Here is a 57671-nt window from a genome sequence, read left to right as displayed (position 1 = left end):
GGATGAGTTCGGCGATCCGCGCGCCAACCGGCGTCATCACCAGCTGGATGATGGCGGCGACCAGCAATGCATCGAGGATCGTCGCGCGCTCTAGTCCGAGATACTGGGTCGTGTACGTGATCATGAAGGTGTTGAAGAGATAGACAGATCCGATCCCGAAGGTGTTCGCGCCGGCCGCCAGAGCCAGGGGTTTCAGACTGGTGGCAAAGACTTCGCGAAGCGGTGCGACCTCAGGCGGGTTCTCGACACGGGTCTCCTCGAATTCCGGTGATTCTTCCACGCCGAGACGGATCGCGAGGCCGACCACGAGAAGCACGACGCTCACCAGAAACGGCAGGCGCCACCCCCATTCCATGAAGCTTGGCTTGTCCATCAGCCCCGCCAGGCGGAACGCCAGCAGAGAGAGTATCTGCCCGGCCGGGCTCCCGAGTTGTGCGAACGAGGCGAAGAAAGTCGAGCGGCCCTTCGGCGCATGCTCGGCGGCCAGAAGCACAGCACCGCCCCATTCACCGCCGACTGCGATGCCCTGGAGGACGCGCAAAGCGACCAATGCAATCGGCGCCCAGATCCCGATCGTCGCATAGGTCGGAAGCAGGCCGATTCCGGTGGTGGCGACGCCCATCATCACCAGGGTCACGACCAGCGCCTTCTTGCGCCCGAACCGGTCTCCGAAATGCCCGAAGACCACGCCGCCGAGGGGTCGTGCCAGGAAGCCCACGGCGAAGGTGCCGAAAGCTGCGAGCGTGGCCATGAAGGGCGTGGATTCGGCGAAGAAGAGCGGCCCGAACACCAGAGCGGCCGCCGTGCCGTAAATGAAGAAATCGTACCACTCGATGGTGGTGCCGACGAACGCGGCGATGGCTGCGCGGGCCGGCTGGCTCTCGCGACGAGTGACTGTGGAGTTCGCCTCAGAATTCATGAGGACCTCGAAGGCGGTTTCATGGAGAGGAAGCCAGCAAGATTTGCGCAATACGGAGCGGCAGCGGCCATCCTATTCAAACGCCGCATCAAGCCAGAGCACGGAGCAGATCCGATGCCGATCTTCGCTGATAACGCCGCCCCGGATGATGTCGCACACCGTCACCGAGTTCATTCGGTCCCCTGTCCCACCATGGTCGGGGCAGGTCTGCAACCGCTCGCCCGTCGGTTGACCTCGACCTTCCTGCCTATAGGTTGCCTGCATCCCAACCGAGGAGCTTCATGCCGTTCGTCGCCGCCCTTCTGCTCGCCCTTTTGACGCTTTCCACCTCAGTCCTCGCCGATGCGCCGGACTGGAGCGGGACCTGGAACACCCGCTGGCGCGACGGCGGTGCAAGGGTGGAGATGAAGCAGGAGAGCGGGAAAGTCACCGGCAGCTACCTCGCCTATGATGGTCGTATCGAAGGCGAGGCACGGGACAGGGTACTCACGGCGCGATGGTTCCAGGGTGGGCGTTCCGGCGCGGTGGAATTCGTGCTCGCACCGGATGGGCAATCCTTCATGGGGCGGTTCGACAGCGGCGAGTGGTGGACGGGCGGCCGCATCTCCGGCGACGCGCGTGAGCAGGGCCTGATCCAGACCGGGCCGCGCGAGACCATGCGCAGCTTCCTCCAAGCCGGCAACGATGCCCGCTATGACGCACCCGACCAGATGGTGCGCGCTGTCGCCGTGGTGGATTTCGGCGACGGTGCGGCGGCGATGGCGCCGGAAGAAAAGCTCGGCAAGGCTCAGACCCTCTTCAACCTCGTGGACCAGACCACATTTCGGCTTCATTCCATTCCCGACGCCCGCGCCGGGGGAGAAGAAGCGGCGGTAGACCTGGAACAGGCAGGAACCGGCGCCGTACTGGCGCTGCGTTTCGTCAAGCGCGGCGAGCGCTGGTTCCTCTCCATGCCCGACGACACGACTCTCGCAGAGGCCCGAAAGAGCCTTTTCGCCCGTTCCGGCGGACGTCCGGCCAGCCCGGAGGCCTACCGCCTGCGAAAGAACGCCCGGGACGCCTATCGCACCTTCACGCGCGCGTTTTACACGTGGAGCGAAGATGGGCGGCGCCAAGCCCTCGACAGTCTCGATCTCAGGGCTCTGAGCGACGCGGTGCGTGACGACCAGGGAGGTCTGACTGCACAATATCTTAACGGAATCCTGAACCGAATCGGGCTGCTGCAACCGCAGGAGATCTCGGACGATCCGGCGAACCGGTCTCCGGCCATGGTGTTCAGTCATCCCGTGGGGCAGATGGTGATCGCGCCCGACGGCGTCGGCGACGGGGCAACCTGGAAGTTCTCGGGCGATACCGTCCGCAACGCTCGCGACCTCTACGTCGCCGTGGAGGGCATGCCTTCGGCCGCCGGGCAACGGTTGCCGGAACCGCCCTCGATCTTCTTTCAGCTGAGACGCTCGGTGCGCGGACTCGCCCCCAACTTGCTCATGCCGGTGGGGCCATTGGAGGCTTGGCAAGCGTTGGGCTGGCCGGCGATCATGGTTCTGTCCCTGGCGCTAGGCTGGCTCGTCTCGAAGCCGGTCTCTGCCTTCCTCGTGCGCGCCGTCGGTCGCCACGATGCGCATCAAGCGCGAAGGACTTTCCGCCTGCCTCTGCTGGGCACACTGACCCTGATCGTCTACGCCGCCCTCATGCCAGCCCTCGGCCTGCCCGACCTTGCGACACGAGTGTCGGTCGGCGTGGCGGGCGTCCTCTTCGCACTGTCCACGGTCTGGTTCGGCTGGCGGATCATCGACGCGGTCGTCGCGACCTACTTCACCGGCGACGAAACCGGGCGGCCGAGCATGGACAACATCCTCGTCTCCCTCGGCTTCGGCGCCCTCAAGATCGCATTGGTGGGAGCGGGGCTGACTTACGTGGCGATGCAGCTCTCACTGCCATACGAGGGCGTGATCGCGAGCCTCTCCATCGGCGGATTGGCAGTAGCCTTCGCCTCCCGCGAGACCCTCTCCAACGTATTCGGCGCCGGAATCCTCGCCATCGACCGTCCGTTCCGGCGTGGCGACTGGATCTCCACCGGCGACACCAAGGGCACGGTGGAGCATGTCGGCATCCGTTCGACGCGGGTCCGAACCGCCGACGACAGCCTCATCGTGGTTCCGAACGGCAAGCTCTCCGATGCGGTGGTGAACAATCTCGGCACCCGTCGATTCCACTTGAATTCGGCCAAGCTGCCACTGCCTTACGCCACCAGCGTGCCGCAGATCGAAGCCCTGGTGAGCGGGGTGCGCGAGCTCGTAGCCGAAATCCCGGAATCGGCGCCAGACCGTACGCAGGTCAGCGTGTCGAACCTCAGCCAAGACTCCATCGAGGTCACGGTCCGCTACGGTCTCGACGTCCGCAATGGCGCCAACGAGACCGAGATCGTCAACAGGCTGATGATGAACATCCTGCGCTTGTCCGAGCGCATCGGTATTCGCGGCGCGAATGGCGGCGCTCCGGCTCCGGCGGAATAGGCTCCACCGGAGCCGCTTCGCGGCGACAGGAGATGGGAGGTTCTAGCGAGCTCCAGCTTGGCGGGCGCATTGATCTTTGCAGTCTACAAGGCGACAGCCCCAACCATAAATGTTACAGCCCGGATTTCGCGAGAAACACTCGAATTTTTCACACCATTACTTGTAAGAACGCAGATCGGGCAGACGATCATGCTGATTTACAAGCTTCCGTCACCTTTCCTCGAATGGTTCGGTGCCGCACCATTCGGCAATGAACAAGGCCATCGCCGTAGTGACGCGTTTCACTGAGGAAAGGCTGACGCGCTCGTCGAAGCCGTGGATATTCTCGCTGATCGGCCCGTAGCAGAGCGCGGGAACCCGGTCGTAGAGGGCATGAACGCGGGTATCGAGATAGCTCGGAGACATGAAGCTCGCGAGATCCGTCCCCGTCGCCGCACGGTGCGAGGCCGCCAGCACCCGCTCGGCCTCCGAGCCCTCGTCCAACTCGTAGCCCTCCGAGAAAAAGCCGTTGAAGGCGATGACGGGTGGGGTTTTTGCGAGGAATGCGTCAGTCCGGGCGAAGTCGCTCACTGCGCCCTCGATCTCCCGTGCCGCATCCGCCGCGCTCACGCCGGGATAGATCGCGATGCGGCACGCGATGCGGCACCAGGCCGGCACGGACGAGGCCCAATCCCCGCCCTCGATACGACCGACATTGAGGTTGATCGGATGGGTTTCTCCCTCGAAATGGCGGCGTCCCGCTTTGCGTTCGTTCCACGCCTCCTCAAGCCTGCGCAGTGCGGCGATCACTCGATAAGTCGCGTCGATAGCGTTGGCGCCCGCTCCCATCTCGCGGACATGGACCGGAGTCCCGCGCACCTCGACGGTGAACCACAGCACCCCGGTATTCGCGCGCACGAGTTTCTCGTCCTCGGGCTCGGGGATCAGCACGGCGTCGGCTCGGTACCCGTGCAGATGCGTCATCAGCGCGCCGTTGCCGGTGGATTCCTCCTCCACCACGGACTGGACCAGCACCGTCGCCGCGGGCTGAAGGCCGATCCGGGCGAGCGCATCGAGGGCGAAGAGATTGGCGGCATGGCCAGCCTTCATGTCGGCCGCGCCGCGTCCGTACATCCAGTCTCCCTGGATCACAGGATCAAAGGGCGAATGGGACCACAAGTCGAGGGGACCGGGCGGTACCACGTCCACATGGGCCTGGAGGATCAGCGAGCGCCCCATCTCGCTGCGGGGTCGGTGGATGCCGACAACGATGGGCGCCTCAGAATGCCCCGGCGCGATCCGCCCTCCTCCAGGATGCGCGGCGAGGGCCGCATGATCCATGTGGATCCGCTCCATGGCGTAGCCGCGCTCGCGCAAGCAGCGGAAGACGTAGTCCTGGATCGCGTGCTCGGCGCCTCGCACCGACCCGAAGCGGACGAGGGCCTGGGTATGAGCGACCTGATCGGCAAAGCCTTCCTCAACGGAGGCAGCGATGCGGTTCGCGAGCGCAGGATCGAGAGCCATGGATCGTCCTCGTGAAGGCTTTCCGAACGGGCCTTCACATAGAGGCAATTAAGCGGGTGGGAACACGCCGCGCCGGCTCAGACGAAGAAAGCCGTCGCCATGGCGAGGGGAAGCGCAGCGATGGCTGCCGGACGGATCCAGGCCGGACGATAGGACATCAGCGCCACGACGATGAGCGCGGACCCGGTGAGCGAGCCGAGCCATTGCACCGGCCCGAAATTCCAGTCCGCCGTGACGATCGCCGCCGCGAAGGCCAGTGCGATGGCGAGCCAACCCGCTGCCCGGAACGCCAGATCCCGCTGCCGGGAGGGGCGCCCGTGAAACAGGGTCCGGCCATGCCGGTCCATGCTCAGGCACAAGCAGGCGAGGCCCGAAAAGCTCAGGAGTAAGGTAAGAGACACGGCAAGAAGCGTCATGCTCGGGCGAGGTCTCCGGTGGAGCGGGCTGCATCCCTCCGCGCGCCCTCGTGGAGCCCTACTTTTCGGGCGCCAAAGGCGAAGACAAGCGCGAGCGCCAGCATGGCGGTATCGAAGCCAAGGAAATCGGTGCGCCAACCTGCGATCGTCCAATCGACCAGGGGGACGGCGAGGAACAGGAACGCGGCTGCGTAGCTCATCTCGCGCCACGCCCGACGATGTGGGCGAGCGAGCGGAATCAGTGCGGCGAGGAGCCAGCTTCCGAAGAAGATGCCCCCCTCCCAGGATTCCCGAGCGGACCAATCGACGGGAATGACACGGTTGGCGATGAAAAAGGCCGCCATGCCGATGGGCAGGCCGAGGATCGTGCCGATGTTCAGCGCCTGGACGAGGCGCCAGCCGAAGGCGGGCTGGACTACAGCTTTCGGCGCCCGCGCCACGGTCCACAGAACGAGACCGGTGGCGATGGCGGCGCAGCCCATCAGGCCGGAAAGGAAGAACAGAATCCGCAAGGCCGGTCCGGCGAAATGCGCCTCGTGCAGGCCGACGAAACTCGTATAGGCATGCGCCGCGGGCTTGAGCGGTCCGGTCCGTTCAACGATCTCGCCGGTCACCGCATGAAACGCGATCTGCGGGTGGCGATGGGCGAGCCCGTGCGGCTCCTCGAACACCGCCACAACCGTGGCGTTGGCGTCGCCCGGGTTGTTGACGGTGACCATTTCGAGCGGCTCGCTCACCTCGGCCTGGGCGCGGCGGATGAGGGGGCCGAGCGGCGCCGGTTCGGCCGCCTTGCCCTCGGCCGGACGCCAGGCCGTCATCTGGCCGGACTCGACATAAAAGCGCAGTTCATCGGCCTTGTAGACGCTCACCATTCCCCACGGCATGTACATGAGCGCGAGCGAGACGATGCCGGTATAGGTAATCATCAGGTGGAACGGCAGTGCCAGCACGCCGGTGACGTTGTGCGCATCGAGCCAGCCGCGCTGGGCGGATTTCGAACGCCGGAAGGTGAAGAAATCGGCGAAGATCCGGCGATGTGTGACGATGCCGCTGATGAGGGCGACCAACAGGACCATCGCGCATAAGCCGACGATCCAGCGGCCCAAAGCGGGGGGCATCTGCAGTTCGTAGTGAAAGCGATAGAAGAAATCGCCGCCCCTGGTCGCCCGAGCGATCGTCGGCGCGCCGGTCGACGGATCCAGAAGCGCCCTGCCGACCTCCCCGTCCGGCTTGTCCATCCAGTAGGCGCCAATGAGCGGGTTGTCGGCCGTCGGCACGCCGACGAACCAGGCCATTGCCTTCGGTGCATGGACTTTCAGATGCGCGACGCCGAATTCGGCCGCACGGACCACGTCGTATTCTGCCTCGGCACGCAATTCGGGCCGCATCCAGTGCGAGATGTCGGTCTTGTAATAGGTGGCGGTGCCGGTGACGAAGACGGCGAACATCACCCACCCGGTGACGAGCCCCGCCCAGGTGTGCAGCCACGCCATCGATTGGCGGAACCCCTGTTTCATGTGGGCTACCCTACGCTGCCGAGAGCCAGCCAGAGACCGGCACCGAGGCAGAGCGCCGGGAGCGCCAGTCCGATAGCCGCGCGGCCGAGGCTACGTGCAGAGAAGACCCAGATCACGGCTGCGGCCATGATCGCGAAGCTCGCCAGCGTCGCGGCGGCGACGGCTTCCGAACGGTCGAGGGGCAGGGTCAGAGAAAGGAACGCGGTAGCGATGGCCGCGAGGGCATAGCCACCGAAAATCGCGAGGAGGGTCCGGCCTGCCACCATCAGACGGTAGTGTCCTTGAGAGGGCCGTGCGCCGGTGGTGATCGGGTCCGTCATCGACAGGCAGCACCGGATTGCGAGGAGCGGGCACTCCCTTTCGAGGAGCGGACGACAAGAAGGCTCAGCAACGAAAAGCCTGGAGAGTGAATGACCTCGAAGCCGCACTGCTGGGTAGCTTTCAACAGCCCCCGAACAGGGACGCTATACAGACCCTCGTCTTGCCCGGGCAATCTCTATGTTATGGAATGATTCCAGGATGACGAATTGCGTCCTCGACCAGCATCCGGCGGGCCGTAAAGCGAAGCTTGCAGGCACGCCCGGCGCGCTTGTAGAAACCTCGTGACTAACGAGGAACCGGGCGCGATGGCCGATACGCTCGAGGCTTCGGACGTGGTCCACCCGCGTTGCGGGATCACATGCGCGGTCATCGACCATGTCGGCGCGGCATCCTTGCAGAACGGCATCCCGCTCATCCGGGACGTCACCCTGACCAATGCCGGCACTGTCGATCTCGCCGACGTCACGCTTCATATCTTCGCGACGCCGCCGCTGTTCCGGCCCTTCCTCCTGCCGATCCAGCGGATACCGGCGGGAAGCCTCCAGCGCATCGACGCGCCGGATCTACGGATCGATGGAGCCACCTTCGCCGGCCTGACGGAGAGCCAGCTCTGCACGGTGACGCTGGTGGTGACAGGGCAGGCCGTTGGGACCGAACCGGAGGTCGACCTGGGCAGGCAGGAGGTCGACCTGGGCAGGGAGGAGTTCGACCTGCGCCTCATGCCACCGTCCCATTGGGGCGGTGCGAATTCAGCTCCCGAATTGCTTGCGGCCTTCGTCAGGCCGAACGATCCAGCGGTGGACGGCATCCTGCGCGCCGCCGCTTCGATGCTCCAAACGGCAAAGCGGAGTACCGCCTTCGACGGGTATCGCAGCGGCAGACGCGCCAGGGCCTGGGAGATGGCCGAGGCGATCCACGTGGCGATCGCGGCCATGCGGATCACCTACGTACTGCCTCCGGCGAGCTTCGAGCGGTCGGGACAGAAGGTTCGCAGCCCCGGCGTGATCGTGCAGCGGCGCCTCGCCACCTGCCTCGACCTGACTCTGCTTTGGGCTGCCTGCTGCGAACAGGCCGGGCTCAACCCGCTCCTGATTCTCACCCGCGGCCATGCGCTTATAGGACTATGGCTCGTGGACGAGACCCTCCCGGAAACGATTGGCGACGACGCCCAGGCATTGAGGAAGCGCCGCGACCTCCAGGAATTGATCCTTGTCGAGACGACGATCCTCACGGCTGATCCGCCGGGGCTCTTCGCGGATGCGGTGGCGGCCGGCGGGCGCCTGATCGAAGCGGATGCGGAGGCTCCGCTGGAGATCGTCCTTGATCTGCGGCGTGCGCGCCTCGCCGGTATCAGGCCCCTCGACATGGGCGAGACCGGGTTGCCGGCGGAGACTCCGTCGGTGATGGCTCCGCTTGCCTTGGCACTTCGGGCGCCGCCGGCCTTTATCGAGGATCTTCCCGCTCCGCGCCTCGACCTGCCGCGGCGTGAGCCCCGCGACAGGCTGGAAGCCTGGAAGCTGCGGCTCCTCGACCTCACGCTGAGGAACAAGCTCCTCAACTTCAAGCCGGGGAAGGGATCGCTTGCCCTCGATTGTCCCGAGCCGGGCGCGTTCGAGGATGGTCTTGCGGCGGCCCGCGCATTCCGGCTCGTCGCCCGGCCGACTTCCGAGGCAACGGTCGGCGTCACAAACCTGGAACGGGGCGAGATCGCCGTCGATGTCGATGCGGAAGAGCTGGAGGTCCGCCTCACCGACCTGTTCCGGCTCGCGCGCGGCAGTTTCGAAGAGGGGGGAGCAAACGTCCTGTTCCTCGCCTTCGGGTTCCTCACCTGGACACGCGGGGGAGGCATGCCGCCGGCACGCGCGCCCCTGTTGCTTGTGCCGGTCGCCCTCACACGGACCAGCGTCCGCGCCGGGTTCCGGCTGGTCCGTCACGACGAGGAAGCGCGCCTCAATCCGACGCTGCTAGAAATGCTGCGGCAGGATTTCGACCTCGATATGCCGGATTTCGCCGACGGCCTGCCGAGCGACGAATCCGGCATCGATATCGAGGGGACCTGGCGGATCGTGCGCAGCCATATCCGCGACCTCAAGGGTTTCGAGGTCACGGACGAGGTGGTGCTCTCGGTCTTCTCCTTCACCAAGTTCCTGATGTGGAAGGATCTGAGCGAGCGCACGGATCTTCTGAAGCGCAGCCCGGTGGTACGCCACCTCCTCGAAACGCCGAAGCTGCCCTATGGCGACGGTACGGGTTTCCCCGTGCCGGAACGCCTCGATGCAGAGCATCCGCCATCTGGAATCTTCACGCCGCTCCTGGCCGATTCCTCACAGGTCTCGGCCATCCTCGCTGCGGCCTCCGGCAAGGATTTCGTGCTGTTCGGGCCGCCCGGCACCGGCAAGAGCCAGACCATCGCCAACATGATTGCCCAGTGCTTGGCACTCGGACGCACGGTGCTGTTCGTCTCGCAGAAGAGCGCGGCACTGGACGTGGTGCGCCGTCGCCTCGATGCCGTCGGATTGGGCGCCTGCTGCCTCGAAGTCCATGCGGCCAAAGCCCAGAAATCGCACGTCATCGCACAGTTGCGCGAAGCCTGGACCGCGAGAGGTGACGAGTCCGTCCCCTGGGATGAGGCGGCCGCGGATCTTCAACACCGTAGGGAGAGCCTGAACGGCGTCGTCGAGAGCCTGCATGCCACGCGGGCGAACGGTCTCAGCGCCCATGCGGCCATGGCGCGCGTGATCGCAGACCGGCAGGCCGGCCATGACGGGATCGCGCTTACCTGGCCGAAGGAGGCGATCTCCTCACCCGGCCACCGAGAGAGCCTGCGCGCTCGTTGCAACGAACTTCGCGCCCTTCGCCCCATCGTCGGCGACAGCGCGAACCATCCCCTCCGAGGCATCGGCGCGATCGCGTGGTCGCCGATTTGGCGGATCGAGATGGAACGGGCCGTCGCCGAACTCAGTCGAACCCTGCCGGATTTCGCACAATCCGGACATCGTCTCGCCGAGGCAATGGGGCTCGTGCCGCTAGGCCGTACCTACGATGGGTTGCGCGGTCTCGCTTCCCTCGCCGTCGCCGTATTCCGGCCGGAAGCGCGGATGGGCCTGCGCTTCCTCGGACCGGGCGGCGCGGCGCTTCGCCAAGCCGTCGAGGCGCGTCGCATCTGGCAGGATGAGCTTGCCCGCCTGAATGCCCGCCTCTTCGTTCCCTACGCACCTTCGATCTTCGCAAGCGACCTCGGCCGCCTGCTCACCGAATGGCGCGAGGCGAAGGCCTCGAATATCTTCCTGCGGGGGCGGCGCCTCAAGCGGGTTCGCGGCCTGGTAGCCCCCTTCGCGCAAGGTGGCGCACCGGAGGATATCGGCCCCGACCTCGTGACCCTGGTCGAGATCAAGGCCCTGCAGGCTACGAAGCCCGCGTTGGCTGACCAACTCGCGAGCGCCATCGCACCGCTCGATCATCCTTGGTCGGATGCGGCGGCACCGACCGACGTCTTCACGGCGGCGATGGCCTGGGCGACACGACTGTCTTCGGTCGTCGCCGCGATGGCCCCACTCGTCGGCGGTCCCGAAGTGCTTCGGGCGAGGCTCGCCGAATTCCTCGATGCGCAGGATGGGCGGCTGGAGCCCGGCGGTCGCCTCGCTCTGGCAAAGGAGGAATTCGCCGCCCACAGGGTCGCTGCCGGGAAAGCGATCGAGACGCTTGGACGCCTGACTGGCAGGGCAAAGCCGGAACGCCCGTTGGAGACGGAGGAGGACTGGGTCACCGGGAGCCTCGCGGTGGCGGAACGCTGGCGCAGCGCGCTGCCCAAGGCGCAGGTATGGGCGAGGTGGCAGGCTGCGGTGAGCGAGGCAACGAAGGCAGGGCTCGGCCCGCTCGTTGCCTCGATCGAGGCCGGGACATTGGAGGACGGCGCCATTCTGCCGGCTTTCGAGAGCGCCTATGCGCGCTGGTGGATCGACCACGCCGTGACAGACGACATCCGCCTGCGCGATTTCATGGGCCAGCGTCACGAGGAGGCGATCCGTGATTTCGGTGAGGCCGACGCCCGGCTCTCCAGTTTGGCGAGTGGGGCGGTGCGTGTCCGCATCGGTGGCCGCGTCCCGCTCGCCACCGCCTTTGGCGCCGATCCCGAATGGGGCACGCTGGCGCGCGAGATCACCAAACGCGCCCGGCACATGCCCCTGCGCCAGCTCTTCGCGCGGATGCCGAACGCTCTGACCCGCCTGACGCCCTGCCTGATGATGAGCCCGCTCTCGATCGCCCAATACTGGCCGGCCGAGGCGAAGCCGTTCGATGTCGTGATTTTCGACGAGGCCTCGCAGATCACGCCATGGGATGCCATCGGCGCCATCGCGCGGGGGCGACAGGTGGTCATCGTCGGCGATCCCGAACAGTTGCCGCCGACCAATGTCGGGGATCGCGGCGTAGACGACCTCTCCGATGGTCTCGACGTCACCGATCAGGAGAGCATCCTCGACGAGTGCCTCGCGGCGAACCTGCCGCAGCGGCGCCTCGCCTGGCACTATAGAAGCCGCCACGAGAGCCTGATCGCCTTCTCGAACCGGCACTATTATCGCGGCGGCCTCATCACATTTCCCTCGCCCGTCACTGAGGACCGCGCGGTGCGGCTGCATCACGTTCAAGACGGTCTCTACGAGCGCGGCGGTGCGCGGGTGAACCGGCCCGAAGCGCGCGCGCTGGTGGCGGATGTGGTGACACGCCTCACGGCACCCGCCTTCGCGGCGGAGGAATGCTCCCTCGGGATCGTCACCTTCAACGGTGAGCAACAGCGGCTGATCGAGAACCTGCTCGATGCCGAGCGACGGGCAAAGCCGGAGCTGGAACGCTTCTTCGACGGGCGAACATGGAAAGAGCCGGTTTTCGTCAAGAACCTCGAGACCGTCCAGGGCGACGAGCGCGACAGCATCTTGTTCTCGGTGGCGGCCGGCCCCGATGCGGCAGGCCGGATCACGGGGCAGATCAGTTCCCTCAACCGCGATGGCGGCCACCGCCGGCTCAATGTCGCGATCACCCGCGCCCGGCGCGAACTCGTGGTCTTTGCCTCAATCCGTGCCGATCAGGTCGATCTCGGCCGCGGCAGCGCCCGTGGGGTGCGCGACTTCAAGCACTTCCTAGATTTCGCCGAACACGGTGCCCGCGCCCTCGAAACGGCCGCCGCGCCAACGGGGGGAGACGTCGAATCTCCGTTCGAAGGAGCGGTGATGGCGGCGCTGAACGCACGCGGCTGGAGCGTAGTGCCCCAGATCGGAGTGTCCTCGTTCCGCATCGACCTCGGTATTGTCCATCCCGACAGTCCCGGCCGCTACCTTGCCGGAATCGAATGCGACGGCGCAACCTATCATCGGGCGGCGACGGCGAGAGACCGGGACCGCCTGCGCGAATGGGTGCTCACCGATCTCGGATGGCGGATCCATCGGGTCTGGAGCACCGATTGGTGGAACGATTCCGAGAGCGCCCTCGACCGGCTCGACATCGCGCTTCGGGCCCATCTCGATGCCGACCGAGCAAAGCCGGCCCCGGTCACAGCCGACGCCGTACCCGATCAGCGGCAGGCCGAGGCGAGCCTCATCGAGCCATTGCCGTTCTACGAGGTCGCCGACCTTTCGGATTTCGCGCCGGCCGCGAAACCCGCGCGGTTTCACGACGCGGAATACGGTCCCACGCTCACCGCCATGGCGGCGCATATCGTCGGAGCGGAAGGTCCGATCTTCGCCGATCGCGTCGCCGAACGGATCGTGAGGGCGCACGGGTTTACCCGGATCACGAGTCGCCTCCGCCAGCGAGCGTCGATCGCGATCGCTCCGCTCCATCCGTGCACGAAGGAAGAGGAGCGCATCATCCTCTGGCCGGCTGGCGATGTCCCGTCCGGACCGGTCCGCTTCCGGCCATCCAAGGGCGAGATCCGGCCGGTCGCCGACATCCCGCTCCAGGAACTTGCCGGCCTTGCCCGCGATCTCGATCCCTCACCCGGCGTCGAGGCGAGGATGGCCTCGCATCTGCAAATCACGCGGATGACCGAAGCGCATCGCGGCCGCCTCGCGCGAGCCGCTCTCATGGCTCGGGAACATGCCGAAGGCACCGGCCGATAGTGCCGGGATAATTGCCCAGGCATGCGGAGACGCAGGCGACCCTTTCCGGACTGGCTCGATCGGCGAGCCGGCGCTCACTCGTCGGTCGAGAACATCTCGTCGAAGGAATAGCCAGAGCCCCGTACGGTGCGGATCGGATCACTCTGACGTGGGCGATTGATCGCCTTGCGCAGACGGCCCACATGCACGTCCACCGTGCGCTCGTCGATATAGACGTCGTGCCCCCAAACCCCGTCGAGGAGCTGCTCGCGGGAAAACACACGGCCGGGGCTCTGCATCAGGAATTCGAGGAGCTTGAACTCGGTCGGCCCGAGATGGATCTCGCGTCCCTGCCGTCGGATGCGGTGGCTGACACGGTCGAGCTCGATGTTTCCGGCAATCAACAGGTCCGCCACATGGGCGGGCTTGGCACGGCGCAGGAGCGCGCGCACCCGGGCGAGCAGCTCCGGTACCGAGAAGGGCTTGACGATGTAGTCGTCGGCGCCGGTGCCGAGGCCACGGATGCGGTCGCCCTCTTCCCCGCGCGCCGTCAGCATGATGACGGGCAGCCGCTCGGTTTCGCGCCGCGCACGAATCCGCCGGCATAGCTCGATGCCGGACAGGCCGGGCATCATCCAGTCGAGGAGGACGAGGTCGGGAACCTGCTCCTGCAGTCGCAGGTCAGCCTCGTCGCCGCGCGCGGCGGAATCGACGACGAAGCCCTCGGCCTCAAGGTTGTAGCGAAGGAGAAGGGTGAGGGCCTCCTCGTCCTCGACGATCAGGATGCGCGTACTCATGCGGGTGTTTTCAGGGTGAGGGCGGCCACCCCGCTCGACATCGGGACGGCCGCATGAGGGTCGCGCCACGAAGCTCTCTGCCGCGGCGTATGGACCGGAGTGACGATCAGGCGCCTTCGGGCAACGTCACGGTGGCGTAGTTCGACGCGTCGTTCTTCGGACGATCCCGCTCGGCGAGGTCGTTCTCGCCGGTGGCGAGATAGTGGATCGTCTCGGCGATGTTGGTGGTGTGGTCGCCGATCCGCTCGATGTTCTTGGCGCAGAACAGAAGATGCGTGCAGAACGAGATGTTGCGCGGATCTTCCATCATGTAGGTCAGCAACTCGCGGAAAAGCGAGTTGTAGAGCGCGTCGATGGCGTCGTCGCGCTCCCACACGTCGAAAGCTGCCTTAACGTCCTGGCTCGCATAGGCGTCGAGCACGTCCTTGAGCTGCTCCTGCACGAGGTCGCCCATGTGCTGGACGGCGATGACGATCTTCTGCGGCTGAACCTGATCGGCGATGGCCACCACGCGCTTGGCGACGTTCTTGGAGAGGTCGCCGATCCGCTCGAGGTCGTTCGAGACGCGGATCGCCGAGATCGTCTCGCGCAGATCGATCGCGAGCGGCTGGCGCTTGGCGATGAGTAGGATCGCCCGCTCCTCGACCTCGTGCTGGATCGAATCGAGACGCTTGTCCGCGCCGATGACCGCCTGGGCGAGGCTAACGTCCCGCCGCACCAGGGCATTGCCCGAATCGGTCATCATCTTTTCAGCGATGCCGCCCATCTCGGAGATCGAGCGACGCAGGTTTTCCAGTTCCGTGTCGTAGGAACTGACGATGTGGTTGGGCATGCTCGCACTCCTCGATCAGTGCCGCCTGACACGGCCTGCATCGCGTTTCGATCGGGACCGGTGCCGCCCGGGGGCGGCGCGGACGAACTCAGCCGAAGCGGCCAGTGATGTAGTCCTGGGTCTGGCGCTTCTCGGGATTCATGAAGATCCGGGTGGTCGGCCCGAACTCGACCAATTCGCCGAGATACATGAACGCCGTGAACTGCGAGATGCGCGCGGCCTGCTGCATGTTGTGGGTCACGATGACGATGGTGAACTCCGAGCGCAGTTGCTCGATCAGTTCCTCGATGCGGCCCGTCGAGATCGGGTCGAGGGCCGAGGTCGGCTCGTCGAACAGGATCACCTCGGGGCGCTGGGCCACCGTGCGGGCGATGCAGAGACGCTGCTGCTGGCCGCCCGACAGCCCCATGCCGGACTGCTTGAGCTTGTCCTTCACCTCGTCCCAGAGGGCCGCCTTGCGAAGGGATTCCTCGACGCGGACGTCGAGATCGGCCTTGGGCAGCTTCTCGTAGAGGCGCAGGCCGAAGGCAACGTTGTCGTAGATCGACATCGGGAAGGGCGTCGGCTTCTGGAACACCATGCCGATGCGCGAGCGCAGTTCGTTCAGATCGACCTTCGAATCGAGCACGTTCTGCCCGTCGAGCAGGATCTCACCTTCCGCACGCTGCTCAGGATAGAGGCTGTAGATCCGGTTGAAGGTGCGCAGCAGGGTCGACTTCCCACAGCCCGACGGGCCGATCAGAGCGGTCACCTGCCGGTCATGGAAGTTGAGGTTGATCGACTTCAAGCCGTGGAACGAGCCGTAATAGAAGTTGAGATCCTTCACGGCGATGCGGACGGGGGCCTGCTCGTCGGCCTTGTGGCGTCCGGTCAACTGGGCCTGCGGGATCGCGGGAGCGGCGTTCATCGGGTGCGTGTCCTTGTCGAAGGCGGGATGGGACGGGGGCGCGGGATCAGCGCGCCCGCTCGCTCTTGATGACGAAGCGGGCCACGATCGACAGGGCAAGGATCGTGGCGGTGATGAGCAGGGCGCCGGCCCAGGCGAGCTGCTGCCAGTTCGAGTAGGGCGAAAGGGCGAACTGGTAGATCATCACCGGGAGGTTCGGGATGCCGCCCATGAGGTTGGGCGAGAACCAGTTGTTGTTGTTCAGCGCGGTGAACAGCAGCGGGGCAGTCTCGCCGGCGATGCGGGCCAGCGCCAGGATGATGCCGGTGACGATGCCCGCACTGGCTCCGCGCCAAGTGATGCTTTTGATCACGATGGAGGGCGGTGCGCCGAGTGCTGCACCTGCTTCGCGCAGGGTCGAGGGCACGAGGCGAAGCATGTCCTCGGTGGTGCGCACGATCACCGGGGTCGCGATGATGGCGAGCGCGACGCCGCCGGCCCAGCCCGAATAGGTCCCCATCGGCTTCACCATCAGGGTGTAGACGAACAGGCCGATGAGAATCGATGGGGCCGAGAGCAGGATGTCGTTGAGGAAGCGGATGAGGTCGGCGAGCTTCGAGTTGCGACCGTATTCGGCGAGATAAGTGCCGGCCATGACACCCACCGGCGTCGCGATGACGATGCCGATCAAGGTCAGAACCAAGCTGCCCAGGATGGCGTTGGCGATGCCGCCGCCTTCCGAACCGGGGCCCGGTGTCGGCTCGGTGAAGAGCAACGGCGAGAAGCCCTTCACACCCTCGACGATGAGCATGAGCAGGATTGAGCCGAGGACGACGATGCCGATCAGCGTCGCGATCGTGCTACCGACGATGAGCAGCTTGTCGGCGACCCGGCGGCTCGACCGGACACGGCTGATACGCGCGGGTGCGGGGGTGGCGAGGGTGTTCACGGCGTCCATGATGCGGGCTCCCGGGCTCAGGCGACCTTCACGCGCCGGACGAGCAGGCGCGCGATGATCAGGACGACGAAGGTGATGACGAAGAGGATGCAGCCGAGAGCCATCAGCGAGCTCAGCTGGAGGCCATCGGCCTCGTTGAACTCGTTGGCGATGCGCGAGGCGATGGTCGAGCCGGGATCGAACACGGAGGCCGAGAGCCGGTTGGCGTTTCCAATAACGAAGGTCACCGCCATGGTCTCACCCAGCGCGCGGCCGAGGCCAAGCATCACCGCACCGATGATGGAGACCGAAGCCTGCGGCACCAGCACGTGGCGCACCACCTCCCAGGTCGTGCAGCCGATGCCGTAGGCGCTCTCGCGCAGCATGGTCGGGATCTGGTCGAGCATGTCGCGGGTGATCGAGGCGACGAAGGGCACGATCATGATGGCGAGGATGATGCCGGCCGTCAGAATGCCGACGCCGGAGGGAACGCGGGCGTAGAACAGCGTGCCGATGATGGGCAGGCCTTCGACGAGGCTCGACACCGGCATCTGGACGTAATGCGCGAAGAGCGGGGCGAAGATGAACAGCCCCCACATGCCGTAGATGATGCTCGGCACCGAGGCGAGAAGCTCGATCGTCATCGAGACGGGCTTCCTCGCCCATCCGGGGCAGAGCTGGGTCAGGTAGACGGCGATGCCGATGGAGATCGGCACGCCGATGACCAGGGCGAGGAAGGCCGAGACCACGGTGCCGACGATGGCGACGAGGGCGCCGTACTGTTCCTGGCCGATGTTCCAGGCGCTCGATGTGAGAAAGCCGGGGCCGAACTCGGCGAAGGCCGGCCATCCGCCGTAGGCGATGGAAGCCAGAATGCCGGCGAGGAAGAGGAGCACCAGCAGCGCAGACGCGTAGGAGGCGGCGCGGAAAATCTGGTCGCCGAGTCCACCCGGTTTCTTGCGATGGGGGGAACCCGTGCGTGCCAGCGCGATCTGTTCAGTCAAGGCGGCCATCCGACGTCTGCTTCTTCACCTTGAGGGGTCGTATCGTGTGAGGCGGCGGGTGGCGAGATGGGCCACCGCGTCTTCTTGCGGAGCAGGCCCGGCGTTTTCGCCAGGCCTGCCAGGGCGTGGAAACGGTCGGAAGACCGCCTTAGAAGACGGGCTTACCGTCCTTGCCCTTGATCTCCTTCCACTCGGCGTGGACCAGGGAGACGACGTTCTCGGGCAGCGGCACGTAGTCGAGGTCGGTGGCGAGCTTGTCGCCGTTCTTGTAGGCCCAATCGAAGAACTTGAGGACTTCGGCCGACTTGGCCGTGTCGGCGGGGTCCTTGTAGACGAGGATGAAGGTGGCAGCGGTGATCGGCCAGGCATCGTCGCCGGCCTGGTTCACGAGGGAGATGCCGAAGCCTGGAGCGGCCTTCCAGTCGGCGGCGGCGGCGGCGGCCTGGAATGCCTTGTCATCCGGAGCGGGGAACTTGCCGGCCTTGTTCTGGATCAGCGCGTAGCTGAGCTTGTTCTGCTTGGCGTAGGCCGATTCCACGTAGCCGATCGAGTTCGGCACCTGCTTCACGGTGGCTGTGACGCCCTCGTTGCCCTTGCCGCCCTGGCCTGCGGGCCAGCTGACGGTGGTGGCTGCACCGAATTCCTTCTTCCAGCTCTCGGAGACCGCGCTGAGATAGCTGGTGAAGATGCTGGTCGTGCCGGAGGCGTCGGAGCGGTAGACCGGGGTGATCGGCGCGTCGGGAAGCTTCAGCCCTTCGTTGATGGCGGCGATCTTGGCGTCGCTCCACTTGGTGATCTTGTTCGCGTAGATATCGGCGACGAGTTCACCGGTGAGCTTGAGCTTACCCGGCTCGATGCCCGCGATGTTCACCACGGTGACGACACCGCCCATGACGGTGGGGAACTGGACGAGGCCGTCCTTCTCCAGAGCCGGTCCCTTCAGCGGTGCATCGGTGGCACCGAAATCGACGGTCTTGGCCTGGATCTGCTTGATGCCGCCGCCGGAGCCGATGGACTGGTAGTTCAGGCCCGTGCCGGTATCCTTGCGGTAGGCCTCGGCCCATTTCGAATAGACCGGAAAGGGGAAGGTCGCGCCGGCACCGGTGATGTCGGCAGCCTGGGCGACGACACCGAACTGAGCGGTCGCGAGCCCAAAGGCGAGGGCGAAATGCAAGGGTTTCACGGTAGCTCTCCGTCATCTGTCGGGGCACGGTGCGAGGGCTTGCCCTGCTGCGGCGCACCATTACCTGCCCGATGATGCCGGCTCTATGACGGAGCCATGACAGATGGATGACAGAAGCGCCGCGCCGACGAGTTCGTCTGTGTAGGAGGAGTGGGAAATGAGCGCCGGGACAAGTCGGCAAACGGGGAGGCACGGTTTCCCGGCGTGATGCGTTATACATTTCGACGAGCCCAATGACGGAGCATCCCGTCTTTAACAGGCGTCTTGGAAGGTCACGGACGTGGAGAACGAATCGAGTGTGACACGCACGGGCGATGAGGACGATGCCTCTTTTCTGGCCCTACACGCACGCAGGGAGAGCCTGGAGCGCGACCTCACGCTCGCTCATCAGCGTCAACAATTCGGAACGGATCCGGGCGAAGTGGTGAAAGCGGGCGAGGAAGAGCGCAGCTTGCTCGCGGATCTGGACGCGGTGATGACGCTGATTCGCGCAGCTGAGTATCAGCGCATGCCGGGGGCCCGCCGCTGGTAGCGGTTAAAGGCTTGTCGACGATAGGCGATCGCGGCCGGCAGCTCATGCCGCGGCAGCAGCGTCCCCCTATGATCCGTGAAGGCTGAGGACTTTCTCAGCCCACTCGGCGGCGGTCGCGTTCCTTGTGCCGAAGGCGCAGGAGCAGGTCGATCTGCCCGTCGGGAATCGGCTGGGTATCGAACGTATCTTCGTAGATCGCCCGAAGAGCGCCGCCGAGATGGTGGCGCGTGGGACTCGTCAGAATCGGCAGCCCGTCCGCTTCGTTCACGGGCCGGGGATCGGTCTCACCGTCTCCCAGATCCATCACGCAATCTCCACCGATGTGCCGACGCGGTTCCAAACGATTCGATGCGTCATGAGCCGACCATCGATGAAGATGGTTAACCAAGGGTTAATGCAGCGATTTATGCATCCGTGGATTGGAGAAGCCGCGCCGCTGCCGCACGTGCCTCATCAGTCACCGTGGCGCCGGCCAGCATCCGGGCGATTTCTTCCCGTCGCGCAGGCGCTTCCAGGACCGAGACCCGCGTCGCGACCCGATCTCGCCCCTTCACCGGATCCTTGGCGATGAGGAAATGCGTCTCGGCGCGTGCGGCGACCTGAGGCGCGTGAGTGACCGCGACGACCTGTACACCCGCGGCGAGGCGGGCGAGGCGCGCACCGATGGCATCGGCGACGGCGCCGCCCACGCCGGTATCGATCTCGTCGAAGATCAGGGTCGGTGCCGACCCCTTGTCAGCAAGCACCACTTTCAGGGCGAGCATGAAGCGCGAGAGCTCGCCGCCCGAGGCGACCTTCATCATCGGGCCGGGCCGCGTGCCGGGATTCGTCTGCGCCCAGAATTCAACCCGGTCATAACCCGCCGGATCCCGTGATTCGGGATCCGTGACGATCTCGGTGATGAAACGGGCGCGTTCCAGTTTCAACGGCGGCAGCTCGGCCTTCACCGCGACGTCGAGGGCCTTGGCGGCCTTGCGGCGGCCTTCGCCGAGCTTCGTCGCGGCCTTCGTGTAGACCGCTTCGGCCTGGGCGAGCGTCGCCTCGAGGGAACCGAGGGCTTCCTCGCCGGCATCGATGGCAGCCACATCCGCCTCGTAGCGCTGACGCAGGACAGCGAGGTCATCCACCGGCACATGATACTTGCGCGACGCCGCGCGCAGGGCGAACAGACGCTCCTCCACCTGCTCCAGCTCGCGCGGATCGAACTCCGATTCGCGCAGGGCCGCGTCGAGGACGGAATGGGCCTCGTCGAGGGCGGCGAGCGCCGCGTCCAGCGCCGCGATGCAGGGCTCGACCAAGGCCGGGATCTGGCTCGTCCGCCGCTCCAGCTTACGCATGGCGGAGGAGAGATGGGACACGGCGGAATTCGGACCGCCCGCCGCCTCGATCGCCTCGGTGAGCTCGCGCGCCACCTTCTCGCTCTGCTGCATCACCATGCGGCGATCCGCCAGCGACGTCTCCTCGCCGGGCTGGGGATCGAGTGTCTCGAGTTCCGTCGCGGCATGGCGCAGGAAGTCGACCTCCTTGCGCGCGGCGTCGACCTTGGCACGATGCTCGGACAGAGCGGAGCGGGCGGCACGCACGCGCCTGGCCGCCTCCCCCACCGCCGCGAGCGGCCCCTGCAGGCCACCGAAGGCATCGAGGATGGCGCGGTGAGTGCCGGGATCGGCGAGGGCCCGGTCGTCGTGCTGGCCGTGAATCTCGACGAGGGCGGCACCGATGGCCCGCAGCACCTGCACGCCCACGGGCTGATCGTTGACGAAGGCACGGGTGCGACCGTCCGCCATCTGCACGCGGCGCAGGATCAGGTCGCCTTCGGTATCGATATCGGCCTCGGCCGCGAGACGGCGGGCGAGATGATCGAGGGGCACGTCGAAAACGGCGGTGACACCGCCCTGCCCTTCGCCGTGGCGCACCAATCCGCCATCGCCGCGTCCGCCCAGCGCCAGCGCGAAGGCGTCGAGCAGGATCGATTTGCCCGCGCCTGTCTCTCCGGTCAGGACACTGAGGCCTTCGCGAAAATTCAGGGCGAGCTTATCGATGAGAACGATGTCGCGGATCGCGAGCTGACTCAGCATGCCGCGGGTTTGGCCTCGTTGGATACGGTGGCCACGTCTTACGGCGAAGCAGCGATCGCTTCACCCGAAAAATGGCCCGCCGTCGAACGCTTGTCGTCGCGGGCCGCGCCGATCGGCTACTGCGCGTCGGCGGTGCGGCCGATGACGCCGCGATAGACCTTGCTGAGCCAGGAGGATTTCTCCTCGCGGGGCTCCAGGCCGCCGTTCTGCAGGAGCGCGAACGCATCCTTGTACCACGGGCTATCGGGGAAGTTGTGCCCGAGCACGGCCGCCGCGGTCTGCGCCTCCGCGGTGATGCCGAGGGCCATGTAGGCCTCGACCAGACGCTCCAGGGCCTCCTCGGCGTGACGGGTCGTCTGGTACTTGCTCACCACGTCGCGGAAACGGTTGATCGCAGCGGGGAAGTTGCGGCGCTCGAGGTAGAACCGGCCGACTTCCATCTCCTTACCGGCGAGCTGGTCGCGGGTGATCTGGATCTTGGCCTTGGCGTCGGCCGCGTATTCCGAGGTCGGATACTTCTGGACGAGCTCCTGGAGACCGGCCAGGGCCTTCTCGGAACGGTCCTGATCGCGGGTCACGTCCGGGATCTGCTTATAGTGCGACATCGCCATCAGGTACTGGGCGTAGGCCGCGTCCTTGCTGGCGGGGTGGCGCTGCAGGTAGCGCTTCGATGCGTTGATCGCGTCGTCGTACTTCGCGCCCTCGTAATTCGAGTAGGCGGTCATCAGCAACGCTTTGCGCGACCAGTCGGAATACGCATAGGCCTTGTCGAGTTCGCCGAATTTCTTCGAGGCGGCCTCGTAGTCCTTGTCTTCCATCTTGGCCAAGCCCTCGCTGTAGAGCTTGTCGGCCGGAACGTCCGGAATGACTTCGGGCTTGTACTTCTCGGCGAAGGGATTGATCGAGTCGAGGGCGTCGCAGCCACCGAGGCCGAGGCCGCACAGCGTCAGGAGCACGGCTGCCGTCGCCCCGCGGTTACGATCGTTGAGACGCATTCCGGTTCCCCCAACAGATACGCCCTTCAACCGGGCCGCATCGTCAAGCCATCACAAATGTCGGTCGAGCGGCTGACGGCACGGTGCCACGATCCATGTACCTTGATGGGGCACACGCGACCTCGCCTCTTGTCACGGACGATTTACCAGTGGCGTCCGATTTGGGCGTGAAAGCGGCGGCCGTGCGGCGGACGCAATCGAAGCGAGGATGTTGTTTAAAAGTTACAGATCGCCGGCGAAGGCGGCGAGGCCGAGACCGACGCCGAATTCGGACCGGGAGGTCTCGCGGCGGACGCCCTGCGCCTCGACGATGGTGTAGTTGGCGCGGTCGGCGAACAGCGCGTCGAGGACGCCGACATTCATCCGGTGGCCGCCGCAATAGGAGCGGTAGGCGCCCTGGATCGGCAGACCGGCGAGGGCTAGGTCACCGACGGCATCGAGATACTTGTGCCGCACGAACTCGTCGGCGTAGCGCAGGCCCTCGGGATTGACCACGGCATTCTCGCCGACGGCGACGGTGTTCTCGAGGGAGGCGCCGAGGGCGAAGCCCGCTTTCCAGTAGCGCTCCACGTCCTTCATCATGCCGAAGGTACGGGCATTGGCGATTTCGCGGCGGTAGGCGGCGGGATTCAGGTCCATCGCCTTGCGGCTGCGGCCGATCACCGGGTTGTCGAAATCGATCTCGACATCGAGGCGGAAGCCGCGGTCGATCGGGCGGAGTTCGGCAAAGGCGCGGCCGACCTCGATACGAACCGTACGGAGAACCTTGATCCAGCGGCGGGGAGCGCCGCAGGTGGCGAGTCCGACAGCGTCGATGGCTTCTACGTAGAGACGGGCACTTCCGTCGAGGATCGGCATTTCCGGCCCGTCGATCTCGACGAGGACGTTGTCGATGCCGAGCCCGTACAGGGCCGACATGAGGTGCTCGATGGTCGCGACGGCGCCGCTCTCTACGTCACCGATGACGGTGCACAATTCGGTGGCGGAGACGCAGGCATGGTGAGCCTTGATCAGGCGGTCATGGCCGGTCGGCATTCCGGTTCGGAGAAAGCAGACTCCGTGGTTTGCCGCCGCGGGGTGGAGAGTGATCTCCACGGGCTTTCCGGAGTGGACACCGATGCCACGAAGCGTGGCCGGGCCCTTGAGAGTTGTTTGTTGGTTCGTCCGCATTCCCTAGCCCTCGGCCGTGATCAGGCTCGCTCTCCCTGGATTACGGGATTGCGCCGCCTCTTTGACCCGTCCGCTGCTTGAAGCCCCTGCGAGCGCTGACGGCGAAACCGCCGCGCCTTTTTCGTTCCAAAAATCGTATACGCGGCAGCCTAAGCGTTAGCCAAATCACGCTTTCTTACGCTCTGTTACAGACACGCTTTCAAGAGGCGTTCCAGATAAGCGTTTCAGGACAATGGTTTAACAGCACGTTAAGCCCGGGGTCCTGAGACCCCGGGCTTGTTGCATAAAAACCGCTACGGCTGCTTTGAACGTCGTCTCAGTTCGCCTGACGACGCAGGAAGGCCGGGATTTCGAGCTGGTCGTCATCCATCAGGCGAGACTGCGGTGCCACGCGACCCTGGGCATCCAGGTTACCCTGAGCCGGGCGATAGGCCGGGGGCGCTGCCACGGGAGCCCGCTTGGCGTATTCCTGCTGGGGAGCGGGCTGCGGGGCGGCGGGAGCACGCATCGGCGGCAGCGGGGCGGCCTCGGCCTCCTCGCGGCGTCCACCGAAACCGACGGTGGCGAGGCGACGCAGCAGGGTCATCCGCTTGGAATCTCCCGCCGGCTCGACCGGCTCTTCGCCACGCTGGGCGCGGAGCTGGGCCTGGCCCGGCATTGGCAGATCCTGGATCTGCGGCATACGCGGGGCGCGGGCCACCGCCACGGCCGGACGCGGCGGCACGAACGGGCCGGCGGCCTGTTGCGCGGGGGCCGGAGCCTGGACCGGGGCGGGAGCGGGCTCGTAGGCCATCGCCGTACGCGGCTGTGTCTGCGTCAGGACGACTTCGTCGCGCACCATCGGGGCGGTGGCTGCCTCCATCCGCACGGATTCAGTGGCCAGAGCCAGCGGCTCGGACGCCAAGGGGCGCGGGGCTTGCGGCTGGATCTGCGCCTGCGGCGCGGGGGATTGAGCCGTCAGTGGCTGTTCCTGTCCGGGGGCACGAAAGGTGGGGGCGGGCTGTGCCGCCCGGGCCCTCGCTTCCGCACGCAGGCGCTCGGCCACTTCAGCGATCCGCTGCTCGGTCTGGACGATCTCGGCATTGTTCTGCGAATGCGCGGTGATCAGGGCCGGCTCGATACCGGTAGCGACCACGGAGACGCGGATGATGCCGTCGAGGCTCTCGTCGAAAGTGGCGCCGAGGATGATGTTGGCGTCCGAATCGACCTCTTCGCGGATGCGGGTGGCCGCCTCGTCGAGCTCGTAGAGGGTGAGGTCGTTGCCGCCGGTGATCGAGATCAGCAGACCGCGAGCGCCCTTCATCGAAACGTCGTCGAGAAGCGGGTTGGCGATGGCGGCTTCGGCGGCGCGGTTCGCGCGCTTCTCGCCGGAGGCCTCTCCGGTGCCCATCATCGCCTTGCCCATGCCACGCATGATTGCGCGGACGTCGGCGAAGTCGAGGTTGATGAGGCCTTCCTTCACCATCAGGTCGGTGATGCAGGCGACGCCCGAATAGAGCACCTGATCCGCCATGGCGAAGGCGTCGGCGAAGGTGGTCTTCTCGTTGGCGACCCGGAACAGGTTCTGGTTCGGGATCACGATGAGGGTGTCGACGGCGGCCTGGAGCTCCTGGATGCCGGCTTCGGCGGTGCGCATCCGGCGCACGCCCTCGAACTGGAACGGCTTGGTGACGACGCCGACGGTGAGGATGCCCATGTCACGCGCCGCGCGGGCGATGACCGGAGCCGCGCCGGTGCCGGTGCCGCCGCCCATGCCGGCGGTGATGAAGCACATGTGTGCGCCCGAGAGCTGGTCGCGGATCTCGTCGATGACCTCGTCGGCGGCAGCGGAACCGACCTCGGGGTGAGAACCGGCGCCGAGGCCCTGCGTCACGCCGAGACCCATCTGGATCACGCGCTCGGCCTTGGAGGAGGTGAGCGCCTGGGCGTCGGTGTTGGCGACGACGAACTCGCAGCCGAGAAGACCCGACTCGATCATGTTGTTGACGGCGTTGCCGCCGGCTCCGCCGACACCGAAGACGGTGATGCGGGGCTTCAGTTCCCGGATATCCGGCGCCTGCAGACTGATGGCCATGGTGTCGAGCCTCTCGTGCCTTTCACGTTTCATTTGACGGCCTCTCGGTGAGACCGCCGATGTGCTTGTGCCGGGTCCGGTGCCGATCCCCTTCAGGGGCGTCGGGCAACCAATCCCGCCGTTCCTAGAAACTGTCCCGCAGCCAGCGGCCGACCCGCTGGATGTAGTTGTCGGTTCCGGTGCCCGCGAAGGCGCTGTGCCCGCGCGGCTCGAAATGTTCCGCATGCGCCACCTGCGGGTAGACCAGCAGGCCGACTGCGGCGGAGAAGGCGGGGCCCTTGGCGGCTTCCGGCAGGCCGCGGATGCCGAGCGGCCGGCCGATCCGGACCTGACCCTGCATCACCCGGCGGGCGACCTCCGGCAGGCCGACGAGTTGGCTCGCGCCCCCCGTCAGCACCACCCGACGGCCGGCCTGGGCGGCAAAACCCGCGTTGCGGAGGCGGTCGCGAACGAGTTCGACGATCTCCTCCACCCGCGGCTTGATGATCCGCACGAGGTGGGAACGCGGCACGTGGGTCGGCGCATCGCCCTCGTCTTCGCCGACACCGTGGACCGCGATCATGTCGCGCTCGTCGGATGCCGTGGAGATCGCCGAACCATAGAGGGTCTTGAGACGCTCGGCGGCCACCACTCGGGTGGAGAGGCCGCGCGCGATATCCATGGTGACGTGGTGGCCGCCCACTGCGATGGCGTCCACGTGGACGAGATGGCCGCCCTCGAACACGCCGACGCTGGTGGTGCCGCCGCCCATGTCCACGACGCAGACACCCATCTCGGCCTCGTCGTCGACGAGGGCTGAGAGGCCGGCGGCGTAAGGCGTGGCGATCACCGCCTCGACGCCGAGATGGCAATGCTCCACCGCGAGCATCAGGTTGCGGGCGGCAGCGGCTTCCGCCGTGACCACGTGGAGATCGACGCCGAGTGCCTCGCCGATCATGCCCGACGGGTCGATGACCGCGCCCTGGCCGTCGATGGCGTAGCCGGTGGGAAGGGCGTGGAGCACGGTGCGGCCGGGGCTGACGCCGTGGGCGCTCGCCGTCTCCAGGGCCCGCTCCACGTCGGACCCCATCACGGTGCCGGTACGGACGCCGACCTGCGCCTCGAAATGCTGCGACCCGAGACGTCCGCCGGATATGTTGACGATGACCGACTGGACCTCGACCTTCGCCATCCGCTCGGCGGCGTGGACCGCCTGGCGGATTGCGCCCTCGGCGGCTTCGAGGTCGACGATCGCGCCGCCCTTGAGGCCATGCGAGCGCTGATGCCCGATGCCGATGATGCGGGCGAAATGGGTCCGTCCGCGCAGGGTCGTCAGCGCTTCCGCCGGCTGGAGCTCGGCGATGAGGCAGACAACCTTGCTCGTGCCGATGTCGAGCACCGAAAGGATGGTGCTCCGGCGCGCGGAGAGCGGTTTCAGACGCGGCGTGAGGCCGTGTTGCGCGTGCATCGGTTTACCGGGCGAAAGATGCGGGAAGGGCGGGTTGGCAGGGGGCGAGAGGCGCCGGACGAATCGTACGGCTCATGTCTCGGTCCCCTTGCCCTTCGGCTTCTTCTTCTGGGATTCGGCGCGCGTGGCGGCCGCTTCCTCCGTGAGCCGCACCACCACCCGATCGGGCAGGCGCAGGTCCACGGCGATGATGTCCTTCTCGAGGATGCGGCTGTCGCGCTCGAGCTTGGCCAGACGGGCCAGGGCCTCGGCTGCGCCGTTCTCGGGGAGGCGGATATCGACGCCGTCGAGCTTCAGCGTCCAGCGCCGCCCCGACACGTAGGTGCCGGCCTTGACCCGCTCGCCGAGGTCGCCTGCGGCCTCGATGAGGGCGAGATAATCCTTGAGCCGCTCGTTGGCTTCCTCGCCCACCACGAGGGGGAGCGCGGCGTAGCGGTCGTCGCGCATCTCGTCGATGACGGTGCCATCGGCGGCGATCACCGAGATCTCACCGTTGCGCTGCCACAGGGCGGCGGGTTCGCGCTCGACCTGATTGATGACGATCTCGTTCGGATAGACCTTGCGGACCGAGACGCTGGCGATCAGCGGCACGTCGAGGAGACGCCGTCGCGCTTCGGCGACGTCGAGGAACACCACGGAGGAGTGACCGTCGATGCCGGCCGCCTGGAGGACTTCCCGCTCATAGAGGCGGGCGATGCCGGAGATGGTGACGCGCTCCACGCCGAAGCCGGCAAGCCGCGCCAGGACGTCGGAGGGACGGCCGTTTTCGAGGACGAAACGGTCGTAGCGGCCGCTGGCGACGAAGCCGGTGATCGACAGGCCAGCGAAGGCGACCGCGAGGGTGAGCGTACCCGCATGTCGCGGGACGCGTCGCTCGATGGGCTGGCCGAGCCGCGAACGGCGCGAGCGCATGATGGGGCGCACCAGCCTGGGCAAGCGCGCCGCCAGATCGGCGACGAGCGAGCCCGATTCGGGCGCAGGGGTTCCGTCGACGCCAGCCTGACCGGCAGCGTTCAACGACCCAGAGTAGCGTCCTCCACCATCCATCGGACGAGCTCACCGAAACTTAAGCCAGCATGGGCTGCGATCTCCGGCACAAGGCTCGTCTTGGTCATCCCGGGCTGCGTGTTGACCTCCAGGACGACGAGGGCACCGGTTCCACCCGGTGTGTCGTCGTAACGAAGGTCCGCACGGCTGATGCCCCGGCATCCAAGTGCTTGATGCGCCGTTAACGACAACTCTTGGACACGCTGGTAAACATTTAGTTTAATTTCTGCCGGGAGGACGTGGATCGACCCCCCCTCGGCGTACTTCGCATCGAAGTCGTACCACTCCCCCGAAGCGGGCTTGATCTCGATCACCCCGAGGGCCCTGTCACCCATGACGGCGCAGGTCAGCTCGCGGCCCGCAATGTAAGTCTCCGCAAGGACTTGCTCGCCGTAGACCCACTCGTCGGAGGCCAGGATCTGGGGCGGATGGGAGCGCCCGTCGCGGACGATGATGACGCCCATCGAGGAGCCCTCGGCGATGGGTTTCACGACATAGGGAGGAGTTAACGGGTGTGCCTTCGCGGCATCATGACGGTTAACGACCAAGCCCTCCGGGACGCTTACCCCGGCCGCCTTCATGATCGTTTTGGCACGTTCCTTATGCATCGCCAGCGCCGAGGCCAGGACGCCGGAATGGGTGTAGGGGATCCGTAGGATCTCCAGCAGCCCCTGAATCGTACCGTCCTCGCCGGCCGGACCATGTAAAGCGTTGAGGGCCACGTCCGGACGCAGGTCGGTGAGCACCGTGGCGATGTCGGGCCCGACATCCACCAGCGTGACGCGAAACCCTTCCCCTTCGAGAGCTTCCGCGCAGGCGCGACCCGAATTCAGTGAGACCTGACGCTCGGAAGACCATCCGCCCATGAGGACGGCGACGTGCTTGGACATTTCCGTTTCCTTCCGATGGCGCGCCGACGGTGAGGGCCGGGATACGCTCGTCCTGGATTCAGCTCGGGAAGCGATGAAGCCGTTCCGAGAATCGATCACCTATCCGCGCCGCCTCTACCCGCTTGTGGAGACCGGGGCGCCGATTCGCTTGATCTCCCAATGCAGCTCGACGCCGGACGTCTCGCGGACACGGCGGCGGACTTCCTCGCCGAGCGCTTCGATATCCGCGGCGGTGGCGCCATCACGGTTGATCAGGAAGTTGCAGTGCATCTCGGAGACCTGGGCATCGCCTACGGTCAGGCCCCGGCACCCGGCCGCATCGACGAGTTGCCACGCCTTGCCGCCCGGCGGATTCTTGAAAGTGGAACCGCCGGTGCGCTCCCGGATCGGCTGGGCGATCTCGCGGGCGGCAGTGACGCGATCCATCTCGGCCTCGATCTCCGTGCGCTCGCCGGCGCGGCCGCGGAACAACGCGCTCGTGAAGATCACCTCGTCCGGCGCGTCGCTGTGGCGGTAGGTGAAGCCCATCTCCGCATGGGTGAAGACGCGAACCGCACCTGTCCGGTCGATGCCGCGCGCTTCGACCAGCACGTCGGTGGTCTCGCCGCCATGCGCACCGGCATTCATCCGCAACGCGCCACCGATGGAGCCCGGTATACCGCGAAAGAACGCGAGCCCGTCGAGGGACGCTTCGGCCGCGGCCTTGGCCAGGCGCATGTCCGGCACCGCGGTCCCGGCCCGAAGGGTCTGGCCATCGATCTCCACGGTGCCGAATGCCTTTCCGCCGAGCCGAATCGTGACGCCGGGAATGCCGCCATCGCGAACGATCAGGTTCGAGCCGAGTCCGATCACCGTCACCGGAAGCTCCGGGTCGAGGGTCGCGAGCAGGAGAGCCAGATCCTCCTCGTCGGCCGGCGTGAACAACACCTGCGCCGGACCGCCGACGCGAAACCACGTGAGGTCGGCAAGTGAGGGATTCGCCAGCAGCCGGCCGCGCAAGGCCGGGGCGGCTGCGCGGATCGCGGGAGTGATGTCGGGAAAGGCGGTCATCGGCCCTCTTGCCTTGCGGCGAATTCAACGAGAAGCTGTCTATGGCTGCGACAGGTGGTGGCATGAGCCGTACGATCAACTATACGCGTCCCGCCGCGCGGGCTCTCGCCCGTATGCCGGCCAACCTCGACGCTCAAATACGCGAGAAACTGAGAACGCTGGCCGACGACCCCACGGCTCTGGCCAACAATATCAAGGCCCGGGAGGGGGCCGAGGGATTTCGCCTGCGAATCGGCGATTGGCGCGTCATCTTCACGATCGAGCGGGATCGGGTCATGTGCATGCCGTCGGTCCCCGCGGCTCGATCTACGGGTAGGATCCAGCATCATGACCATCGTGCGCACGCAAACGCCGTCAGGCGAATCCATCGTCATCATGCCGGAAGCCGAGTTCGAGCAACTGGCCGCATTGGCCGAGGATGCATCGGACCTGCAGACATTGACCACGTCGCAGGCACGGCTTGCTTCCAGTGAGGACGAGATGCTGAGCGAGGCCGATCTCGATGCGTTGCGCCATGCAGCATCTCCCCTCGCCTTCTGGCGCGGACGACGTGAGTTTTCGAAAGCCGAACTGGCAGCGCGCAGCGGCCTATCGGTCTCGGCTCTGACGGCCATCGAGGACGGCACCCAAAAGACCGACGTCGCGATCTTTCGGGCACTAGCCGACGCGCTCGGCGTTGACGTGGAAGACCTCGTCCCAGCCGCACAGGTGAGCTGAGAGGGGCTCACCCCTTCAACGCCGCCAATTCGCCCGGCAGGGCGTAGGCCCATTGCGTGATGTTGCCGGCGCCGAGGCACACGACGTAGTCGCCCGGCTTGGCACGGGTCGCGACGAGGCCCGCGAGATCCTCCGTCCGCTCCAAGGCGAGGGCATCGCGGTGGCCACGGGATTTCAGACCCGAGACGAGGCCGTCACGGTCCATGCCCTCGATCGGTGCCTCGCCCGCCGCGTAGACGGGAGCGACGATCACCGTGTCGGCATCGTTGAAGCAGGTGCAGAAATCGTCGAACAGCGAGGCGAGCCGCGTGTAGCGGTGCGGCTGGACGATGGCGACGACGTTGGCGTCCGTGGAGGCGCGGGCGGCTTTCAGCACCGCCTTGATCTCCACGGGGTGGTGTCCGTAATCGTCGAAGATCAGCGCGCCGTTCCACTCGCCGGTCTTGGTGAAGCGGCGCTTGACGCCGCCGAAGCCGGCGAGCGCCTTGCGGATCGCTTCCGGCTCGACGCCGAGTTCGTGCGCGACGGCCAGCGCCGCCGTGGCGTTGAGCGCGTTGTGCTTGCCCGGCATGGGGAGAACGAGATCCTCCATCTCCAGGCGGAAGCCGGGGCGGCGGTCGCGGATCATGACGCGGAACCGGCTCTGCCCGCCACGCAGATCAACGTCGATCAGGCGCACGTCCGCCTGGGGATTTTCGCCGTAGGTGATGATGCGGCGATCCTCGATATGCCCAACGAGGTCCTGCACCACCGGGTGGTCGATGCACATCACGGCAAAGCCGTAGAACGGGATGTTGTCGATGAAGCGCCGGAAGGCGTCCTTGACCGCATCGAACGAGCCGAAATGGTCGAGATGCTCGGGGTCGATATTGGTGACGATGGCGACGTCGGCGGGGAGTTTCAGGAAGGTCCCGTCCGATTCGTCGGCCTCCACCACCATCCACTCGCCCTCACCCATGCGGGCATTGGTGCCGTAGGCGTTGATGATGCCGCCGTTGATGACGGTGGGGTCGAGATTTCCGGCATCGAGCAAGGTCGCCACCAGCGAGGTCGTCGTGGTTTTGCCATGCGTGCCGGCGATGGCGACGCAGGACTTGAAGCGCATCAGCTCGGCCAGCATCTCGGCCCGGCGCACGACGGGCAGGCGACGCTCGCGAGCGGCGACGAGTTCGGGATTGTCGCGCCGGATCGCGGTGGAGACCACGACGAGGGCAGCCTCCTCCACGTTCTGCGCGGCATGACCGATGAAGGTCTTCATCCCCTTCTCGGCGAGGCGCCGGACGTTGGCGTTGTCGTTGGCATCCGATCCCTGGACTGTATAGCCGAGGTTCGACATGACCTCGGCGATGCCGGACATGCCGATGCCGCCGATGCCGATGAAATGGATGGGGCCGAGCTTGTCGGGCAGCTTCATGGTGTGACCCAGTCTCGTCGTGTCGGGGAGCGCCTGAAGACGGTCCCGATCGGAATCAGGTGCGGGATGCCGTCGCGAGGACGACGTCGGCCAACCGCTCGGCGGCATCGTGAATGCCCGCGCTTTTGGCGGCTGCGGCCGCCGCGGTCAATTTTGCCGGATCCGTGAACAGGTCGAGAAGCTCGGCCGTGAGGCGATCCGGCGTGAAGGCGCTCTGTTGAATACTGAGCGCCGCGCCGATGCCGGCCAACGTCGCGGCGTTGGCGGCCTGGTCCTGATCGAGGGCGCCGGGAAGCGGCACCAGGATCGACGGACGGCCCATGGCGGCGAGTTCCGACACGGTGGAAGCGCCCGAGCGGCCGACGACGAGGTGGCTGCGGGCCATGCGCGCCGGAAGATCCTTGAAGAACGGCGCCGTCTCGAGCCCGGCCAGGCCGAGCGAGAGGTAGAAATTCTGGACCTCGGTGAGGTCCTCAGCCCGCACCTGCTGCACGAGCGTCAGCCTCGCGCGAAGGTCGGCGGGCAGTTGCGCGATGGCTTTCGGCACGACCTGTCCCATCACGGCCGCCCCCTGGCTACCGCCGAAGACGAGGAGATGAAGTCCGTCCGCTTCGCCCAAGAGCGGATAGGGCGCCTGCGCGGCGGCGAGCACGGCCGGCCGCAACGGGTTGCCGGTATGCGTGCGCTGCGCGGTCGCCTTCACGGGAATGCCGCGCACCTCCCTGAAGCCGGTGGCGATGGCGCGGGCACCGCGCGCGAGGAAGGCGTTCGCGCGCCCCATCACCGCATTCTGCTCGTGCAGGATCGTCGGTACGCGCAGGATCTGCCCTGCGAGCACCGGTGGCACGGTGGGATAGCCGCCGAAGCCGACGATGGCTGCCGGGTCGATGCGCTTGATCTCTTTGGCCGCCACGCCGAAGCCGCGGCCGAGCGTGAGCAGCGCGCCCGCCCGTTTCACGACGGAGCGCCCCGACGGCGTTGCCGAGGTGATAGTGACGATCTCCGAGGCCGGAAACTCGCCGGCGATCGAATCGACGCGCGCGTCCGTCGCGAGGACGACACGGATGCCGCGGGCCCGCAGAGCATAAGCGAGGCTCTCGGCCGGAAAGAGGTGGCCGCCGGTGCCGCCGGCACAGAGCAGGATCGTTGGCGTGACCACGGTCACCGCATCACTCCGGCGACGGTGGCCGGCGCTGTGCCCGGAGGCTTCTGGCTCAGGGTCGTCATGCGCGGGCGCTTGCGGGTGAGCGCCACGAGGAAGCCCATGCCCAGTGCCAGCGAGATCAGCGAGGACCCGCCATAGGAAACGAAGGGCAGGGTCATGCCCTTGGCCGGCATCAGGCGCACGTTGACCGCCATGTTGATGCAGGCCTGCATGCCGAACAGGGTGGTGAGCCCGGTGATCGCCAGACGGGAGAAGGTGTCATCGGTGCGCCGTGCGAGTTTCAGGCCCCGCATCACGATATAGGCGAAGAGGCAGACGAGGCCGAGGCAGACGAAGACGCCGAATTCCTCGCCGGTCACCGAGAAGATAAAGTCGGTATGGGCATCGGGCAGGTGGCGTTTCGCGACGCCCTCTCCCGGGCCGGTGCCGAACCAGCCGCCGGAATTGAACGATTCGCGCGCCCAGTATTCCTGGAAACTGTCACCGGAATCCTTGTCGAGGAAGCGGGTGATGCGCTCGCGAACGTGATGCAGGAACTGATAGGCGACGCCGACCCCGAGGAGGCCCGCCGCACCGAGACCCGCGACCCAGAACCAGTGCAGGCCAGCCACGAAGAACAGCGAGCACCAGACGATGGTGATCAGCATGGTCTGACCGAAATCAGGCTGCAGGATGAGGGGCACGATGGTGACGGGCAGGAGCAGGATCGCCAGCAGGCCGCCCGGCATGTCGCGACGCTGCGCTCCCTCCGAGAAGGCCCAGGCGGCCACGACCACGAAGGCCGGCTTCACGAATTCGGACGGCTGCAGGCCGAAGGCGCCGAATTGGATCCAGCGATGCGCGCCCTTGATTTCCGGGCCGAACTTGCCGGCGAGGATGCAGAGCGTGACGCCGACGATCCAAGTGGCGAGCGCCACACGACGGATATGACGCAGAGACAGGAACGACACCGCGACGATGATCAGGATCGTCGGGGCGAGGTACATCGCCTGGCGGTTGAGGAAGTGGAAGGTCGGCAGGCCGATCTTCTCGGCCACCGGCGGACCGCCACCCATGAGGAAGACCAGACCGGCCACCATCAGGGCGGTGAGACCGGCGAGAAGGCCGCGATCGACGGTCCACCACCAATCGGTCAGGGGCGTGCGTTCCGCGCGAGACATCATGGGGCGTCGCTCTCCGTGACCCGAAGGTTGCCCGGATGGGCAGCCGATGGCCGCCGGCAGCGAGAAGCCGGCACGGGCGCGATCCTGTGCCGGAATGGTAAACCAAGTCTTTCACGAACCCCGACTTGCGCCGACCAGGCCCTGCACGAACACAGACTTGGCAGGCTCGCCCCCGATCGATCACGTACCGAAAAGGCGCGAGACGCCCTGGATCAGCGCCTCATCGACTTGAAGCCGCATGTGGGTCCGTTGTCGCGGTAGCCAGCTGGGCAACGACGGACACAGGCGCCGGCCGCGAACTTCAGCGGCGGGCGGCACGCGTTTCGGACGCCGCGCGATTGATACTCGTAGGATTGCGCCGGGCCTGCCTCAGCCGACGTGACGAGAGGGATCGACACGCCGATGAGCATGGCGGCGGAGCAGGCAAGGCGCAGGATCATTTTGGGCTCCGGTTGAGGAACGCTTCGTGGGCCAGCCGCCCTATCGCCGGGCGGTCGAGGTGGTCAGGTATAATGAGCCCAAGAAAAGAGGCCCTCGGTCTCGATCGCGCCTCAACGACTCATATTCTTGAAACGGCAATAGCGCCCGGTATCGCGGTAGCCCGCGGGGCAGCGCCGGACGCACGCCCCGGCCGCGAACTTCAGCGGCTGCTTACACATGCTGCCGAATCGCTGCTCGCGGTACATCGACTGCTTCGCCTCCCCCGGTGTCGGGAGCGCGACACTGCCGAGCGGCAGCGCCACCGTCAGCATGAGAAGGGACGCGCAGGCGAAGCGACGTTTCATCGGCAAATCCAATTTGAGGAACGAACGGACAATGCGTTCGCCCCCGCTCGGTTCGATTCCCGGCGAAGCCGCGGCTCCTGCCCCGCCCGGTCAGGCCACCTTGCAGTCGTAGAAGCCCTCGCGGATCGCCTGCGGATCGAGCTTGCGACCGATGAAGACCACCCGCGAGACGCGCTTTTCATCGTCCTTCCAAGGTCCCTGTAAGTCACCGTCGAGGATCTGGTGGACGCCCTGGAAGACGAAGCGCTGGGGCTCGTCGGGGAAGGCGACGATGCCCTTGCACCGCAGGATGTCCGGCCCCTGAACCTGCGTCAGGGTCGAAATCCAAGGCATGAACTTCTCCGGGTCAACCGGTCCGTCGATCTTCGCCGAGACAGACTGCATGTCGTCGTCGTGATGGTGGTGATGGCCTTCTTCCAGGAAGTCGGGCTCGATATCGAGGATCCGGGAGAGGTCGAAGGCGTTGCGGTCGAGCACCTGATCGAGGGCGACGTCGCAGCGGCTGGTGCGGTGGACCTTGGCGTACGGGTTGATCGAACGGATCAGTCCCTCGACGCGGTCGAGGTCCGCCGGCTCCACGAGATCCGCCTTGTTGAGCAGGATCACATCGGCGAAGGCGATCTGGTTCTTGGCCTCCGGCGCGTCCTTGAGCCGGTCGGCCAGCCATTTGGCGTCCGCCACCGTCACCACGGCGTCCAGGCGGGCCGCGCCGCCCACATCTTCGTCGATGAAGAAGGTCTGGGCCACCGGGGCCGGGTCGGCGAGGCCGGTGGTCTCGACGATGATCGCGTCGAACTTGCCGCGCCGCTTCACCAAGCCGTCCATGATGCGGATGAGATCGCCGCGCACGGTGCAGCAGACGCAGCCGTTGTTCATCTCGAACACTTCCTCGTCGGCACCGATGACGAGGTCGTTGTCGATGCCGATCTCGCCGAACTCGTTGACGATGACGGCGTAGCGCTTGCCGTGATTCTCGGTGAGGATGCGGTTGAGAAGCGTGGTCTTGCCGGCTCCGAGATAGCCCGTGAGCACGGTCACGGGAATCTTCGAGGAGGCGGCGTTCGGGCTGTCGGACATGAAAGGCTCTTCAGGTTCGCGGAATGGGCCGCGTCGGCTGTGTGGTGCCTGTCATATTGTATCATCGTGCCGCGATGAAAGGGCGTTTCCTCAACCGATCCGAACCGGCTTGAGGCTTTCGCAGAGCGCCCCGAGGGTGCTGCGGAAGCCAGACGATCCGGCGAGCAACCGCTCCAGCATGAGCGCGCCTTCCAGAGTCGCCACCACCATGCGCGACGTGGCGGCCGGGTCGAGATCGGCGCGAAGGCTCCCATCGGTGCGGCCCTCGGCCAGGACACGCTCCAGCCAGGCGATGTGCTTGTCGAAGAAGCGGGCGATGTCCGCGCGCAACGCCTCCGGCAGCGTATCCAGCTCAATGGCGAGCACGGCGCAGAGGCAGCCGAGCCCATCCTCGACGCCGGAGAGATAATACCGGCCATAGGCCTCGATCCGCGAGACCGCGTCGGCTTGCGTCGCGAAGACGGAAGCAAGGGCCGCGTCGTAACGGGCGTCGTAGGCTTCCACCAGGGCGATGGCGAGGTCGGTCTTCGTGCGGAAATGATGATGGATGCTCGCCTTGCGGATGTTCACCGCCTCGGCGAGGTCTCCGTAGCTGAAGCCCGAATAGCCCCGGCCGCGCACCAGGACCTCAGCCTGGGCCAGTAATTCCGCTCGGGTATCTCTCATCGTCGGTCGACTTTTTCGCTTCGCGGAACGGGAATTCGGGCACGAAGGCGTGATGCATCCGTTCCGGTCGCGGGCACTTATGCCATTGACGGCGACAGAAATCTACCTACTAGATGGTAGCCATAAAAACGGGAGGATAATGCATGTCGGCTCGCTCCGTTGGGCGAACACCGCAGGATATGCCATGACGGCCTACTCCTCCTACAGCTTGACCACACGTCGCGGCGCCCTGTTCGGCGGGCTCTGCCTATGCTGCCTGCCGACGCTTGGCCGGGCGGCCGGGTCGTTTACCATGGACGAGGTCGGGCCGGGCATCTTCATGCGGCGCGGCATCGACGCCGAGGCGACGCCCGAGAACGGCGACGCCATCGCCAATATCGGCTTCATCGTGGGCGAGTCGTCGGTCCTCGTGACGGAGTCGGGCGGGAGCCTCGCCGATGGGCAATGGCTCCGTGCGGAGATCAGGAAGCGTACGGCCAAGCCGATCAGCCACGTCGTTCTCACGCATGTCCATCCCGATCATTGTTTTGGCGCGGAAGCCTTCGCGCAGGACAAGCCGGTCTTCATCGGTCATCGCACCCTCCGCTCGGCCCTCGATTCCCGTGGGGATTTCTACAGGACGCGTCTCGTCGACATCCTGGGCGCCGATCAGGCCGGCTCCGTGGTCTATCCGACGATGGAGGTGGCCGACACGGCCGAGATCGACCTCGGCGGGCGGAACTTGCGCTTCACCGCGCATGGTACCGCCCACACCAATTGCGACCTCTCCATGGTCGATACCAAAACGGGCATCCTGTTCCCGGCGGACCTCCTGTTCGTCGCGCGAATCCCGTCCCTCGACGGCAGCCTCCTCGGTTGGCTGAAGGAGGTCGAAAAGCTGGAGGCAATGGGAGCGTCGAAAGCCGTTCCGGGTCACGGGCCGACCCTGGTCGATGCCGCGCCCGCTTTCGCGGATCTGACGCGTTACCTCACGACCTTGCGCGACGAAACCCGCAAGGCGATCGCCGCCGATCAGCCCATCGACAAGGCGATCGACAGCATCGGTCAGGCCGAGCGCGAGAAATGGGTTTTGTTCGACACCTATAACGGCCGCAACGTCACGCAAGCTTACAAGGAGCTTGAGTGGGAATGAGCAAGCGCCACATCGTAACGACGAGGAGAGACGCCATGATCATGTACGCATCGATGAAGAATTCCGCGACCAAGCGATCCGTCACAGCGGCCCTGTGCCTGTCCGCCGCCATGCTGATGGGCGGTCCCGTCCTCGCCGCGGGCGCGAGCGACACCGATACGGAGCGGCTCGAGCGCTGGCAGGAAATCTCCAAGTCGATCTTCGGCGATCGCAAGGTTGAGCCGACCGACGCGCTGATCAAGGTCGACGCCCCGCCGCGCGCCCTCGACGCGGCCCTGGTGCCGATCACCCTGACGATGCCGGAGAAGGACAAGATCGCCGCCGTGCATCTCATCATCGACGACAACCCGTCGCCCTATGCCGCGCACATCACCTTCGGCCCCGCCGCCGACCCGAGCGAGGTCAAGCTACGGGTGCGGATCAACAATTACACCAACGTCCATGCCGTTGCCGAGACCAAGGACGGCAAGCTCTACGAGGCCGTCAAGTTCGTGAAGGCCTCCGGCGGCTGTTCGGCGCCGATGGGCATGAGTGACGAGGAAGCGCTGAAGGGCGCCGGCGACATGAAGATGAAGTTCGCCGAAGGCGGCACCGGCAAGCCGGTCGAGGCGACGCTGATGGTCCGACATCCGAACTTCAGCGGCATGCAGATGAACCAGGTCACGCGCGACTACACGCCGGCCCGCTACATCAACAAGCTCGACGTCTCTTCGAACGGCAAGCTCGTCTTCTCGATGAACGGCGACATCTCCATCGCCTCCAACCCGGTGATCAACTTCGGCCTCGCTCCCGACGCCAAGGGTCCGATCAAGGTCGTCGCCATGGACAACCAGCAGGGCCGTTGGGAGCACAGCTTCAACACTCCGAGCCCGAGCAACTGAGGAGGGATGCCGATCATGATCCGCATCATCGGAGCCGCCGCGCTCGCTCTCGTCTCCCTGTCGGGCGCCATCGCTCCCGTCCGGGCGGCGGGTCCCGCCGATTCACCGGTCAACGTGCCGGAGCCGGAAGGCTACTGGACCGGGGCGCCCAAGGGCTACACCCCGAAGACGCTGAAAGGCGCGACCGTGGTCGACATCGACGCTCTCGATACGCTCGTCGCCGCCGAGAAGCCGGTGATGATCGACGTGGCGCTGGCGGACCAGAAGCCGGTGGGGTTCCCCGCCGACAGGCCCTGGTTGCCAGCCCACCGCTCGATCCCGGGCAGCCTCTGGATGCCGGGCGCGGGCGCTGCGCCGATGGATCCCGCACGGGAGACGCAGTTTCTCGCCCGCGTCGCGGATCTGACCGGCGGCGACAAGTCGAAACCGGTAGTGACCTTCTGCCATCCCGAATGCTGGGGTAGCTGGAATGCTGGAAAGCGGCTCGTACAGAACGGCTATTCTCGAGTTTACTGGTTCGCCGAAGGGGTCGAAGGCTGGCAGGACACGCACGACACCACGATCCTGAAAGTCGATCCCGCCTGGGCCGCCAAGCCTGTCGGCGAGGCGCAGCGATAACGATGGGAGTGACGAGCCGGTCCGCGGATCGCGGCCGGTTCCGACCTGCACAGCCACCAACCGAGACATCCCCGATGATCAGCCGTCGCGCCATCCTCCTCACGGCGGCCTTGTTCGCCACGGTCATGCCTCGCTCGGCATCCGCCGCCGAGCCTTTCGACGAGGCCGCCTTCAATGCGGCCCAGGCCGCCGGGCGACCGATCATCGTGGAAGTGACGGCGCCGTGGTGCCCGATTTGCAAGACGCAGCGGCCGATCCTGAAGGCGCTGTCCGATCAGCCGCGCTTCAAGGATCTCGCCATCTACGAAATCGACTTCGATACGCAGAAGGCCCTGATGCGCCGGTTCGAGGCGCGTATGCAGAGCACGCTGATCGCCTTCAAGGGACGCGAAGAAGTCGGTCGCTCGGTGGGAGAGACGCAGGCGGAATGGATCGAGTCGCTGGTGGAGAAAGGTCTCTAGGGCAGCGGTCGAGATCGAAACGGGCGTCGACGCCATGAATGCCACGCTCGGGCTCGCCTTCCTCGCCGGCCTGCTCACCATCCTGTCGCCGTGCGTTCTCCCCCTGCTTCCCCTCGTGCTCGGCGCAGCGGCCTCGGAGCATAGATTCGGCCCGGTCGCCCTCGCGGCAGGACTCGCTCTATCCTTTGTGGCGCTCGGCCTGTTCGTGGCGACGATCGGCTTCAGCCTCGGGCTCGATGGCGATGTCTTTCGCCCGGTCGCGGCCGTCCTGCTCGTCGCGGTCGGGACGATCCTCATCCTGCCCGCTCTCCAGATCCGCCTCGCCACCGCCGGCGGGCCGCTCAGCGATTGGGCGGAGCGGCGTTTCGGCGGCTTTGCCTCGACGGGCCTCGCGGGTCAGTTCGCCGTTGGCCTCCTCCTCGGCGCGGTGTGGAGCCCCTGTGTCGGACCGACCCTCGGCGCTGCCTCTCTGCTCGCCGCTCAGGGCAAGGACCTGGTGCAGGTGGCCTTCACCATGCTGGTCTTCGGCCTCGGTGCCGCCCTGCCCCTGCTCGTCCTAGGGCTGCTGTCGCGCCAGGTGCTGATGGCGTGGCGAACGCGGATGATCCAGGCGGGCAAGGGCCTGAAGGCTCTGCTCGGGATCGTCCTCGTGGTCACCGGATTCGCGATCCTGACCGGGCTCGATAAACGACTAGAGACGGCGCTCGTGGCTGCATCGCCCGATTGGCTGAACGCTTTGACGACCCGTTTCTAAGGTATGCCACAGGAGAAAGGATCGGAGATCAAAGGAAGCTCGCAAAATAAGTAGCCCCGGAGGGTTGCGAACCGAAGCAGCCCGTTGACACGGCCGCGGTTGTGGCAGAATAAAGGCACCGGAGACGGCCCGACGTCTAGGGAGGAAACGCCCGGCAAGGGCAGCGACTACGAGCGACGCCATCGCCGAGATCGCTAATGTTACATGAAGTCAGCCTCTCCAGCCCTCATCATACAGGTGACGACAACCGTCATTCCGGCGCGTGATTTACGTGCTCTATGCGTATAGAAATCCCCGACGCGCCTCCGGCCCTTGAGCCGGCTGCCAAACCGGGTTGAGATCGATGTCGCAAGTCGTGCAGTCACGCCGCATCCGCGCTGTGGACCTTGCCAAGCGGAAGGCCGAGGGGCGCAAGATCATCGCGCTGACGGCGTACCATGCCCACACCGCCGGTATCCTCGATCCGCATTGCGACTTCATCCTCGTGGGTGATTCCCTCGGCATGGTCATGCACGGGATGGAAACGACTCTGCCGGTGACGCTGGAGATGATGATCGTCCAGGCGCAGGCCGTGATCCGCGGCACCTCGAAGGCGCTCATCGTGGTCGACATGCCCTTCGGCTCTTACGAGGCGAGCCCGCAACAGGCCTTCATGAACGCTGCCCGCGTGCTGAAGGAGACCGGCGCCGGCGCGATCAAGATGGAAGGCGGCGCGCGCTTCGCCGAGACCGTGGCCTTTCTGGTGGAGCGGGGCATTCCCGTCATGGGCCATATCGGACTCACCCCGCAATCCGTGAATACGATGGGCGGCTTTCGCGTTCAGGGACGCGGCGAGGATGGCGAGCGTAAGCTGATGCAGGACGCCCAGGCGATCAGCGACGCGGGAGCGTTCGCGATCGTCATGGAAGGGATCGTGGAGCCGGTGGCCCGCGCCATCGCCACGGCGCCCTCGATCACCACGGTGACCATCGGCATCGGTGCTTCCACCGCCTGCGACGGTCAGATCCTGGTGCTCGAGGACATGCTCGGGCTGAGCGACAGGGTGCCGAAATTCGTCAAGCGCTTCGGCTCCCTGCGCGGGCAGATCGAGGGCGCCGTGGAGGCCTATGCCGAAGAGGTCCGCGCCGGCCGTTTCCCCGCGGACGAGCACACCTACCAGCCCGTCTGAGGGAGACCGGCGATCGTCGAAATCGGCCTGCCGCCTCGGATGCCGGATGCCCACGGGCGGGGCTGATGTCGCCCCGAACCCGTCGACGAAAGCGGCTCTCGCGGTGATCGAGAACCGTCGTCGACGTCCTCGATCCGGCCTTGTGCAGGTCTTCTTCGATCCCCGTTATCGAATGCCTGAACACAACGTCGGACCGTGTTGCCGCTCCCTTTTCCCTGACGCCCAATTGACGCAGATCGCTCATTGTTCAGCCTCTGAACCGATCTGTTTATGAGATTATAATCAATTTGCATAAATATTGTGCGTCTTGAGCCAAGAGTCACGGACCAGTTCGGTTTTTCGTGACACCTAGTCCGCACAGTTTGAAAGCATCACCAATGACAATGACCATCAAGCTTAGACTTGTAGCATTGCTGGCTTGTATCGGTCTCGTTCTCCTTGCAACCGCAGGCATCGCTAATCTTGCACTCCATTGGAGTCATCAAAGCCTCAAAACCACCTTCGAAGATCGTGTCATCCCTCTTCGGCAATTCATCGTCATCCGCGATGCCTATGACGACTTGACCAACGTCTCGCGCGCGCTGCGCAGCGGTCAGATCGAGCCGGGCCAGGCCAAGGAGAAGATCGAGCGCGACCTCTCGAACGTCACCAAGGAATGGTCGGCCTACCTGGCGACCTACCTGACACAGGAAGAGCAGATCATATCCAAGGACCTGCAGGGCCGGATCGACGGGAACGGCGTCATCATGGCCGAGATCCTCAAGCGCATCGCTGCCGGCAACGGTTCGGATTTCGAGACGACGCATGCGGACCTTCTGAAAAGTCTGCAGGCGACCAACGCGAACCTGACGAAACTGGCCACGCTGCAGGTGCGTGAGGTGGAGGCGGAATACCAGCGCTCCGAGACGACGTCCGGTTGGACCCGACTCACCTTGCTGGCTGCGCTCGGTCTCGCCGCGCTGACCATCGCCTACGGCATCTATACGGTCATCGCGCAGGTCGCCCGCCCGCTCGGCAACCTCGTCAGCGTTCTCCAGCGCATGGCCCGGGGCGAGATCGATGCGCAGATCAAGGAAGCCGCCCGCGGTGACGAGATCGGCGCCGTCGGAAAGGCCGTCGAGGGCATCAAGGCCATGGTCGCCCGCAAGGCCGCCGAGGAAGCCGAAATCAAGCGCGGGGCGGACGAGGCCGCGGCGGCCGAGCGCAAGCGCACGATGATCGAGTTAGCCGACGGCTTCGAGCGTGCCGTCGGCGGTATCGTCGGGACCGTGTCCTCATCGGCCACCGAACTCCAGGCCACCGCCCAGCAGATGACCGCCAGCGCCAACGAGACGGCGGCTCAGTCCTCCACCGTCGCTGCAGCCGCCGAGGAGGCCGCCACCAACGTCAACACCGTCGCGGCGGCCGCCGAGGAACTGGGCTCGTCGGTGCAGGAGATCGGTCGCCAGGTGTCCGGTTCGGCCATGCTGGCTCAATCGGCCGTGGGCGAGGCCGATCAGACCGTGCATCTGGTCCAGGCCCTGCAGACCACGTCGGCCCGCATCGGCGACATGGTGGGCATGATCTCGACGATCGCCAGCCAGACGAACCTGCTGGCGCTCAATGCCACGATCGAGGCGGCGCGCGCCGGCGCGGCGGGGCGGGGCTTCGCGGTGGTCGCGAGCGAGGTGAAGGCCCTCGCCGCCCAGACCGCCAAGGCGACCGAGGAGATCAGCCGCCAGATCGGCGAGGTGCAGGGCGTCACCGCTCAGGCCGTCACGGCGATCGGCGGCATCTCGGGACGGATCCGCGAGATCGACGACATGGCGGCCTCGATCGCCGCCGCGGTGGAACAACAGGGTGCGGCGACGCAGGAGATCGTCCGCAACGTCGCCCAGGCATCGACAGGCACCAATGAGGTGACCGGCAACATTGCCGGCGTGGCCCAGGCCTCGGAGGAAACCGGGATGGCGGCCGGCCAGGTCCTGTCCGCCGCCTCCGAACTGTCGCGCCAGTCCGAGCATCTCGGTGCGGAGGTCTCTCGCTTCCTCGCAACCGTCCGCGCCGCCTGACGCGAACTCGTCCCGTCCGGTACCGGGCGGGACGCCTCGACGGGGTTGATACGCGGATCGTCGAGGCGGTTCGAGGAGAGCGGGCGCAGGCGCCTCTCGGCAGGTTCAGGAAAAGCGGTCACCAGTTTTGCGGACCGAAACCTGCGACACGTCAGATGCCTCGGCGATGTGAAGCATCGGCTTGCCGACGCGAGCCTGCTCAGCGGACCCCGCCTCCGAAAGCCGTGGCGATCTCGAACGTGCCGCCGAGCAGGGTGTCCAGGGCCAGGATCAGGCCGAGGGCCGCGATGTAGACGACAGTGAACAGGTCCCTGTCCTCTCCCCCGGCCAGGATCAGGCCCGCGAAGGGAACGCTCTGAAGCGCCAGGATGGCGGCAAGGTGCATGACGGACCTCAAGGGGTCGGGGGCATTCCCGGCCCCCTCCCCGAGGGAGCCGGATCGTCGATGGCCGGCCCGGCGACGCGACCCGGACGGATCAGACCGGATTCCGTGCGAGGCGGGCAGGCCCGGATTCCTCGGTCGTTTCCAGAGCAAGAGCCGGGCCTTGCGCGAGGTAGCGTGCCCGCATCGGCCGGAGGACGAACATCGCGAGCACGGCGGCCGCCACGTTCAGCCCGATGATGATCGAGAACACCGCCGACCAGCCATAAGTCGCCGAGATGATGCTCGCCACAGGCACGAGGAACGAGGCAGTCCCCTTGGCGGTGTAGAGCAACCCGGCATTGGTCGTGGCGAAGGTGGAGCCGAACGTGTCGCCGCAGGTTGCGGGAAACAGCGAGTAGATCTCGCCGAAGACGCCGAAATAGATCGCTGTCGAGAACACGAAGACCAGCGGGTTGGAGCCGTAGCTCAAGAGCAGGATGATCGCCGCGGCCGCGGTGGAGAAGGCGATGAACATCGTATTCTCGCGCCCGATCGTATCGGAAACGAAGCCGAAGAACGGACGTCCGAACCCGTCGAAAATCCGATCGAGGGAGATCGCGAAGGTCAGCGCCGCCATCTGCAGGCCGAACAGGCTGACGGGGACATCCGCGACCTTGAAGTCGTGGGCGATGGGCGCGATCTGCGCCGCGGCCATCAATCCACCCGAGGCCACCATCACGAAGATGACGTACATCACCCAGAAGACCGGCGTGCGCACGACCTCTCGCGGGGTGCGGTCGACCTTGGTCTGCGGCAGGCGCAGACTCTTGCGCTGCATCGGCACGGCGACGGAGGGCTTGCGCAGGAAGAACGACAGCAGCACGACGATGGCGCCCTGACCGAGGCCGAAATACAGGAACGCGTCCTGGTAACCGCTGCTGGCGATCATCTTGGCGATCGGCACCACCGTGACCGCGGCTCCGGCACCGAAACCGGCCGCCGTGGCACCGGCGGCGAGGCCGCGCCGGTGCGGAAACCATTTCAGCGCGTTGCCGACGCAGGTTCCGTAAACCGATCCGGCACCGATCCCGCCGATCACGGAGCCGGCATAGAGCATCCAGAGCGAAGACGCCTGAGAGTTGATGAGCCAGGCCAGCGCGATCATCACGCCGCCGAAGCAGACGACGATGCGCGGGCCGTAGCGGTCCACGAACCAGGCTTCGACCGGTACAAGCCAGGTCTCGGTGGCGACGAATATGGTGAAGGCGAACTGGATGGCAGCGCGGCCCCAGTGGAACTTGGCGTCGATCGGATCGACGAACAGCGTCCATCCGTATTGCAGGTTGGCGATCATCGCCATGCAGAGGACGCCGAAGGCGAGTTGCCGCCACTTGGCGGACGGTGGGTCCTGTCGTTCCATCCCTGAATCCATTCTTGTTGGTGGTTCGTCTCGTCGATTCGACCATCATGCATCAAAATTCAAGGCATACAATATACCACGGATTAAAATTCCGGCTCGTTCGTGCGGAAGCGGTTTGCGAGGATGTCGGGTGGTGGACCCAGCCGTTCACGGCGCATGCCCGTGACGTGCGTCAGCAGGCGACAACAGAAATCGCAAACGGGCCGCACGCATGGCAGCAAGCGTCACTCGGCGGTTCGTTGAAAACCATCTTGCCGGACCGAGCGTAATCGCCCCTGGCGAATCGCTAAGCACGGCGAAGCTAAAGTAAGAAAATCAACGTTTGAAATAAAACAGATCCAAATATAGCACCTGCAATGGCGGTACAGTCTTTGCCAGACGATGTCACAACACGATCTGGAGAGCTGCTGTCTTTGCACCTCCGCCAACCTATGACGACCTGAAACATCGAGCCTCGTCGTGCAGCAGCTTTTGCTCGCTCTTCGGGATTGGGATGCGCCATGCTGCCGCCGGGCCGCGCGGATTAGAAAATCCGCGCCTTCTTCGTCGCCTAAGCTCTTGATGACCGTCGTTCCGCTGTTCCGGCCTCATCGGGCCGCATGGCGAGACAGGGCCATCGCCAACGCCTCCCTGTTCGGCGCCGTCGCCCCGGCGGATCCGATCGCCGCCGCCGCTCCCTCGCCGAGCGCATTGCTGCGGTTCGACCCTGCCTTCCTCTGGTTGATGCCGCCATGGTCGCCATCGCGGGATTGTTCGCGCTCTGCATGCACAAGGTGGCGCATTTCATGGCGCGGCCACCGGCGAGAGCGAAACCTGTCGGTGAACCGAGGACGGCAGGAGCGTGTAAAGCGAAAGCCGGAGCAAGAACCGGGATGCGATCCTCGGCCTTCGGAGCCAGGATGACGACATGACACGGCGCATCCGCTGCGCCACCTTCCTCCGCTCGAGAGTTCGACGCCATGGCCGTTGCCGCCTTCATGACCGACGATGCCGAGCGGTGGGCAGCCCTGGCTGCCCGCGACGAAGCGGCCGATGGCCGTTTCGTTTACGCGGTCCGTACCACCGGCGTGTATTGCCGGCCGAGTTGTGCCGCGCGTGCCGCGCGGCGCGAGAATGTCAGCTTTCATGCCACCTGCGCCGAGGCGGAGGCCGCCGGCTTCCGCGCCTGCAAGCGCTGCCGGCCCAACGAGCCGAGCCTCGATGCCCGCCGGGCCGAGGCCATCGCCCGCGCCTGCCGCCTCATCGACGAAGCCGAGGCGGTGCCTCGCCTCGACGCCTTGGCGAAGGCGGCCGGCCTGAGTGCTTTCCATTTCCACCGCGTCTTCAGAACGGTCACCGGCGTAACGCCGAAAGCCTATGCGGCGGCACGACGTGCGCAGGGTCTCGCCGCGGGGCTGAGACAGGCCAATTCGGTCACTCAAGCGATCTACGGGGCCGGCTACGCCTCGCTGAGCCAGTTCTACGCCGACGCCGCCGAGCGCCTCGGCATGGCGCCGAAGGTCTATCGCTCCGGCGGCGAAGGCGTCGCGATCCGGTTCGCCATCGGCCAATGCGCGCTCGGCGCCATCCTGGTGGCGGCGACCGGCAAGGGCGTCTGTGCCATCCTTCTCGGGGATGATCCCGATATTCTCGCCCGCGATCTCCAGGACCGTTTTCCGAAGGCCGAACTGATCGGCGGCGAACCCACATTCGAAGCCTGGATGGCGCAGGTGGTGGGTTTCGTCGAGGCGCCCGCGCGCGGCCTCGATTTGCCGCTCGATATCGGCGGGACCGCCTTCCAGCAGCGGGTCTGGACCGCCCTGCGCAAGATCCCCGTCGGCACCACAGCGACCTATGCCGACGTCGCTCGAGCCATCGGCGCGCCGGCAGCGACCCGAGCCGTGGCGCGGGCGTGCGGCGCCAACGCCCTCGCCGTGGCGATTCCCTGCCATCGGGTGGTCCGCTCGGACGGCTCGCTCTCGGGCTATCGCTGGGGTGTCGAGCGCAAGCGCGACCTGCTGTCCCGCGAAGGCGTCGCGGGCTGATCCGGCAACTCGCGACCTGATACCAATGATCGCGCTCCCCCATCTGGAGGATGTGACGGTCTCCTACCCCATGGCATGAGCTTCCTCGAAGAGGGAGACTGCCATGAAGACCGCCTCGCCCCCGGATTGGTACTGGCTGGGTTTGCGAGCCTATGGGCGTGGCGAGACCATCGACAATTGCCCGTGCCGCGACGGTTCCGCCGAGCTGGAGGATTGGATCGAAGGCTGGGAGTTCGGAAAGCTGAGCTTCATCGCCAGTCCCGATGCGGCGGAACACATATCGGCGGCGCCTGCCGCACTGTCGCGTCATCGCGTTTGGTCATAGCCGCGAAAGCGTTTGTTTTGTCGAACGATTTCGGCCGAGCGGTCATGGGCGGACCGGAGTTTCGAAGGGCTGAAAGTCCAAGAATTTGCCTTCCGTCATTACCGTTATAGCATTTTCTTCGATTTTGAATACGAAACGAGCAAGCCCTTACTCCGATACGCCGTTCTGAAAAGAGAACGTTCTCGTTGACAGACCGGGCATTCGGCGAGACCATTCCGGTAATTGGCCAGGAGCATTTCTCATCCGCTCGGCCATCTTATCCGTTCGAAGATCCTGTTCCCGAATGATCCTATCTCCGCCTCTGCGCGACACCGCCGAAGGGCTCGCCCGGCTATTTGCCGAACGGGCCGAGGGGCATGACCGCGCCGGCCGCTTCGCGCATGACAACATCGCCGATCTTCGGCAGGCCGGCCTGCCGTCACTGACCGTGCCACGCAGGCTCGGCGGCGGCGGCGCGGGGCTGGATCAGGCCACGAAGGTGATCGGGACACTGGCTCAGGGTGATCCGTCCACTGCGTTGGTGCTCACCATGCATTTCCTTCAGCATGGGCTGATCCACACGCGCGAAGCGTGGCCTCGGGCGGTCGCGGACAGGCTGGGCCGTGCGGCGGTGGAGGACGGTGCGCTCATCAATGCCCTGAGGGTCGAGCCCGAACTCGGCACGCCCGCCAGAGGCGGCATGCCCGAAACGGTGGCGCGGGCGACATCGACGGGCTGGCTGATAAACGGGCGGAAGATCTATTCCACCGGTAGCCCGGCCCTGACCCATGGGCTCGTCTTCGTCCGAATCGACGAGGCGGAGCCGCGCATCGGCAACATCCTCGTGCCGATGGGATCCGAGGGCGTCCGGATCGAGGAGAGCTGGGACCATCTCGGCCTGCGCGCCAGCGGCAGCCACGACGTGGTGCTGAAGGATGTCGTGGTCCCCGCCGACCATGCCGTGGACCTTCGTTCGCCGGATGGATGGCGCAAGCCGGACACCGACCAGCAGGCCTGGAGCACGGCGATGCTGTCTGCCCTCTACGACGGCGTCGCCCGCGCGGCGCAGGCGTGGTTCATCGCCTTCGCGAAGGATCGCAGGCCCGGCAGCCTTGGCCAGAGCCTCGCGACCCTGCCGCGATTTCACGATGCCGTCGGCGATAACGAGCGTTTGCTGGCGGTGAATGCGCGCTTGATCCGGAGCTTCGCGGCGGATGTCGACGAGGGCAACTGTCCCTCGGTTGGCGAATCCGGCTTCCTCAAGACCACCATCACCGAAAACGCGATCCTGGTCGTCCAACGTGCCGTCGAACTGGCCGGCAATCCCGGTCTGTCACGAAAGAACCCGCTGGAACGGCACCTGAGGGACGTCCTGTGCGGGCGCATCCACTGGCCGCAGGCCGATGCAGTCCGCGCGTCAGCCGGTCGCGCCGCCTTCGGCGTCTGAGATCAAAGCACCTTCTGATACTCATAAGGAGATCGACATGAGCTTCCTGCCAGCGGACGCCGTCGAGTTCATCGGCTTCGCCGCCCCACGCTACACGTCCGAAACCCATGCGGCCTCTGGCCCCGCCATCGACCGCGACTACCTGCGGTTGCTCGCCCAGGCCCATGATTGGGGCGGGTTCGACCGGATTCTCGTGGCCTTCTACGCAACGGCGCCGGACGCGCTTCTGCTCTCGGCGCAGATCGCGGCGGTGACCGACCGCATCGGCCTGATGATCGCCCACCGCACCGGCTTCACCGCGCCGACGGTGGCCGCGCGGCAATTCGCGACCCTCGACCAGTTGACGGGCGGCCGCGTCGCCATCCACGCCATCAGCGGCGGCGACGACAGGGAATTGGCGCAGGACGGCGACCACCTCACCAAGGACGAGCGCTACGCCCGCACCGACGAGTTCCTCACCATCGCCCGGCAGGTCTGGACCGCCGATGCGCCGTTCGACTTCGCCGGCGAGCACTACCGGATCGACCGGGGATTCTCCGAGGTGAAGCCGGTGGATCCGCGCGGCATCCCGGTCTTCTTCGGCGGGGCCTCTCCTGCCGCGATCGCTGTGGCCGGCCGCCACGCCGATACCTATGCCCTGTGGGGCGAGAGTCTCGATCAGGTCCGCGAGGCGATCTCCAAGGTTCGGGCGGCGGCGGCGCCCCATGGACGCGATCCCCGCTTCAGCCTGTCGTTCCGGCCGATCCTGGCGGCGACAGAGGCGGAAGCCTGGGCCAAGGCCGAGGACACATTGGCGCGCACCCGCGCCACCCGCGCCGCCAAGGGACTCGGCCCGGCGCCGGTCCCCGAGAACGAGGGCTCGCGCCGGCTGCTCGCGGCGGCGTCCCAGGGCTCGCGACTCGACAAACGCCTGTATACCGCCATCGCCAGGGAGACGGGGGCCTCGGGCAATTCCACCGCCCTCGTCGGCACGCCGGAACAGGTGGCGGAGGCGCTCCTCGACTATCACGACCTCGGAGTGCGGACCTTCCTGATCCGCGGATTCGACCCTCTCGAGGATGCCATCGCCTATGGCCGCGACCTGATCCCGACCTTCAAGCGCCTGCTCGCCCAGCGCGGCTCGCGGGCGGAGGCAGCCTGATGCGCGCGCTCATCGCCATCCTCGCGCTCTTCGCATTGTCCGGCATCGCTCGCGCCGACGAGACGATTCTGCGCGTCGGCGACCAACGCGGCAACGCCCGCGCGCTGATGGAGGCGGCCGGCGTTCTCGCCGACCTGCCCTATCGCCTCGAATGGAGCGAGTTTCCCGCAGCGGCTCCCCTACTCGAAGCCCTCAACGCCGGGGCGATCGATGCCGGCGGCGTCGGCGATGCGCCCTTCACCTTCGCAGCCGCGGCGGGCGTACCGGTGAAGGCCTTCCTCGCCTTCCGCAACCAGCAGGACGGCCTCGCGATTCTGGTGGCCAAGGATTCGCCGATCAAGACGGTGGCCGACCTTCGGGGCAAGAGCATCGCCACCAATCGCGGCTCGATCGGCCATCAGGTCGTCCTCGCCGCATTGGAGGAAGTCGGCTTGCCGGCCAATGCCGTGACCCTGCGCTTCCTGCCCCCGGCGGATGCCAAGATCGCGCTGGCGAGCGGCAGCGTCGATGCGTGGTCGACCTGGGAGCCCTACACCTCCACCGCCGAGATCGCCGGCCTCGCCCGTGTCGTCCGCGACGGCAACGGCATCACTCCGGGCCTGAGTTTCGCGGTGGCAAGCGACGCGGCCCTGAAGTCCAAGAGGGCACAGCTCGCCGATTTCGGTCGGCGTCTCGTGAGCGCGCGGGAATGGGCGTTGAAGGACCCGGCCCCCTACGCAGCGGTGTGGTCGAAACTCATCGGCCTGCCGGAGACCGTGCCTTTGCGCTGGTTCTCACGGGCGCAGTATCGTGCCGTGCCCATCGACGACGTGGTGGTGGCCCACGAGCAGCGCAACATCGAGCTCTATGTCCGCTCCGGTCTGATCCCCGCGGCCCGGGCACCGCGTGCCGACGCCATCCTCGATCGGAGCTTCGAACCGGCCGCCGTCGCGATACGATGAGGCCGGACCGACGATTCCTGAAGGAGCGGATGCGATGCACGACCATTCCGACCAAGACCACTCCGACCACGACCACGCGCATGATCACGAAACGACGCACGCCACCGAGCGCTGGAAGCATGACGGTGTGCGGGTGATCCCCGGCGACAAACTCGATTCCAACACGGCCCAGACGCCGGGCATGTTCCGGCAGGCGGCGATCAACCACGCCCGCGTCGGCGCACAGAAGATCTGGGCCGGCACGGTGGCGATCGCCCCCGACGCCAAGACCGGCGTGCACCATCACGGCGCGTTGGAAAGCGTGATCTACGTGGTCTCCGGTCGCGCACGCATGCGCTGGGGCGACAAGCTCGAATTCGTGGCCGAGGCCGGCCCAGGCGATTTCATCTTCGTACCGCCCTACGTGCCGCACCAGGAGATCAACGCCGATCCGGACCAACCCCTGAACTGCGTCCTGGTGCGCTCCGACAACGAGGCGGTGGTGGTCAACATTACCGACGTGGAGCCGGTCGAGCGTCCCGAGACGGTCCACTGGATCGACCCCATCCACAAGCATCCCTGATCCCGCCTCCGACCAAGAGACACCGTTCCATGATCCATCGTCGCCACGCGCTGCGGGCCGCCGCCGCGCTGAGTCTTCTTGCCCTTGCTCCGAGAGACACGTTCGCCGCCGATCCGAAGATTCTGCGCATCGGCTACCAGAAATCCTCGACCCTGATCGCCCTGGTCAAGCAGGATGGCAGCCTGGAAAAGGCGTTGGAACCCCTCGGCGTCGGCCTGTCGTGGCACGAGTTCACCAGCGGCCTGCCGGTGATGGAGGCGCTCAATGCGGGCCAGATCGACCTCTCGGCGGATGTCGCCGATACGGTGCCGATCTTCGCCCAGGCCGCCAATGCGCGGATCACCTACGTGGCGCAGGAAGCCGCCTCCCCGAGCGCTCAGGCCATCGTCGTCGGCGCCGATTCTGCGATCACTTCGGTGGCGGAGCTGAAGGGCCGCAAAGTCGCGGTGACGAAGGGCGCGGGCAGCCATTATCTGCTGCTCGCCGCCCTGAAGGCGGAGGGCATCCCGTTCAAGGCGATCTCCCCTGCCTATCTCACCCCTGCGGATGGGCGCACGGCGCTCGCCGCCGGCGGGGTCGAGGCCTGGGTCGCATGGGATCCGTTCCTGTCGGCTGCCGAGTTGCAATCGGGCGCTCGTATCCTGAAGGACGGCACCGGCCTGTCGCTCTACAAGCGCTATTATCTCGCCTCGGACGAGTATGCAGCCAAGCACGGCGACGTCCTCGACATCGTCTTCGCCAAGCTGCGCGACACCGGAAGCTGGGTGAAGGCCAATCCCGCCGAGGCCGCGAACCGCCTCGGCGCCTTGTGGAAGCTCGATCCGGCCATCGTCACGAAGGCCAATGCCCGCCGCACCTATGCGGTGGAGCCGGTCACCCGAGAGGGTCTCTCGGAGCAGCAGACTATCGCGGATGCGTTCCGCAGCGAAGGCCTCCTGCCGCGCCCCGTCGACGCCTCGTCACTGGGAATCTGGGCGCCGACCAAGTCCTGATCACCAAGGATCTTGATCTCCAAGGCTCATGAAAAAAATCCCGACGAGTTCGGCTCGTCGGGATCAGGTCGGCGATTCAGCAGATGGTGGAAGGGCTCACCACTTGTACGAAACGCTCGCCACGACCTTGCGCTGGGTGCCGTAGAAACAGGCGGTGGGTGAGGAGCAGGACGAGACGAAGCGGCGGTCGCCGATGTTGAGCACGTTCACGGCGGCGCGCCATCCAGCGTAATCGTAATGAACCGATGCATCGAAGGTAACGTAATCAGGCACTGTCAGCGTATTACTGAGATCCGCGTAGGATCTGCCGACGTAGTTTACGCCACCGCCGAAGCCGAAGCCTTTGAAGTCGCCGACCGGGATCGTGTAATCGGCCCAGAGCGATGCGAGATTCTCGGGGATGCCAACCGGCACGTTACCGACACTGAGGTCACCTGTCGCTGCGCCTTCGATCGTGCGCAGGCCATAGATCGTATACGACGCGGTGAGGTTGAGTCCTTCCGCGAGGGTGGCGACCGCCGAAGCCTCGAAGCCGCGCGAGCGGACCTTGCCAAGCTGAACATTGACGAAGGGATCTTGTATGGTCGAGGTCAGCACGTTCTCACGCACCAGATCGAAGGCCGCCACCGTGAACAGGGTGTTCCATCCCGCCGGCTGAAACTTGGCGCCGACCTCAATCTGATCCCCCTTGCCAGATTTCGCCGGGACATTGCTGGCCAGTACGCCGGCGGTCGGGTTAAACGACGTTCCGTAGGTGACGTAGGGCGCGAGTCCGTTGTCGAAATTGTAAATCAGACCGAGGCGGCCAGTGAAGGCGCTCTCGCTGATTGTGGTCGAGTTCAATGGGTTCAGCTTGTCATCGACGTTGTTGTCGACGAAGTCCTGGCGCCCGCCGATGAGGAAGGTCAGACGCTCGGTGAGTGCGATCTGATCCTGGGCATAAAGGCCGACCTGCTGGAGTTGCTGATTGATCACGCGGTACGGCGTCGGCGCCGCCGCCGACTGGTAATAACGCGGAAACAGGATGTTCAGCGATGGAACCGGGAAGGTCGAGGCTTGCGTATCGGATAGGCTGTAACGCTTATAGTCGACGCCCATCAGCAATGTATGACCGAAGTAACCATCGCTGAATCGGGCTTCCGCTTGGTTGTCGACAGTGAATATCCCAGCGCGGGGTGTGGTCTGGAAGCCATAGCGTGCCAGAGTGGTCTGCGACGCATCCATGTAACCGTTAGCGACGTAGCGCTTATCGGTGACTTCCGTGAACGAATAGCGAAAGTTCTGACGCACGGTCCAGACGTCGTCGATGTGGTGTTCGAACTCGTAACCAAGATTAGCCTGATTGCGGGTGTAGCGATCGACGATTGGGTCGCTGGCATTGAGCTTGCGGTCGATGCGGAACCCCGAGGCGTTGTTCCGTACGGTTCCGAAATAGGGAAGGAACTGGCCGGCACCGCCGGTCTCATCCCGCTGGAAGCTCGTCAGCACCGTAAAGGTGGTGGCGCCGTCGGGCTTATAGGTGAAGCTCGGGGCAATGTAGTAGCGATCCTCCGGCGCGAAGTTCACCTGAGCGTCGCCATTCTGGAACCGGCCGGTCAGGCGGTAGAACCAGTGGCCGGACTCGTCCGCCGGGCCGCCGAGATCGAAGGCGGCGTAGCGCTGGCTGAACGAACCGCCGCCGAGTTCGAGGTAGTGCAAGGGCTCGAAGGTCGGGCGCTTCGAGACGATGTTGACGAGGCCGCCCACGGGGCTGCCGCCGAACAGCGTGGCGGCGGGACCGCGCAGCACCTCGATACGCTCGGCGCCGAATGGGTCGATGCGAAAGTTCGCGAACGAGGTCTGGAACAGCTGGAGGCCGTCGCGGAACAGGCCAGATTCCGTTGCCGAGAACCCACGGATCAGGAACCAGTCGAGGCGCGTGTCGGGGCCGAACTGGTTGGCGTAGATGCCCGGAGTGTAACGCACGGCCTCGGACAGGGTCTGGGAGCCCTGCGCCTTGATCTGCTCGGCACCGACGACACTGATCGATTGCGGCGTGCGGATGATCGGCGTGTCGGTCTTGGTCGCCGTGGCACTGCGGGTGGCAACGTAGCCGTCCACCGGGCCGCGAGCGGTCTCGGGGCCGCGCCTGCCGTTCCCTCCTCCCGTGCCGACACCTGATCCCGAGCCTTCGACGCTCAGGGTATCCAGGGTCACGGCCCGCTCCTGCGCCGAGGCAGCGCCCGTGAGCGCCAACGCAATGAGCGATACGCCGGTCGCGAGTGAAGCCGAGCAGGCGAAGAGGGACAACGACATGGACCGCGGCTCCGGATGACAGGCAGCAGAACGGGCTCGCGGAAACAGCGAGGCTCGACCTGCGGCGTTCTTTGGAATTATGATAAACTACTGTAATACAACGTGAATTTTCGACTTCTGCCGTAGCTGTCGGCGCAATCGCTGACAAGATACCGGACCATGTTCGTTCGTCGCCGTTGCAGGTGCGACACAGATCGCAGAAGTTGTCCGCGAGTCTCCGGTCCAGCCCAAGCTAGATTTCCGTTCGCCGGGCTTTGCAAAACGCGGCCCCGACACCGTCGCTCGGCGACATGGCGGCTCTAACGGATCAGTGGATAAAGCCAGGTGTTTGCCGTCGCTCGTTCTCGACGCAACACAATGCGCTGCGGATTTGGCGTTCGGCTTGATGGCGCATGGTACGATGGGCGGAATACATGCCGTTCGAGCGTCTGCAGGAAATCCGCGACAGACCGATGGAATTCGGCAGTATCCGACACTTTGAAACTGACATGTGGAAATCAAAGAGCCCGTCCACGGGCCACATCCTCGGCGCGATCGGCCGAGGATATGGTTGGGAGTCGCGCCCTTACTTCAGGCGGTCGGCGGCCCAGGCGATGTGATCGTCCATGAAGGTCGAGATGAAGAAGTACGAGTGGTCGTAGCCCTCTCGCATGTTCAGCGTCAGGGCGATGCCGGCCTTTTCGCAGGCCTCTTCCAGAAGCCAGGGACGCAGGCCGTCCTGCAGGAAGCTGTCGGCCGTTCCTTGATCCACCAGGAATTCGGGGAAGCGGTGGCCGTCCTCGATCAGGGCGGTGGCATCGTGGGCGCGCCATGAGGCTTCGTCGGTGCCGAGATACTTCTCGAAGGCGGGCTTCGACCATCCGGCGGTGGAGGGTTGCGCGATCGGCGCGAAGGCCGAGCACGACTTGAAGCGTTCGGGATAGGTGAGCGCGATGGTCAGCGCGCCGTGCCCGCCCATCGAATGGCCGAAGATGCCCTGGCGGGACATGTCGGCGGGGAAGTTCTCGGCGATGAGGGCGGGAAGCTCTTCCGTGACGTAGCTCCACATCCGGTAGTTCGCGGCGTAGGGCGCCTGGGTGGCGTCGAGGTAGAAGCCGGCGCCGGAGCCGAACTGCCAGTTATCCGCCTCGTCGGGGATGCCGGGGCCGCGCGGGCTGGTGTCGGGCGCGACGATGATGACGCCATGCTTGGCGGCGGCCTGGCGATACTCGCCCTTGTCCATGACGTTGGCATGGGTGCAGGTGAGGCCGGACAGGTACCAGAGCACCGGCACCGGGCCGTTCTCGGCCTGCGGCGGCACGAATACCGCGAAGGTCATGGGACAGCCGGTGGTCTTCGCATCGTGCTTGTAGACGCCCTGCGTGCCGCCATGGGCGCGGGCCTTCGAGATGGTTTCCATGACTGTGTCTCCTGCTGGGGGCACGGGTCTCCCCTCCCACCGAGTGGGGAGGGAAAACTCACGTTGGATCGATGGGATCGCCTTAGTAGATGACGACCGACCGGATCGACTTGCCTTCATGCATCAGGTCGAAGCCGTGATTGATGTCTTCCAGCGGCATGGTGTGGGTGATCAGATCGTCGATGTTGATCTTGCCCTCCATGTACCAGTCGACGATCTTCGGCACGTCGGTGCGGCCACGGGCGCCGCCGAAGGCCGAGCCCTTCCAGACACGGCCGGTGACGAGCTGGAACGGACGGGTCGAGATCTCGCGGCCGGCTTCCGCCACGCCGATGACGATGGATTCACCCCAGCCGCGATGGCAGCATTCGAGTGCCTGGCGCATGACGTTGACGTTGCCGGTGCAGTCGAACGAAAAATCCGCTCCGCCGCCCGTCACGTCGAGGATCGCCTGGACGACGTGATCGTTGCCGACCTCCTTCGGGTTGATGAAGTGGGTCATGCCGAACTTGCGCGCCATCTCC

The 57671-nt window shown here is 65.8% G+C and carries 50 protein-coding genes (2 of these 50 running past the window's edge); 18 read left to right on the top strand and 32 right to left on the bottom strand.

Translation table 11 applies throughout. The annotated features are described in order from the left end of the window. Nucleotides 1-919, bottom strand: partial view of an MFS transporter gene (locus A3OK_RS0120485; protein ID WP_026597483.1) — the 5' portion only. Its footprint begins 419 nt before the window's first position; the window shows 919 of its 1338 coding nt (coding positions 1-919); the start codon lies at nt 917-919; its stop codon lies off the left edge, out of view. A 281-nt stretch (nt 920-1200) separates the two neighbouring features. Between A3OK_RS0120485 and A3OK_RS0120480 the strand changes: the two genes are divergently transcribed. Beyond that, nucleotides 1201-3435, top strand: a complete 2235-nt coding sequence (locus A3OK_RS0120480) for a mechanosensitive ion channel domain-containing protein (protein WP_019906766.1) — start codon at nt 1201-1203, stop codon at nt 3433-3435. A 210-nt stretch (nt 3436-3645) separates the two neighbouring features. Here the strand turns inward: A3OK_RS0120480 and A3OK_RS0120475 are convergent, their stop codons facing one another. The 4 genes from A3OK_RS0120475 to A3OK_RS0120460 all read right to left on the bottom strand — a co-directional run bounded on the left by A3OK_RS0120475 (nt 3646) and on the right by A3OK_RS0120460 (nt 7191). Continuing rightward, nucleotides 3646-4938, bottom strand: coding sequence for an ArgE/DapE family deacylase (locus tag A3OK_RS0120475; protein WP_019906765.1), 1293 nt, complete (start codon nt 4936-4938; stop codon nt 3646-3648). 77 nt (nt 4939-5015) lie between these two features. Further along, nucleotides 5016-5354, bottom strand: a complete 339-nt coding sequence (locus tag A3OK_RS24215; RefSeq protein WP_026597482.1) for a DUF3325 domain-containing protein — start codon at nt 5352-5354, stop codon at nt 5016-5018. Next, nucleotides 5351-6871, bottom strand: a complete 1521-nt coding sequence (locus A3OK_RS23160; protein ID WP_051092940.1) for a PepSY-associated TM helix domain-containing protein — start codon at nt 6869-6871, stop codon at nt 5351-5353. Before A3OK_RS23160 ends, A3OK_RS24215 begins: the two co-directional genes overlap by 4 nt. Before the next feature lie 5 nt (nt 6872-6876). Beyond that, the gene (locus A3OK_RS0120460) at nt 6877-7191 is read right to left on the bottom strand and encodes a hypothetical protein (protein ID WP_026597481.1); all 315 of its coding nucleotides are present in this window, start codon (nt 7189-7191) and stop codon (nt 6877-6879) included. A 306-nt stretch (nt 7192-7497) separates the two neighbouring features. Between A3OK_RS0120460 and A3OK_RS0120455 the strand changes: the two genes are divergently transcribed. Further along, nucleotides 7498-13305, top strand: coding sequence for a DUF3320 domain-containing protein (locus A3OK_RS0120455; RefSeq protein WP_019906761.1), 5808 nt, complete (start codon nt 7498-7500; stop codon nt 13303-13305). A 74-nt stretch (nt 13306-13379) separates the two neighbouring features. On the opposite strand, the gene phoB is transcribed toward A3OK_RS0120455, so the two are convergent. From phoB to pstS, 6 genes are all read right to left on the bottom strand, one after another. Beyond that, nucleotides 13380-14081 carry a phosphate regulon transcriptional regulator PhoB gene (gene phoB, locus A3OK_RS0120450; RefSeq protein WP_019906760.1) on the bottom strand — a complete coding sequence of 234 codons (702 nt, stop codon included), beginning with the start codon at nt 14079-14081 and terminating at the stop codon, nt 13380-13382. A 106-nt stretch (nt 14082-14187) separates the two neighbouring features. Next, the gene (gene phoU / locus A3OK_RS0120445) at nt 14188-14913 is read right to left on the bottom strand and encodes a phosphate signaling complex protein PhoU (protein ID WP_019906759.1); all 726 of its coding nucleotides are present in this window, start codon (nt 14911-14913) and stop codon (nt 14188-14190) included. 88 nt (nt 14914-15001) lie between these two features. Then, on the bottom strand, nt 15002-15820 hold the full coding sequence (gene pstB, locus A3OK_RS0120440; RefSeq protein ID WP_019906758.1) for a phosphate ABC transporter ATP-binding protein PstB: 819 nt from the start codon (nt 15818-15820) through the stop codon (nt 15002-15004). Nucleotides 15821-15866: 46 nt separating this feature from the next. After that, nucleotides 15867-16757, bottom strand: coding sequence for a phosphate ABC transporter permease PstA (gene pstA, locus A3OK_RS0120435; protein WP_019906757.1), 891 nt, complete (start codon nt 16755-16757; stop codon nt 15867-15869). 17 nt (nt 16758-16774) lie between these two features. Next, complete coding sequence (gene pstC / locus A3OK_RS0120430; RefSeq protein ID WP_019906756.1) at nt 16775-17749, bottom strand: phosphate ABC transporter permease subunit PstC; 975 nt, start codon at nt 17747-17749, stop codon at nt 16775-16777. Between the two features lie 139 nt (nt 17750-17888). Next, nucleotides 17889-18923 (bottom strand): phosphate ABC transporter substrate-binding protein PstS, encoded by a 1035-nt coding sequence (gene pstS / locus A3OK_RS0120425; RefSeq protein ID WP_026597479.1) that lies wholly within the window; start codon nt 18921-18923, stop codon nt 17889-17891. A gap of 280 nt (nt 18924-19203) precedes the next feature. Between pstS and A3OK_RS0120420 the strand changes: the two genes are divergently transcribed. Next, nucleotides 19204-19455 (top strand): hypothetical protein, encoded by a 252-nt coding sequence (locus tag A3OK_RS0120420; protein ID WP_019906754.1) that lies wholly within the window; start codon nt 19204-19206, stop codon nt 19453-19455. 94 nt (nt 19456-19549) lie between these two features. Here A3OK_RS0120420 and A3OK_RS0120415 read toward each other — a convergent pair whose 3' ends face one another. From A3OK_RS0120415 to murB, 9 genes are all read right to left on the bottom strand, one after another. Continuing rightward, nucleotides 19550-19759: a hypothetical protein gene (locus A3OK_RS0120415; protein ID WP_019906753.1), complete on the bottom strand. Its 210-nt coding sequence runs from the start codon at nt 19757-19759 to the stop codon at nt 19550-19552. Nucleotides 19760-19859: 100 nt separating this feature from the next. Further along, a complete protein-coding gene (recN, locus tag A3OK_RS0120410) occupies nt 19860-21533 on the bottom strand; it encodes a DNA repair protein RecN (RefSeq protein WP_019906752.1) in 1674 nt (557 codons plus the stop codon). 116 nt (nt 21534-21649) lie between these two features. Beyond that, nucleotides 21650-22528 (bottom strand): outer membrane protein assembly factor BamD, encoded by an 879-nt coding sequence (locus A3OK_RS0120405; RefSeq protein WP_019906751.1) that lies wholly within the window; start codon nt 22526-22528, stop codon nt 21650-21652. 222 nt (nt 22529-22750) lie between these two features. Further along, nucleotides 22751-23698, bottom strand: a complete 948-nt coding sequence (gene lpxC, locus A3OK_RS0120400; protein WP_026597477.1) for a UDP-3-O-acyl-N-acetylglucosamine deacetylase — start codon at nt 23696-23698, stop codon at nt 22751-22753. A 316-nt stretch (nt 23699-24014) separates the two neighbouring features. Beyond that, entirely contained in the window at nt 24015-25772 is a 1758-nt protein-coding gene (gene ftsZ, locus A3OK_RS0120395; RefSeq protein ID WP_019906749.1) for a cell division protein FtsZ, read from the bottom strand. 124 nt (nt 25773-25896) lie between these two features. Next, the gene (ftsA, locus tag A3OK_RS0120390) at nt 25897-27219 is read right to left on the bottom strand and encodes a cell division protein FtsA (RefSeq protein ID WP_019906748.1); all 1323 of its coding nucleotides are present in this window, start codon (nt 27217-27219) and stop codon (nt 25897-25899) included. Between the two features lie 72 nt (nt 27220-27291). After that, the gene (locus A3OK_RS0120385; protein ID WP_026597476.1) at nt 27292-28266 is read right to left on the bottom strand and encodes a cell division protein FtsQ/DivIB; all 975 of its coding nucleotides are present in this window, start codon (nt 28264-28266) and stop codon (nt 27292-27294) included. Next, nucleotides 28233-29156, bottom strand: a complete 924-nt coding sequence (locus A3OK_RS0120380) for a D-alanine--D-alanine ligase (protein WP_019906746.1) — start codon at nt 29154-29156, stop codon at nt 28233-28235. The genes A3OK_RS0120385 and A3OK_RS0120380 overlap by 34 nt, the downstream gene beginning before the upstream one ends. 114 nt (nt 29157-29270) lie before the next feature. Beyond that, entirely contained in the window at nt 29271-30206 is a 936-nt protein-coding gene (murB, locus tag A3OK_RS0120375; protein WP_019906745.1) for a UDP-N-acetylmuramate dehydrogenase, read from the bottom strand. Between the two features lie 327 nt (nt 30207-30533). Between murB and A3OK_RS0120370 the strand changes: the two genes are divergently transcribed. Beyond that, complete coding sequence (locus tag A3OK_RS0120370) at nt 30534-30923, top strand: helix-turn-helix transcriptional regulator (protein ID WP_026597475.1); 390 nt, start codon at nt 30534-30536, stop codon at nt 30921-30923. A 7-nt stretch (nt 30924-30930) separates the two neighbouring features. Here the strand turns inward: A3OK_RS0120370 and murC are convergent, their stop codons facing one another. The 7 genes from murC to A3OK_RS0120335 form a co-directional block, all read right to left on the bottom strand. Further along, entirely contained in the window at nt 30931-32337 is a 1407-nt protein-coding gene (murC, locus tag A3OK_RS0120365; RefSeq protein WP_019906743.1) for a UDP-N-acetylmuramate--L-alanine ligase, read from the bottom strand. 55 nt (nt 32338-32392) lie between these two features. Continuing rightward, nucleotides 32393-33502, bottom strand: a complete 1110-nt coding sequence (gene murG, locus A3OK_RS0120360) for an undecaprenyldiphospho-muramoylpentapeptide beta-N-acetylglucosaminyltransferase (protein WP_019906742.1) — start codon at nt 33500-33502, stop codon at nt 32393-32395. After that, on the bottom strand, nt 33499-34665 hold the full coding sequence (locus tag A3OK_RS0120355) for a putative peptidoglycan glycosyltransferase FtsW (protein ID WP_019906741.1): 1167 nt from the start codon (nt 34663-34665) through the stop codon (nt 33499-33501). The genes murG and A3OK_RS0120355 overlap by 4 nt, the downstream gene beginning before the upstream one ends. Nucleotides 34666-34877: 212 nt before the next feature. Beyond that, the gene (locus A3OK_RS24650) at nt 34878-35105 is read right to left on the bottom strand and encodes a hypothetical protein (protein WP_019906740.1); all 228 of its coding nucleotides are present in this window, start codon (nt 35103-35105) and stop codon (nt 34878-34880) included. Between the two features lie 111 nt (nt 35106-35216). Beyond that, a complete protein-coding gene (locus A3OK_RS0120345) occupies nt 35217-35450 on the bottom strand; it encodes a hypothetical protein (RefSeq protein WP_019906739.1) in 234 nt (77 codons plus the stop codon). Between the two features lie 90 nt (nt 35451-35540). Then, a complete protein-coding gene (locus tag A3OK_RS0120340; RefSeq protein WP_019906738.1) occupies nt 35541-36527 on the bottom strand; it encodes a GTP-binding protein in 987 nt (328 codons plus the stop codon). 90 nt (nt 36528-36617) lie between these two features. Then, nucleotides 36618-37193, bottom strand: coding sequence for a TetR/AcrR family transcriptional regulator (locus A3OK_RS0120335; RefSeq protein WP_026597474.1), 576 nt, complete (start codon nt 37191-37193; stop codon nt 36618-36620). Nucleotides 37194-37377: 184 nt separating this feature from the next. Between A3OK_RS0120335 and A3OK_RS0120330 the strand changes: the two genes are divergently transcribed. The 7 genes from A3OK_RS0120330 (at nt 37378) to A3OK_RS0120300 (ending at nt 44258) form a co-directional block, all read left to right on the top strand. Beyond that, on the top strand, nt 37378-38325 hold the full coding sequence (locus A3OK_RS0120330) for a quinoprotein relay system zinc metallohydrolase 2 (RefSeq protein WP_026597473.1): 948 nt from the start codon (nt 37378-37380) through the stop codon (nt 38323-38325). A gap of 35 nt (nt 38326-38360) precedes the next feature. Beyond that, nucleotides 38361-39206 (top strand): quinoprotein dehydrogenase-associated SoxYZ-like carrier, encoded by an 846-nt coding sequence (locus A3OK_RS0120325; protein WP_019906735.1) that lies wholly within the window; start codon nt 38361-38363, stop codon nt 39204-39206. Between the two features lie 6 nt (nt 39207-39212). Beyond that, a complete protein-coding gene (locus tag A3OK_RS0120320; protein ID WP_019906734.1) occupies nt 39213-39824 on the top strand; it encodes a rhodanese-like domain-containing protein in 612 nt (203 codons plus the stop codon). A 74-nt stretch (nt 39825-39898) separates the two neighbouring features. Continuing rightward, nucleotides 39899-40285: a thioredoxin family protein gene (locus tag A3OK_RS0120315; RefSeq protein WP_019906733.1), complete on the top strand. Its 387-nt coding sequence runs from the start codon at nt 39899-39901 to the stop codon at nt 40283-40285. Nucleotides 40286-40319: 34 nt separating this feature from the next. Beyond that, a complete protein-coding gene (locus A3OK_RS0120310) occupies nt 40320-41039 on the top strand; it encodes a cytochrome c biogenesis protein CcdA (protein WP_019906732.1) in 720 nt (239 codons plus the stop codon). A gap of 343 nt (nt 41040-41382) precedes the next feature. After that, nucleotides 41383-42207 carry a 3-methyl-2-oxobutanoate hydroxymethyltransferase gene (panB, locus tag A3OK_RS0120305; protein ID WP_019906731.1) on the top strand — a complete coding sequence of 275 codons (825 nt, stop codon included), beginning with the start codon at nt 41383-41385 and terminating at the stop codon, nt 42205-42207. Between the two features lie 377 nt (nt 42208-42584). Continuing rightward, the gene (locus A3OK_RS0120300) at nt 42585-44258 is read left to right on the top strand and encodes a methyl-accepting chemotaxis protein (protein ID WP_051092939.1); all 1674 of its coding nucleotides are present in this window, start codon (nt 42585-42587) and stop codon (nt 44256-44258) included. Between the two features lie 199 nt (nt 44259-44457). Here the strand turns inward: A3OK_RS0120300 and A3OK_RS0120295 are convergent, their stop codons facing one another. Together A3OK_RS0120295 and oxlT are read right to left on the bottom strand one after the other, a co-directional pair. Continuing rightward, entirely contained in the window at nt 44458-44643 is a 186-nt protein-coding gene (locus tag A3OK_RS0120295; RefSeq protein ID WP_019906729.1) for a hypothetical protein, read from the bottom strand. 91 nt (nt 44644-44734) lie between these two features. Next, the gene (oxlT, locus tag A3OK_RS0120290) at nt 44735-46042 is read right to left on the bottom strand and encodes an oxalate/formate MFS antiporter (RefSeq protein ID WP_019906728.1); all 1308 of its coding nucleotides are present in this window, start codon (nt 46040-46042) and stop codon (nt 44735-44737) included. A gap of 959 nt (nt 46043-47001) precedes the next feature. On the opposite strand from oxlT, the gene ada reads away from it, so the two are divergent. From ada to A3OK_RS0120250, 7 genes are all read left to right on the top strand, one after another. Beyond that, nucleotides 47002-48066 (top strand): bifunctional DNA-binding transcriptional regulator/O6-methylguanine-DNA methyltransferase Ada, encoded by a 1065-nt coding sequence (gene ada / locus A3OK_RS0120280; RefSeq protein WP_019906726.1) that lies wholly within the window; start codon nt 47002-47004, stop codon nt 48064-48066. A 103-nt stretch (nt 48067-48169) separates the two neighbouring features. After that, nucleotides 48170-48391 carry a hypothetical protein gene (locus A3OK_RS0120275; protein ID WP_019906725.1) on the top strand — a complete coding sequence of 74 codons (222 nt, stop codon included), beginning with the start codon at nt 48170-48172 and terminating at the stop codon, nt 48389-48391. A gap of 283 nt (nt 48392-48674) precedes the next feature. Then, nucleotides 48675-49817 (top strand): acyl-CoA dehydrogenase family protein, encoded by a 1143-nt coding sequence (locus A3OK_RS0120270; RefSeq protein WP_019906724.1) that lies wholly within the window; start codon nt 48675-48677, stop codon nt 49815-49817. Between the two features lie 37 nt (nt 49818-49854). Beyond that, nucleotides 49855-50958: an LLM class flavin-dependent oxidoreductase gene (locus A3OK_RS0120265; protein ID WP_019906723.1), complete on the top strand. Its 1104-nt coding sequence runs from the start codon at nt 49855-49857 to the stop codon at nt 50956-50958. Next, nucleotides 50958-51899 (top strand): ABC transporter substrate-binding protein, encoded by a 942-nt coding sequence (locus A3OK_RS0120260; protein ID WP_019906722.1) that lies wholly within the window; start codon nt 50958-50960, stop codon nt 51897-51899. The genes A3OK_RS0120265 and A3OK_RS0120260 overlap by 1 nt, the downstream gene beginning before the upstream one ends. Before the next feature lie 34 nt (nt 51900-51933). Next, entirely contained in the window at nt 51934-52461 is a 528-nt protein-coding gene (locus A3OK_RS0120255) for a cupin domain-containing protein (protein ID WP_019906721.1), read from the top strand. 29 nt (nt 52462-52490) lie between these two features. Then, nucleotides 52491-53453 carry an aliphatic sulfonate ABC transporter substrate-binding protein gene (locus A3OK_RS0120250; protein ID WP_019906720.1) on the top strand — a complete coding sequence of 321 codons (963 nt, stop codon included), beginning with the start codon at nt 52491-52493 and terminating at the stop codon, nt 53451-53453. 96 nt (nt 53454-53549) lie between these two features. On the opposite strand, the gene A3OK_RS0120245 is transcribed toward A3OK_RS0120250, so the two are convergent. The 3 genes from A3OK_RS0120245 to A3OK_RS0120235 form a co-directional block, all read right to left on the bottom strand. Next, a complete protein-coding gene (locus A3OK_RS0120245; protein WP_019906719.1) occupies nt 53550-55748 on the bottom strand; it encodes a TonB-dependent siderophore receptor in 2199 nt (732 codons plus the stop codon). A 565-nt stretch (nt 55749-56313) separates the two neighbouring features. Then, a complete protein-coding gene (gene fghA / locus A3OK_RS0120240) occupies nt 56314-57147 on the bottom strand; it encodes an S-formylglutathione hydrolase (protein ID WP_019906718.1) in 834 nt (277 codons plus the stop codon). A gap of 82 nt (nt 57148-57229) precedes the next feature. Further along, nucleotides 57230-57671: the 3' portion of an S-(hydroxymethyl)glutathione dehydrogenase/class III alcohol dehydrogenase gene (locus tag A3OK_RS0120235; protein ID WP_019906717.1), read on the bottom strand. Its footprint extends 692 nt past the window's final position; 442 of the gene's 1134 nt are visible here — the last part of the coding sequence; its start codon lies off the right edge, out of view — the gene reads right to left on this strand; it ends in the stop codon at nt 57230-57232.

The organism is Methylobacterium sp. 77 (genome assembly GCF_000372825.1).
GTDB lineage: Bacteria > Pseudomonadota > Alphaproteobacteria > Rhizobiales > Beijerinckiaceae > Methylobacterium.
The sequence above is the reverse complement of the archived record's forward strand: the minus strand, read 5'-3'. Positions and strand labels throughout refer to the sequence as shown.

Coding starts and splice junctions, on each gene's coding strand:
- A3OK_RS0120480 (WP_019906766.1), top strand. CDS start 1,201: ATGCCGTTCGTCGCCGCCCTTCTGCTCGCCCTTTTGACGCTTTCCACC.
- A3OK_RS0120475 (WP_019906765.1), bottom strand. CDS start 4,938: ATGGCTCTCGATCCTGCGCTCGCGAACCGCATCGCTGCCTCCGTTGAG.
- A3OK_RS24215 (WP_026597482.1), bottom strand. CDS start 5,354: ATGACGCTTCTTGCCGTGTCTCTTACCTTACTCCTGAGCTTTTCGGGC.
- A3OK_RS23160 (WP_051092940.1), bottom strand. CDS start 6,871: ATGAAACAGGGGTTCCGCCAATCGATGGCGTGGCTGCACACCTGGGCG.
- A3OK_RS0120460 (WP_026597481.1), bottom strand. CDS start 7,191: ATGACGGACCCGATCACCACCGGCGCACGGCCCTCTCAAGGACACTAC.
- A3OK_RS0120455 (WP_019906761.1), top strand. CDS start 7,498: ATGGCCGATACGCTCGAGGCTTCGGACGTGGTCCACCCGCGTTGCGGG.
- phoB (WP_019906760.1), bottom strand. CDS start 14,081: ATGAGTACGCGCATCCTGATCGTCGAGGACGAGGAGGCCCTCACCCTT.
- phoU (WP_019906759.1), bottom strand. CDS start 14,913: ATGCCCAACCACATCGTCAGTTCCTACGACACGGAACTGGAAAACCTG.
- pstB (WP_019906758.1), bottom strand. CDS start 15,820: ATGAACGCCGCTCCCGCGATCCCGCAGGCCCAGTTGACCGGACGCCAC.
- pstA (WP_019906757.1), bottom strand. CDS start 16,757: ATGGACGCCGTGAACACCCTCGCCACCCCCGCACCCGCGCGTATCAGC.
- pstC (WP_019906756.1), bottom strand. CDS start 17,749: ATGGCCGCCTTGACTGAACAGATCGCGCTGGCACGCACGGGTTCCCCC.
- A3OK_RS0120415 (WP_019906753.1), bottom strand. CDS start 19,759: ATGGATCTGGGAGACGGTGAGACCGATCCCCGGCCCGTGAACGAAGCG.
- recN (WP_019906752.1), bottom strand. CDS start 21,533: ATGCTGAGTCAGCTCGCGATCCGCGACATCGTTCTCATCGATAAGCTC.
- A3OK_RS0120405 (WP_019906751.1), bottom strand. CDS start 22,528: ATGCGTCTCAACGATCGTAACCGCGGGGCGACGGCAGCCGTGCTCCTG.
- lpxC (WP_026597477.1), bottom strand. CDS start 23,698: ATGCGGACGAACCAACAAACAACTCTCAAGGGCCCGGCCACGCTTCGT.
- ftsZ (WP_019906749.1), bottom strand. CDS start 25,772: ATGGCCATCAGTCTGCAGGCGCCGGATATCCGGGAACTGAAGCCCCGC.
- ftsA (WP_019906748.1), bottom strand. CDS start 27,219: ATGCACGCGCAACACGGCCTCACGCCGCGTCTGAAACCGCTCTCCGCG.
- A3OK_RS0120385 (WP_026597476.1), bottom strand. CDS start 28,266: ATGGATGGTGGAGGACGCTACTCTGGGTCGTTGAACGCTGCCGGTCAG.
- A3OK_RS0120380 (WP_019906746.1), bottom strand. CDS start 29,156: ATGTCCAAGCACGTCGCCGTCCTCATGGGCGGATGGTCTTCCGAGCGT.
- murB (WP_019906745.1), bottom strand. CDS start 30,206: ATGACCGCCTTTCCCGACATCACTCCCGCGATCCGCGCAGCCGCCCCG.
- A3OK_RS0120370 (WP_026597475.1), top strand. CDS start 30,534: ATGACCATCGTGCGCACGCAAACGCCGTCAGGCGAATCCATCGTCATC.
- murC (WP_019906743.1), bottom strand. CDS start 32,337: ATGAAGCTGCCCGACAAGCTCGGCCCCATCCATTTCATCGGCATCGGC.
- A3OK_RS0120355 (WP_019906741.1), bottom strand. CDS start 34,665: ATGATGTCTCGCGCGGAACGCACGCCCCTGACCGATTGGTGGTGGACC.
- A3OK_RS24650 (WP_019906740.1), bottom strand. CDS start 35,105: ATGATCCTGCGCCTTGCCTGCTCCGCCGCCATGCTCATCGGCGTGTCG.
- A3OK_RS0120345 (WP_019906739.1), bottom strand. CDS start 35,450: ATGAAACGTCGCTTCGCCTGCGCGTCCCTTCTCATGCTGACGGTGGCG.
- A3OK_RS0120340 (WP_019906738.1), bottom strand. CDS start 36,527: ATGTCCGACAGCCCGAACGCCGCCTCCTCGAAGATTCCCGTGACCGTG.
- A3OK_RS0120335 (WP_026597474.1), bottom strand. CDS start 37,193: ATGAGAGATACCCGAGCGGAATTACTGGCCCAGGCTGAGGTCCTGGTG.
- A3OK_RS0120330 (WP_026597473.1), top strand. CDS start 37,378: ATGACGGCCTACTCCTCCTACAGCTTGACCACACGTCGCGGCGCCCTG.
- A3OK_RS0120325 (WP_019906735.1), top strand. CDS start 38,361: ATGATCATGTACGCATCGATGAAGAATTCCGCGACCAAGCGATCCGTC.
- A3OK_RS0120320 (WP_019906734.1), top strand. CDS start 39,213: ATGCCGATCATGATCCGCATCATCGGAGCCGCCGCGCTCGCTCTCGTC.
- A3OK_RS0120315 (WP_019906733.1), top strand. CDS start 39,899: ATGATCAGCCGTCGCGCCATCCTCCTCACGGCGGCCTTGTTCGCCACG.
- A3OK_RS0120310 (WP_019906732.1), top strand. CDS start 40,320: ATGAATGCCACGCTCGGGCTCGCCTTCCTCGCCGGCCTGCTCACCATC.
- panB (WP_019906731.1), top strand. CDS start 41,383: ATGTCGCAAGTCGTGCAGTCACGCCGCATCCGCGCTGTGGACCTTGCC.
- A3OK_RS0120300 (WP_051092939.1), top strand. CDS start 42,585: ATGACAATGACCATCAAGCTTAGACTTGTAGCATTGCTGGCTTGTATC.
- A3OK_RS0120295 (WP_019906729.1), bottom strand. CDS start 44,643: ATGCACCTTGCCGCCATCCTGGCGCTTCAGAGCGTTCCCTTCGCGGGC.
- oxlT (WP_019906728.1), bottom strand. CDS start 46,042: ATGGAACGACAGGACCCACCGTCCGCCAAGTGGCGGCAACTCGCCTTC.
- ada (WP_019906726.1), top strand. CDS start 47,002: ATGGCCGTTGCCGCCTTCATGACCGACGATGCCGAGCGGTGGGCAGCC.
- A3OK_RS0120275 (WP_019906725.1), top strand. CDS start 48,170: ATGAAGACCGCCTCGCCCCCGGATTGGTACTGGCTGGGTTTGCGAGCC.
- A3OK_RS0120270 (WP_019906724.1), top strand. CDS start 48,675: ATGATCCTATCTCCGCCTCTGCGCGACACCGCCGAAGGGCTCGCCCGG.
- A3OK_RS0120265 (WP_019906723.1), top strand. CDS start 49,855: ATGAGCTTCCTGCCAGCGGACGCCGTCGAGTTCATCGGCTTCGCCGCC.
- A3OK_RS0120260 (WP_019906722.1), top strand. CDS start 50,958: ATGCGCGCGCTCATCGCCATCCTCGCGCTCTTCGCATTGTCCGGCATC.
- A3OK_RS0120255 (WP_019906721.1), top strand. CDS start 51,934: ATGCACGACCATTCCGACCAAGACCACTCCGACCACGACCACGCGCAT.
- A3OK_RS0120250 (WP_019906720.1), top strand. CDS start 52,491: ATGATCCATCGTCGCCACGCGCTGCGGGCCGCCGCCGCGCTGAGTCTT.
- A3OK_RS0120245 (WP_019906719.1), bottom strand. CDS start 55,748: ATGTCGTTGTCCCTCTTCGCCTGCTCGGCTTCACTCGCGACCGGCGTA.
- fghA (WP_019906718.1), bottom strand. CDS start 57,147: ATGGAAACCATCTCGAAGGCCCGCGCCCATGGCGGCACGCAGGGCGTC.